Annotated in this window: 52 protein-coding genes, 1 tRNA gene and 1 pseudogene (1 of these 54 only partly in view); 38 read left to right on the top strand and 16 right to left on the bottom strand. The window is 70.7% G+C overall.

The window, feature by feature from the left end; genetic code table 11:
- Nucleotides 1–177: 177 nt before the first annotated feature.
- Genes ACFV6V_RS09650 through ACFV6V_RS09665 form a run of 4 tightly spaced genes read right to left on the bottom strand, consistent with a single transcriptional unit; the run spans nt 178 to nt 3,777 of the window.
- Complete coding sequence (locus ACFV6V_RS09650; RefSeq protein WP_385561604.1) at nt 178–798, bottom strand: response regulator; 621 nt, start codon at nt 796–798, stop codon at nt 178–180.
- A complete protein-coding gene (locus ACFV6V_RS09655) occupies nt 795–2,042 on the bottom strand; it encodes a sensor histidine kinase (protein WP_385561607.1) in 1,248 nt (415 codons plus the stop codon). The genes ACFV6V_RS09650 and ACFV6V_RS09655 overlap by 4 nt, the downstream gene beginning before the upstream one ends.
- Nucleotides 2,000–2,851, bottom strand: coding sequence for an ABC transporter permease (locus tag ACFV6V_RS09660; RefSeq protein WP_385561610.1), 852 nt, complete (start codon nt 2,849–2,851; stop codon nt 2,000–2,002). The genes ACFV6V_RS09655 and ACFV6V_RS09660 overlap by 43 nt, the downstream gene beginning before the upstream one ends.
- Nucleotides 2,848–3,777: an ABC transporter ATP-binding protein gene (locus ACFV6V_RS09665; protein ID WP_385561612.1), complete on the bottom strand. Its 930-nt coding sequence runs from the start codon at nt 3,775–3,777 to the stop codon at nt 2,848–2,850. The genes ACFV6V_RS09660 and ACFV6V_RS09665 overlap by 4 nt, the downstream gene beginning before the upstream one ends.
- Before the next feature lie 136 nt (nt 3,778–3,913).
- Between ACFV6V_RS09665 and ACFV6V_RS09670 the strand changes: the two genes are divergently transcribed.
- Both ACFV6V_RS09670 and ACFV6V_RS09675 read left to right on the top strand, forming a co-directional pair.
- A complete protein-coding gene (locus ACFV6V_RS09670; RefSeq protein ID WP_385561614.1) occupies nt 3,914–4,564 on the top strand; it encodes a vitamin K epoxide reductase family protein in 651 nt (216 codons plus the stop codon).
- A 56-nt stretch (nt 4,565–4,620) separates the two neighbouring features.
- Nucleotides 4,621–5,982 (top strand): replication-associated recombination protein A, encoded by a 1,362-nt coding sequence (locus ACFV6V_RS09675; RefSeq protein WP_385561617.1) that lies wholly within the window; start codon nt 4,621–4,623, stop codon nt 5,980–5,982.
- 500 nt (nt 5,983–6,482) lie between these two features.
- On the opposite strand, the gene ACFV6V_RS09680 is transcribed toward ACFV6V_RS09675, so the two are convergent.
- The gene (locus ACFV6V_RS09680; protein WP_385561620.1) at nt 6,483–7,187 is read right to left on the bottom strand and encodes a DUF2470 domain-containing protein; all 705 of its coding nucleotides are present in this window, start codon (nt 7,185–7,187) and stop codon (nt 6,483–6,485) included.
- A 241-nt stretch (nt 7,188–7,428) separates the two neighbouring features.
- On the opposite strand from ACFV6V_RS09680, the gene rpsD reads away from it, so the two are divergent.
- From rpsD to ACFV6V_RS09740, 12 genes are all read left to right on the top strand, one after another.
- Nucleotides 7,429–8,040 (top strand): 30S ribosomal protein S4, encoded by a 612-nt coding sequence (gene rpsD / locus ACFV6V_RS09685; RefSeq protein WP_385561623.1) that lies wholly within the window; start codon nt 7,429–7,431, stop codon nt 8,038–8,040.
- Between the two features lie 301 nt (nt 8,041–8,341).
- Nucleotides 8,342–8,779 (top strand): DUF948 domain-containing protein, encoded by a 438-nt coding sequence (locus ACFV6V_RS09690; protein ID WP_385561625.1) that lies wholly within the window; start codon nt 8,342–8,344, stop codon nt 8,777–8,779.
- A 7-nt stretch (nt 8,780–8,786) separates the two neighbouring features.
- A complete protein-coding gene (locus ACFV6V_RS09695; RefSeq protein ID WP_385561628.1) occupies nt 8,787–9,143 on the top strand; it encodes a DUF6167 family protein in 357 nt (118 codons plus the stop codon).
- Nucleotides 9,143–11,827, top strand: coding sequence for an alanine--tRNA ligase (alaS, locus tag ACFV6V_RS09700; protein ID WP_385561631.1), 2,685 nt, complete (start codon nt 9,143–9,145; stop codon nt 11,825–11,827). Before ACFV6V_RS09695 ends, alaS begins: the two co-directional genes overlap by 1 nt.
- An 8-nt stretch (nt 11,828–11,835) precedes the next feature.
- Complete coding sequence (ruvX, locus tag ACFV6V_RS09705; protein ID WP_385561634.1) at nt 11,836–12,300, top strand: Holliday junction resolvase RuvX; 465 nt, start codon at nt 11,836–11,838, stop codon at nt 12,298–12,300.
- A 103-nt stretch (nt 12,301–12,403) separates the two neighbouring features.
- Entirely contained in the window at nt 12,404–14,191 is a 1,788-nt protein-coding gene (mltG, locus tag ACFV6V_RS09710) for an endolytic transglycosylase MltG (RefSeq protein ID WP_385561637.1), read from the top strand.
- Entirely contained in the window at nt 14,169–15,011 is an 843-nt protein-coding gene (locus ACFV6V_RS09715; protein WP_385561640.1) for a shikimate dehydrogenase, read from the top strand. The genes mltG and ACFV6V_RS09715 overlap by 23 nt, the downstream gene beginning before the upstream one ends.
- A gap of 566 nt (nt 15,012–15,577) precedes the next feature.
- Nucleotides 15,578–16,762 (top strand): chorismate synthase, encoded by a 1,185-nt coding sequence (gene aroC, locus ACFV6V_RS09720; protein ID WP_385561643.1) that lies wholly within the window; start codon nt 15,578–15,580, stop codon nt 16,760–16,762.
- Between the two features lie 47 nt (nt 16,763–16,809).
- On the top strand, nt 16,810–17,292 hold the full coding sequence (locus ACFV6V_RS09725; protein WP_385561805.1) for a shikimate kinase: 483 nt from the start codon (nt 16,810–16,812) through the stop codon (nt 17,290–17,292).
- Nucleotides 17,289–18,389: a 3-dehydroquinate synthase gene (gene aroB / locus ACFV6V_RS09730; RefSeq protein ID WP_385561646.1), complete on the top strand. Its 1,101-nt coding sequence runs from the start codon at nt 17,289–17,291 to the stop codon at nt 18,387–18,389. The genes ACFV6V_RS09725 and aroB overlap by 4 nt, the downstream gene beginning before the upstream one ends.
- Nucleotides 18,386–18,826 (top strand): type II 3-dehydroquinate dehydratase, encoded by a 441-nt coding sequence (locus ACFV6V_RS09735; protein WP_361285936.1) that lies wholly within the window; start codon nt 18,386–18,388, stop codon nt 18,824–18,826. The genes aroB and ACFV6V_RS09735 overlap by 4 nt, the downstream gene beginning before the upstream one ends.
- Nucleotides 18,827–18,959: 133 nt before the next feature.
- The gene (locus ACFV6V_RS09740) at nt 18,960–19,931 is read left to right on the top strand and encodes an AAA family ATPase (protein WP_385561649.1); all 972 of its coding nucleotides are present in this window, start codon (nt 18,960–18,962) and stop codon (nt 19,929–19,931) included.
- A 47-nt stretch (nt 19,932–19,978) separates the two neighbouring features.
- Here ACFV6V_RS09740 and ACFV6V_RS09745 read toward each other — a convergent pair.
- Nucleotides 19,979–20,269: pseudogene (locus ACFV6V_RS09745) on the bottom strand (LuxR C-terminal-related transcriptional regulator); the annotation flags it as partial.
- A 98-nt stretch (nt 20,270–20,367) separates the two neighbouring features.
- Between ACFV6V_RS09745 and ACFV6V_RS09750 the strand changes: the two are divergent.
- A tRNA-Met gene (locus tag ACFV6V_RS09750) sits at nt 20,368–20,441 on the top strand.
- A 285-nt stretch (nt 20,442–20,726) separates the two neighbouring features.
- Here the strand turns inward: ACFV6V_RS09750 and ACFV6V_RS09755 are convergent.
- The 5 genes from ACFV6V_RS09755 to ACFV6V_RS09775 all read right to left on the bottom strand — a co-directional run bounded on the left by ACFV6V_RS09755 (nt 20,727) and on the right by ACFV6V_RS09775 (nt 24,534).
- Nucleotides 20,727–21,038, bottom strand: coding sequence for an SCO5918 family protein (locus ACFV6V_RS09755; RefSeq protein WP_385561652.1), 312 nt, complete (start codon nt 21,036–21,038; stop codon nt 20,727–20,729).
- A 52-nt stretch (nt 21,039–21,090) separates the two neighbouring features.
- On the bottom strand, nt 21,091–21,492 hold the full coding sequence (locus ACFV6V_RS09760; protein WP_385561655.1) for a CBS domain-containing protein: 402 nt from the start codon (nt 21,490–21,492) through the stop codon (nt 21,091–21,093).
- A gap of 46 nt (nt 21,493–21,538) precedes the next feature.
- The gene (locus ACFV6V_RS09765) at nt 21,539–23,053 is read right to left on the bottom strand and encodes a DEAD/DEAH box helicase (protein WP_385561658.1); all 1,515 of its coding nucleotides are present in this window, start codon (nt 23,051–23,053) and stop codon (nt 21,539–21,541) included.
- 325 nt (nt 23,054–23,378) lie between these two features.
- Entirely contained in the window at nt 23,379–23,582 is a 204-nt protein-coding gene (locus tag ACFV6V_RS09770) for a cold-shock protein (RefSeq protein WP_385561661.1), read from the bottom strand.
- Between the two features lie 613 nt (nt 23,583–24,195).
- The gene (locus ACFV6V_RS09775; RefSeq protein ID WP_385561663.1) at nt 24,196–24,534 is read right to left on the bottom strand and encodes a MerR family transcriptional regulator; all 339 of its coding nucleotides are present in this window, start codon (nt 24,532–24,534) and stop codon (nt 24,196–24,198) included.
- Nucleotides 24,535–25,960: 1,426 nt separating this feature from the next.
- Here ACFV6V_RS09775 and ACFV6V_RS09780 point away from each other — a divergent pair.
- The 3 genes from ACFV6V_RS09780 to nusB are packed head-to-tail and all read left to right on the top strand — an operon-like array spanning nt 25,961 to nt 28,136.
- The gene (locus ACFV6V_RS09780) at nt 25,961–27,076 is read left to right on the top strand and encodes a M24 family metallopeptidase (protein WP_385561666.1); all 1,116 of its coding nucleotides are present in this window, start codon (nt 25,961–25,963) and stop codon (nt 27,074–27,076) included.
- A gap of 59 nt (nt 27,077–27,135) precedes the next feature.
- Entirely contained in the window at nt 27,136–27,702 is a 567-nt protein-coding gene (gene efp, locus ACFV6V_RS09785) for an elongation factor P (protein WP_361288018.1), read from the top strand.
- 2 nt (nt 27,703–27,704) lie between these two features.
- The gene (nusB, locus tag ACFV6V_RS09790) at nt 27,705–28,136 is read left to right on the top strand and encodes a transcription antitermination factor NusB (RefSeq protein WP_385561669.1); all 432 of its coding nucleotides are present in this window, start codon (nt 27,705–27,707) and stop codon (nt 28,134–28,136) included.
- A 305-nt stretch (nt 28,137–28,441) separates the two neighbouring features.
- Here nusB and bldD read toward each other — a convergent pair whose 3' ends face one another.
- On the bottom strand, nt 28,442–28,942 hold the full coding sequence (gene bldD / locus ACFV6V_RS09795) for a transcriptional regulator BldD (protein WP_017945577.1): 501 nt from the start codon (nt 28,940–28,942) through the stop codon (nt 28,442–28,444).
- 221 nt (nt 28,943–29,163) lie between these two features.
- Between bldD and pyrR the strand changes: the two genes are divergently transcribed.
- From pyrR to ACFV6V_RS09865, 14 genes are all read left to right on the top strand, one after another.
- Nucleotides 29,164–29,739, top strand: a complete 576-nt coding sequence (gene pyrR / locus ACFV6V_RS09800; RefSeq protein WP_385561671.1) for a bifunctional pyr operon transcriptional regulator/uracil phosphoribosyltransferase PyrR — start codon at nt 29,164–29,166, stop codon at nt 29,737–29,739.
- A gap of 131 nt (nt 29,740–29,870) precedes the next feature.
- Nucleotides 29,871–30,857 (top strand): aspartate carbamoyltransferase catalytic subunit, encoded by a 987-nt coding sequence (locus ACFV6V_RS09805; protein WP_385561674.1) that lies wholly within the window; start codon nt 29,871–29,873, stop codon nt 30,855–30,857.
- Nucleotides 30,858–30,859: 2 nt separating this feature from the next.
- The gene (locus ACFV6V_RS09810; RefSeq protein WP_385561676.1) at nt 30,860–32,146 is read left to right on the top strand and encodes a dihydroorotase; all 1,287 of its coding nucleotides are present in this window, start codon (nt 30,860–30,862) and stop codon (nt 32,144–32,146) included.
- Nucleotides 32,143–32,778, top strand: a complete 636-nt coding sequence (locus tag ACFV6V_RS09815) for a hypothetical protein (RefSeq protein WP_385561679.1) — start codon at nt 32,143–32,145, stop codon at nt 32,776–32,778. The genes ACFV6V_RS09810 and ACFV6V_RS09815 overlap by 4 nt, the downstream gene beginning before the upstream one ends.
- A complete protein-coding gene (gene carA, locus ACFV6V_RS09820; protein WP_385561682.1) occupies nt 32,775–33,914 on the top strand; it encodes a glutamine-hydrolyzing carbamoyl-phosphate synthase small subunit in 1,140 nt (379 codons plus the stop codon). The genes ACFV6V_RS09815 and carA overlap by 4 nt, the downstream gene beginning before the upstream one ends.
- The gene (gene carB / locus ACFV6V_RS09825; RefSeq protein WP_385561685.1) at nt 33,907–37,215 is read left to right on the top strand and encodes a carbamoyl-phosphate synthase large subunit; all 3,309 of its coding nucleotides are present in this window, start codon (nt 33,907–33,909) and stop codon (nt 37,213–37,215) included. Before carA ends, carB begins: the two co-directional genes overlap by 8 nt.
- 93 nt (nt 37,216–37,308) lie before the next feature.
- Nucleotides 37,309–38,421: a quinone-dependent dihydroorotate dehydrogenase gene (locus ACFV6V_RS09830; RefSeq protein ID WP_385561807.1), complete on the top strand. Its 1,113-nt coding sequence runs from the start codon at nt 37,309–37,311 to the stop codon at nt 38,419–38,421.
- Nucleotides 38,418–39,263: an orotidine-5'-phosphate decarboxylase gene (gene pyrF, locus ACFV6V_RS09835; RefSeq protein ID WP_385561687.1), complete on the top strand. Its 846-nt coding sequence runs from the start codon at nt 38,418–38,420 to the stop codon at nt 39,261–39,263. Before ACFV6V_RS09830 ends, pyrF begins: the two co-directional genes overlap by 4 nt.
- A 275-nt stretch (nt 39,264–39,538) precedes the next feature.
- Nucleotides 39,539–39,862, top strand: coding sequence for an integration host factor (locus ACFV6V_RS09840; protein ID WP_005319887.1), 324 nt, complete (start codon nt 39,539–39,541; stop codon nt 39,860–39,862).
- Nucleotides 39,863–39,900: 38 nt separating this feature from the next.
- On the top strand, nt 39,901–40,464 hold the full coding sequence (gmk, locus tag ACFV6V_RS09845) for a guanylate kinase (RefSeq protein ID WP_361287992.1): 564 nt from the start codon (nt 39,901–39,903) through the stop codon (nt 40,462–40,464).
- A gap of 61 nt (nt 40,465–40,525) precedes the next feature.
- Nucleotides 40,526–40,798 (top strand): DNA-directed RNA polymerase subunit omega, encoded by a 273-nt coding sequence (rpoZ, locus tag ACFV6V_RS09850; protein ID WP_039649019.1) that lies wholly within the window; start codon nt 40,526–40,528, stop codon nt 40,796–40,798.
- A 160-nt stretch (nt 40,799–40,958) separates the two neighbouring features.
- Nucleotides 40,959–42,161, top strand: a complete 1,203-nt coding sequence (gene coaBC / locus ACFV6V_RS09855) for a bifunctional phosphopantothenoylcysteine decarboxylase/phosphopantothenate--cysteine ligase CoaBC (protein ID WP_385561692.1) — start codon at nt 40,959–40,961, stop codon at nt 42,159–42,161.
- A 361-nt stretch (nt 42,162–42,522) separates the two neighbouring features.
- Nucleotides 42,523–43,731: a methionine adenosyltransferase gene (metK, locus tag ACFV6V_RS09860; protein ID WP_385561695.1), complete on the top strand. Its 1,209-nt coding sequence runs from the start codon at nt 42,523–42,525 to the stop codon at nt 43,729–43,731.
- Between the two features lie 108 nt (nt 43,732–43,839).
- Nucleotides 43,840–45,984 carry a primosomal protein N' gene (locus tag ACFV6V_RS09865; protein WP_385561698.1) on the top strand — a complete coding sequence of 715 codons (2,145 nt, stop codon included), beginning with the start codon at nt 43,840–43,842 and terminating at the stop codon, nt 45,982–45,984.
- 131 nt (nt 45,985–46,115) lie between these two features.
- On the opposite strand, the gene ACFV6V_RS09870 is transcribed toward ACFV6V_RS09865, so the two are convergent.
- On the bottom strand, nt 46,116–46,559 hold the full coding sequence (locus ACFV6V_RS09870; RefSeq protein ID WP_385561701.1) for a hypothetical protein: 444 nt from the start codon (nt 46,557–46,559) through the stop codon (nt 46,116–46,118).
- Nucleotides 46,560–46,809: 250 nt separating this feature from the next.
- Between ACFV6V_RS09870 and fmt the strand changes: the two genes are divergently transcribed.
- The 4 genes from fmt (at nt 46,810) to ACFV6V_RS09890 (ending at nt 51,303) form a co-directional block, all read left to right on the top strand.
- Nucleotides 46,810–47,745, top strand: a complete 936-nt coding sequence (gene fmt, locus ACFV6V_RS09875) for a methionyl-tRNA formyltransferase (protein WP_385561704.1) — start codon at nt 46,810–46,812, stop codon at nt 47,743–47,745.
- Nucleotides 47,746–47,805: 60 nt separating this feature from the next.
- Nucleotides 47,806–49,239, top strand: coding sequence for an RsmB/NOP family class I SAM-dependent RNA methyltransferase (locus ACFV6V_RS09880; RefSeq protein WP_385561706.1), 1,434 nt, complete (start codon nt 47,806–47,808; stop codon nt 49,237–49,239).
- Between the two features lie 258 nt (nt 49,240–49,497).
- Nucleotides 49,498–50,181, top strand: coding sequence for a ribulose-phosphate 3-epimerase (rpe, locus tag ACFV6V_RS09885; protein WP_385561709.1), 684 nt, complete (start codon nt 49,498–49,500; stop codon nt 50,179–50,181).
- Nucleotides 50,182–50,256: 75 nt separating this feature from the next.
- A complete protein-coding gene (locus ACFV6V_RS09890; RefSeq protein ID WP_385561712.1) occupies nt 50,257–51,303 on the top strand; it encodes a sugar-binding transcriptional regulator in 1,047 nt (348 codons plus the stop codon).
- A 19-nt stretch (nt 51,304–51,322) separates the two neighbouring features.
- On the opposite strand, the gene ACFV6V_RS09895 is transcribed toward ACFV6V_RS09890, so the two are convergent.
- Both ACFV6V_RS09895 and ACFV6V_RS09900 read right to left on the bottom strand, forming a co-directional pair.
- Nucleotides 51,323–52,483, bottom strand: a complete 1,161-nt coding sequence (locus ACFV6V_RS09895) for an amidohydrolase family protein (RefSeq protein WP_385561714.1) — start codon at nt 52,481–52,483, stop codon at nt 51,323–51,325.
- On the bottom strand, nt 52,484–53,821 hold the full coding sequence (locus ACFV6V_RS09900) for a glutamine synthetase (protein WP_385561810.1): 1,338 nt from the start codon (nt 53,819–53,821) through the stop codon (nt 52,484–52,486).
- Between the two features lie 312 nt (nt 53,822–54,133).
- Between ACFV6V_RS09900 and ACFV6V_RS09905 the strand changes: the two genes are divergently transcribed.
- Both ACFV6V_RS09905 and ACFV6V_RS09910 read left to right on the top strand, forming a co-directional pair.
- Nucleotides 54,134–54,499, top strand: coding sequence for a barstar family protein (locus tag ACFV6V_RS09905; RefSeq protein WP_385561813.1), 366 nt, complete (start codon nt 54,134–54,136; stop codon nt 54,497–54,499).
- A gap of 195 nt (nt 54,500–54,694) precedes the next feature.
- Nucleotides 54,695–56,161, top strand: coding sequence for a GuaB1 family IMP dehydrogenase-related protein (locus ACFV6V_RS09910; RefSeq protein WP_385561717.1), 1,467 nt, complete (start codon nt 54,695–54,697; stop codon nt 56,159–56,161).
- A gap of 103 nt (nt 56,162–56,264) precedes the next feature.
- On the opposite strand, the gene ACFV6V_RS09915 is transcribed toward ACFV6V_RS09910, so the two are convergent.
- On the bottom strand, nt 56,265–57,281 hold the 3' portion of the coding sequence (locus tag ACFV6V_RS09915) for a GDSL-type esterase/lipase family protein (protein WP_385561720.1). The gene runs 21 nt beyond the window's last position; only the last 1,017 of its 1,038 coding nucleotides appear in the window; its start codon lies beyond the right edge, outside the window; it ends in the stop codon at nt 56,265–56,267.

Here is a 57,281-nt window from a genome sequence, read left to right on the forward strand (position 1 = left end):
TCAATAGCTACTTGTTGTCGGGTCCCACCTCGGCGGGGGCGCGCGCGGGGGGGGGGGGGTTCACCGGGACCTTTTTTCCCTCCGGGGGGGGCGGGGGGGGGGCACCCCCGCCCCCCCCCCGGGCCCGCCCAGCAGGTCCTGTCCGGTCGGTCCTCAAGGACCGCTCGGACAGGACACCTAGAGCAGCCCCTGCCGCATCGCGCTGGTCACGGCGGCCGTACGGTCGGTGACATCCAGTTTGTTGAAGATCCGCAGCATATGGGTCTTCACGGTCGACTCGGCGACGTAGAGCCGGCGCCCGATCTCCGCGTTCGTCGCGCCCTCCGCCACCAGGCGCAGCACGGCCGCCTCACGCTCCGACAGCCGTGGGCGCTCCGGTCTGGTGCGCAACTGGTCCATCAGACGCGCCGCCACCGACGGCGCGAGGACCGTCTCCCCGCGAACGGCGGCGCGCACCGCGTCGGCGAGTTCCGCTCGTGCCATGTCCTTGAGCAGATAGCCCGCGGCACCCGCCTCCACGGCACGCAGGATGTCCCGGTCCGTCTCGTACGTGGTCAGCACCACGATCCGGCAGGACAGGCCCGCCGCCGTCATTCGGGCGATGGAGTCCACGCCGTCGCCGCCGGGCATCCTCAGATCCATCAGCACGATGTCCGGCCGCAGTTCGGCGGCCAGGGCCTCCGCCTGCGGTCCGTTCGCGGCCTCCCCGACCACCTCCAGACCGGGTTCGGCGCTGAGCATCCCGCGCAGGCCCTCCCGGACGACCGGGTGGTCGTCCGCGAGCAGGATGCGGATCATGGCTGACTCCTCAGGGTGACGGTGACCGTGGTGCCGTCGCCGGGCGTGCTGACGACCTCGGCGGTCCCGCCGACCTCGGCGGCGCGGGCCCGGAGACCTCGCAGGCCGTAGCCCTGGCTGGGCAGGGCCGGATCGAAGCCCCGGCCCGTGTCCCGGACGGCGACGGTAAGTCGATGATCGTCGTAGTCCAGGGACAGCGCCACCCCGGCCCCGGGGCCCGCGTGCTTCGCCGCGTTGGCGAGGGCTTCCTGGCAGGTACGCAGGGCGACCACCTCCAAGGCCGCGGGCAGCGGGCGGGCCTCGCCCGTGACCGCGAGCGCGGCCGGCGGGTCATGCCGGGCAGCGAGCCGGGACACCGCGTCGGGCAGCGAACCGCCGTCGAGATCGGCGGGCGCGCCACCCGCGACCAGGGCTCGTGCCTCGGCCAGATTCTGACGGGCTGTCACTGCCATCAGATCGAGGTGCCTTCGTGCCTGCGCCGGGTCGGTGTCGAGTTCCGACTGCACCGCCTGGACCAGCATCAGCAGGCTCGTGAAGCCCTGGGCCAGCGTGTCGTGGATCTCCCGGGACATCCTTTCCCTTTCGGTGAGGGCTCCGCGCTCCACCGAGAGCCGGGCCACTTCCTCGCGGCTGGCCTCCAGCTCGCCGATGAGCGCGGCCCGTTCCTTGCTCTGGGTGATGATCCGGTCGATCCAGACCCCGAAGAAGCCGGAGAAGGCGAGGCTGACGAGCGCGAACAGGACGTTGAACACCACCAGATGGACCGGTGGCCGCCAGAAGAGCGACCAGCCCGCCACCGGTACGAGGTTGATGACTGCCAGCCACGCCATCGCACGGCGAGGGGACAGCAGCATGAAGCACTGCGGTGCGAGGGCGAACGTGCCCACCCGCGTCTCGCCGACCAGAGAGGCGGGCACCAGGAACAGCAGCACCACCCCGGCCAGATAGCGCACCGCCGCCGTGTCCTCGTCGGCGGCGGAGCTGAGCATCCGCGGCCGGCCCGCCAGCAGGTACCACGGGACCATCAGCGTGAGAAGGACAAGGGCGGCGATCCGGTAGCGCAGTTCGGGAGAGTCGGCGCCGTAGACGCCGGTCAGGGTCGCCAGCCACACCGCGGCGTAGTAGAAGTCCCAGGTGCGGGACGTGCGATCCCAGATGTGGATGTCGCGCGCCCCGCGCCTGGCCATCGGCATGGGCATCGTCATCCGTCGCGGCGGCTCTTCCACCTGAAGGTCAGCAGACACAGGACCAATCCTCCGATGCACCAGGCACCGAGCACCAGCGCGATCCTGCCGAATTCCCAGCCCCCGGCCGGTTCGAGCACGGCTGCGGACTCGGGCAGGAAGATCCCCCGGAAGCCCTGGCACATCCACTTGAGCGGGAAGAACGAGCTGATGTCCAGCAGCCAGGACGGGATGGTGCCGACCGGGATGTACACCCCCGAGATGAACTGGAGGATCAGGAAGGGCAGTACGACCACGGAGCTGGCTGTGCTGCCGGACCGCGGCAGGCTGCTGATCGCGATGCCCAGCAGTGCACACCCGGTGATGCCGAGGACGAAGATCCAGCCGAACGCGAGCCACTTCGCGGCCGTGGTGGGCAGATCGAGGTCGAACAGCGTCGCGCCCACCAGCAGCAGCACCGCGGTCTCCGCGATTCCGGTGACCAGCACCATCCACACCTTGCCGAGGAAGTACGCGGCGGGCGGCATCGGCGTGCCCCGCAGCCGCCGCAGCACCTTCTCGTCCCGTTCGATCGCGATGGAGATGCCGAGCGACTGGAAGCTCGTGGACATGATGCCCGCCGCGACCATGCCGGCCGCGTAGAGCTGGGACGCGCTCACCCCGGCCTCCGGCACGTCGTCGCTGAAGATCGAGGCGAAGAGCACCAGGAAGACGACCGGGAAGGCGAAGGTGAAGATCACCGCGTCCCGTTTGCGGATGAACTGCTTCAGTTCCAGCGCCCCCCGGCTCAGGCCGAGTGCCCAGGTGCCGGGCACGGAGGCGGCGGTCTGCCGGACGGCGGGTGTGGTGGAGGTGGTTTCGGTGCTCATCGGGCGTCGTCCTCGGTCAGCTGGGAGTTGCGGCCGGCGTCGAGTCGGCCGGCGTGGCCGGTGCCGGCGGGCTCGCGGGCACCGCGCTGCTCGGTGAGGCGCAGATACACGTCCTCAAGGGTGGGACGGCTGACCGTCAGACCGGGGACCTCGCCGTCGAAGCGGCTCATCAGCTCGGCGACGGTGCGGGTCGGAGTGTCGGTGGCGGCACTGCGAGGAGTGCCGTCCGCCTCGGTCCAGGCGACGGTGGCGCCGTTGCCGAAGCGGGAGCGCAGTTCGGCGGGCGAGCCCCCGGCGACGATCTTGCCCCGGTTCACGATGGCGAGACGGTCGGCGAGGGTCTCGGCTTCCTCCAGGTAGTGCGTGGTGAGCAGGATCGTGGTGCCCTCCTCGGCGAGCTGCTGGATCAATTCCCAGAACTGCCTGCGGGCCGCCGGGTCGAAGCCGGTGGTGGGCTCGTCGAGCAACAGGAGTTCCGGGTCGCCGATCACTCCGAGCGCCACGTCGAGCCTGCGCCGCTGCCCTCCGGACAGTCCTCTGGTCCGCGCGTCCGCCTTGTGCTCCAGGCCCACGAGACGGATCACCTGGGCCGGGTCGCGGGGCGCGGGGTAGTAGCGCGCGAAGTGCTCCACGGTCTCGCGGACGGTCAGCTCGGCGGGAGTTGACTCGTCCTGCCAGACGATGCCCACCTTCGCCCGCCAGGCGCGGCCCGCCTTGGCGGGGTCCGAGCCGAGGACCTGGACGTCACCGCCGTCCCGGTCGCGGTATCCCTGGAGGATCTCCACGGTCGTGCTCTTGCCTGCTCCGTTGTGCCCCAGCAGACCGAAAACCTCGCCCCGCGTGATCGAGAGGTCCAGGCCATCCAGCGCGGTGACCTCGCCGTACTGTTTGCGAAGCCCGCGCACTTCCACTGCCGTTGTCGTCATGACGTCAAGACTCGTGCGGAACCCCGGCCACCGGGCCCCCCGGGCGTACGTCCTTATGTCCATCGAACGGTGGACACCGGCAGGGGTGCGGCAGAATGACCGTGCCAGCCAGTGACCCGAGTGATGGAACGGCGATATGACGACTTCAGCGGTTGACGGGGTGTCCTCCGGCCAGGAGAAGGAGGGCGGGGTGCGCGGCGCGGTCGGGGGCAGTCGTGCGTTCGCCTGGCTCCTGGTGGTCACCGGCGCCGCCGGGCTGCTGGCCTCCTGGGTCATCACGATCGACAAGTTCAAGATCCTCGAAGCCAAGATCGCGGGCACCACCTTCACGCCCGGATGCAGCCTCAACCCGATCGTCTCCTGCGGCAGCGTCATGGAGAGCGAACAGGCATCCGCGTTCGGGTTCCCCAACCCGATGCTCGGTCTTGTCGCCTACGGCATCGTGATCTGCGTCGGGGTGAGCCTGCTGGCCGGAGCGCGCTTCCCGCGCTGGTACTGGCTGACGTTCAACGCGGGCACGCTCTTCGGCGTCGGCTTCTGCACCTGGCTCCAGTACCAGTCGCTGTACAACATCAACGCGCTGTGCCTGTGGTGCTGCCTGGCCTGGGTCGCCACGATCTTCATGTTCTGGTACGTGACCTCGCACAACGTCCGGGCCGGTCTGCTCCCGGCACCGGCCTGGGCCAGGAACTTCCTCGGCGAGTTCACCTGGGTCCTGCCGGTGCTCCACACCGGCGTCATCGGGATGCTGGTGCTGACCCGCTGGTGGGACTTCTGGACCAGCTGAGCCAGGCCCCGGGTTCCGGTACGGCGCTGTCAGTGGTCTGACCTAGGCTTCACGGCGTGGAGCCCGATCTCTTTACCGCAGCCGCCGAGGAGCGCCAGGAGAAGGACCCGTCCGCCAGCCCCCTGGCCGTACGGATGCGTCCGCGCACCCTGGACGAGGTGGTGGGCCAGCAGCATCTGCTGAAGCCCGGGTCGCCGCTGCGGCGGCTGGTCGGTGAAGGCGGCACAGGACCCGCGGGTGCCTCGTCCGTGATCCTCTGGGGTCCGCCGGGCACGGGCAAGACGACCCTGGCGTACGTCGTCTCCAAGGCGACCAACAAGCGCTTCGTCGAGCTATCGGCGATCACCGCGGGGGTCAAGGAGGTCCGGGCGGTCATCGAGGGTGCCCGCAGGGCCGCGGGTGGCTTCGGCAAGGAGACCGTGCTCTTCCTGGACGAGATCCACCGCTTCAGCAAGGCCCAGCAGGACTCCCTGCTGCCGGCCGTCGAGAACCGCTGGGTCACGCTCATTGCCGCGACCACCGAGAATCCGTACTTCTCCGTGATCTCCCCGCTGCTCTCCCGTTCACTGCTCCTCACGCTGGAGCCGCTCACCGATGACGATCTGCGCGACCTGCTGCGCCGTGCCCTGGAGGACGCGCGGGGACTCGGTGGCGCGCTGGGGCTCCAGGATGACGCGCAGGCGCATCTGCTGCGGATCGCCGGGGGAGACGCCAGACGGGCGCTGACCGCGCTGGAGGCCGCAGCGGGTGCGGCGATCGCGAAGGGCGAGCAGGAGATCTTCCTGAGCACCCTGGAGGAGACGGTCGACCGCGCCGCGGTGAAGTACGACCGCGACGGGGACCAGCACTACGACGTGGCGAGCGCGCTGATCAAGTCCATCCGCGGCTCCGACGTCGACGCCGCGCTGCACTATCTCGCGCGGATGATCGAGGCGGGGGAGGACCCGCGGTTCATCGCACGCCGTCTAATGATCTCGGCGAGCGAGGACATCGGCCTCGCCGATCCGACGGCCCTGCCGACCGCGGTCGCCGCCGCCCAGGCCGTGGCCATGATCGGCTTCCCCGAGGCGGCGCTCACCCTGAGCCATGCCACGATCGCCCTCGCCCTCGCACCGAAGTCCAATGCGGCGACGACCGCGATAGGCGCCGCCCTCGCGGATGTGCGCGGTGGGCTCGCCGGGTCCGTCCCGGCTCATCTACGGGACGGTCACTACAAGGGGGCAGCCAAGCTGGGCCACGCCCAGGGGTATGTCTATCCGCATGACGTCCCGGGTGCCATCGCCGCCCAGCAGTACGCCCCGGACGCGATCCACGGCAAGCGCTATTACGAGCCGACGCGCTATGGCGCGGAGGCGCGTTACGCGGACGTGGTGGAGAGGGTCCGCGAGCGGCTGAGGGGCGAGCAGAAGGGCGACTGAGCCTGTTCAGCTCTCTGGGGTGGCTGGACGAGCTCTGCGACACCGAGGTGCGGGTGGATGACGTCGCCTCGCCGAAGGCCACCGACTTCGCCGGGGAGCGGATGCAGTCGCTTCATCCGGGCTGGTCAGGACAGCCTGGTCTGCGACGGCTGGTGCGCCGTCTCGGCTGCCGCGGCCGACCGGCCGCCATGAGGTGCTTCAGCACGGGTGCGACCCGTTCGTGATTTCCCGGGTTCTCCCCGGGAGCGCATCAGTGGACGTCGGCGCGGGCGCGCCCCCCAGATACGTCTGCCTGGCCCGTCTCCTCCAGGGTCCGTCCCGGACGGTGAGCGGGTCCGGCGAGGTCCGGTGATTCCTCGTGGCCGAGCCGTGTGTGCGAACTCCCGCCTGGCCCGCGCCCCCTTTGTGCACGGCCGAACCGCACCGATTCCCCCGGCCGCGGTCGGGGGGACCCCCAGGTGACGCGCCGGTTTTCCTGCGGAGCGCTGACGGGACAGCCCTCAGCCCAGGGCCGCGGCGAACAGGGTGTGCATCGCGCGCCGCAGGCCGGCGATGTCCTCGACAGGCTCGGGAAAGTCGAAGCGGGCGTCGAAGGTCCCGCGCTGCGCCCCGGTGAGCCGCACCCGCAGCCCGAAGCGGTCCAGCGCCAGCGGCACCACCTCCCGCACCTCCGCCGGGTCCGTTTCCGGACGGTCGCCGAGCAGGGTGGCGAGCGCGCGTACCTGGTCGCCGTGTGCGGAGTGCAGGTGTTGGAGCAGCTCCGCCTCGTGCCGCGCGACCGGATCCGGCCGGGCTCCGGCCAGCAGCTCGGGGTCCACACAGCCGGCGCCCCAGAGATCGTCCAGCGAGATCTCGCCGACCTCCAGCCGCACCGGCATCCAGGCGGGCTGCTCGCCGTCGCTCTCCAGCACGGCACTCACCGGGTGCCGCTCGGCGAGCAGCTCGATGCAGCGGGCCCGGTCCTCGCCCCGTGCGGCGGTGAGCCAGCCCGCCAGCCACGCGCGGCCCCGCACGCGCTGGCGCACCGCCACCGGAGCGATGTCCGTGATCTCCATCACGCAGGTCAGGTCGTCGTCCTGGGCGTAGGCGGCGGCCCGTGCCGTGGGAGAATCCCATGGCACAAGCAGTACGACGTCCCCCTCGGGTGTCACGGTGCGGGCGGCGGGGTCCCAGAACCCGGGACCGTGGTCGCGAGCACCCGGCAAGGTGAGGAATACTGTGGCGTTGTATTCAACGAGGGTTCGTACGCGCTCGGCTTTGGTGGGCTGCCGAGCGTCTTCCCTGGGACGCGGCTGACCTTGTTCATCGTCGTCGTAAGCAGTCACCGATTCGTTCGAGTGGTCTGAACTGCGATGCGCTCTGGGCAGGGGGATCCCATGCGGTCGAGACATTACGTCCTCCTCGCTAAGGTAAGGCTCACCTAACTTACATGGAGGTAGGTTCCCCGTGAACCAGTCGCGACCCAAGGTCAAGAAGTCGCGTGCACTCGGCATCGCCCTGACGCCGAAGGCCGTCAAGTACTTCGAGGCTCGCCCCTACCCGCCGGGTGAGCACGGCCGTGGCCGCAAGCAGAACTCGGACTACAAGGTCCGTCTGCTCGAGAAGCAGCGTCTCCGCGCTCAGTACGACGTCTCCGAGCGTCAGCTGGTCCGCGCCTACGAGCGTGCCAGCAAGGTCCAGGGCAAGACCGGTGAGGCTCTCATCATCGAGCTCGAGCGCCGTCTCGACGCCCTGGTGCTGCGCTCCGGTATCGCTCGCACGATCTACCAGGCCCGTCAGATGGTGGTCCACGGCCACATCGAGGTGAACGGTGGCAAGGTCGACAAGCCGTCCTTCCGCGTGCGCCCCGACGACGTCGTGACGGTCCGCGAGCGCTCCCGCGCCAAGCACCCGTTCCAGGTCGCCCGTGAGGGTGGTTACGCCCCCGACGGCGAGACCCCCCGCTACCTTCAGGTCAACCTGAAGGCGCTGGCCTTCCGCCTGGACCGGGACCCGAACCGCAAGGAGATCCCGGTGATCTGCGACGAGCAGCTCGTCGTCGAGTACTACGCCCGCTGATCCAGCGGCCGTAGCACCATCGGTTTCACGCCTGAGCCCGTCCCTCCGCGCCTGCCCGGCCGGAGAGGCGGGCTCTCGCATTGCCCGGCCGGGTTCGGGCCGCCTCGGGCCGCCGCCCAGGCAGCCCGAGCCGCGCCGGCCGGCCCGCGGGCCCGTATCGCAGGCGCTCCTGTCCCTGATCCGGTACGGGACGTGACCTCCGGCGCGATAGGGTCGGATGACGACTTCTCCGGGCCACGACGAGCCCGATGACGAAGCCTCAACGAGGAAAGCCCCAACAACGATCAGGGAGCGGTGCAGCGTGACCGGTGGAGAGGTTGCCGGGATCCTGGTGGCCGTCTTCTGGGCGATCCTGGTCTCCTTCCTCGCCGTGGTTCTGGTGAGGCTGGCCCAGACGCTCAAGGCGACCACCAAGCTGGTGGCGGATGTGACGGAGCAGGCCGTGCCCTTGCTGGCGGACGCGTCGGCGACCGTGCGCTCCGCGCAGACCCAGCTCGACCGGGTCGACGCCATCGCCTCCGACGTCCAGGAGGTCACCTCCAACGCGTCGGCGCTTTCCACCACCGTCGCCTCCACCTTCGGCGGCCCCCTCGTCAAGGTCGCCGCATTCGGCTACGGGGTGCGCCGGGCCCTGAGCCGCGACAAGGCGGCGGACGCCCCGGCAGACCAGCGGATCAGGCGCACCGTCGTCGGGCGCACCGTCCCCGCCGCCCGGCGGCGGGGCAGGCAGAAGGGCTGAGCAAGCGATGTTCCGCCGTACGTTCTGGTTCACTGCGGGCGCCGCGGCCGGTGTGTGGGCCACCACCAAGGTCAACCGCAAGCTCAGGCAGCTGACCCCGGAGAGCCTCGCCGCCCAGGCGGCCAACAAGGCGGTCGAGACCGGGCACCGCCTCAAGGACTTCGCACTCGACGTCAGGGCCTCGATGGCCCAGCGCGAGGCCGAGCTCGGTGAAGCTCTCGGCATCGAGTCTCCCGACCAAGGCCTCCCCGCGCAGCGGCGCTCCGCCGCACTCGGGAGCCGCACCGAAAACCACGAGCAGGACACCAAGCACTACGGGATCCTGGACAGCAGGTACCCGTACGACCGGAATGAGGACCACTGATGGAGTCGGCTGAAATCCGCCGCCGCTGGCTGAGCTTCTTCGAGGAGCGCGGGCACACCGTCGTGCCTTCGGCGTCGCTCATCGCGGACGACCCGACTCTGCTGCTGGTCAACGCCGGTATGGTCCCCTTCAAGCCGTACTTCCTCGGCGAGACCAAGCCGCCCGCCCCGCGCGCCACCAGCGTGCAGAAGTGCGTGCGCACGCCGGACATCGAAGAGGTCGGCAAGACCACCCGCCACGGCACGTTCTTCCAGATGTGCGGCAACTTCTCCTTCGGCGACTACTTCAAGGAAGGCGCCATCAAGTACGCCTGGGAGCTGCTCACCGCCCCGGTGGCTGACGGCGGCTACGGGCTGGAGCCGGAGAAGCTCTGGATCACCGTCTACCTCGACGACGACGAGGCCGAGCGCATCTGGCGCGAGGTGGTCGGCGTGCCCGCCGAGCGCATCCAGCGCCTGGGCAAGAAGGACAACTTCTGGTCCATGGGCGTCCCGGGCCCCTGCGGACCCTGCTCGGAGATCAACTACGACCGGGGACCGGAGTTCGGCGTCGAGGGCGGTCCGGCCGTCAACGACGAGCGCTATGTGGAGATCTGGAACCTGGTCTTCATGCAGTACGAGCGCGGCGAGGGCTCCGGCAAGGAGGACTTCGAGATCCTCGGCGACCTCCCGAGCAAGAACATCGACACCGGCCTCGGTCTCGAACGCCTCGCCATGATCCTTCAGGGCGTACGGAACATGTACGAGACCGACACCCTGCGCGTCGTGATCGACAAGGCCACCGAGCTCACCGGTGTCCGCTACGGCGCCGCCGACGCCAGCGATGTCTCGCTGCGCGTCGTCGCCGACCACCTCCGTACGTCCGTGATGCTCATCGGCGACGGCGTCACCCCCGGCAACGAGGGCCGCGGCTACGTCCTGCGCCGCATCATGCGCCGCGCCATCCGCAACATGCGGCTGCTCGGCGCCACCGAGCCGGTGGTCGCCACGCTCATCGACGTGGTCATCAAGGCCATGGGCCAGCAGTACCCGGAGCTGGAGACCGACCGCAAGCGCATCGAGGCCGTCGCGCTGGCCGAAGAGGCCGCCTTCCTGAAGGCCCTCAAGGGCGGCACCAACATCCTCGACACCGCCGTCACCGACACCAAGTCCGCCGGCGGCACCGTGCTCCCCGGCGACAAGGCCTTCCTGCTCCACGACACCTGGGGCTTCCCGATCGACCTCACTCTCGAGATGGCCGCCGAGCAGGGCCTGACCGTGGACGAGGACGGCTTCCGGCGCCTGATGAAGGAGCAGCGGGAGCGCGCCAAGGCCGACGCCAAGGCCAAGAAGACCGGCCACGCCGACCTGTCCGCCTACCGCGAGGTCGCCGACACCTCAGGGGCGACGGAGTTCACCGGCTATGCCGGCACCGAGGGCGAGTCGACCATCGTCGGTCTGCTCGTCGACGGCGTGCCCTCGCCCGCCGCCTCCGAGGGCGACGAGGTCGAGGTCGTGCTCGACCGCACCCCGTTCTACGCCGAGGGCGGCGGCCAGCTCGCCGACCAGGGCCGGATCAGGCTCGACAGCGGAGCCGTCATCGAGGTCCGCGATGTCCAGCAGCCGGTCCCGGGTGTCTCCGTGCACAAGGGCTCGGTGCAGGTCGGCGAGGTGACCGTGGGCGCCTCCGCCTACGCCGCCATCGACGTCAAGCGCCGCCGTGCCATCGCCCGCGCCCACAGCGCCACCCACCTCACCCACCAGGCGCTGCGTGACGCCCTCGGACCCACTGCCGCCCAGGCCGGCTCCGAGAACTCGCCAGGCCGCTTCCGCTTCGACTTCGGCTCCCCGGCCGCCGTGCCCGGTACGGTCCTCACCGACGTCGAGCAGAAGATCAACGAGGTGCTCGCCCGCGAGCTCGACGTCCAGGCCGAGGTCATGAGCATCGACGAGGCCAAGAAGCAGGGCGCCATCGCCGAGTTCGGCGAGAAGTACGGCGAGCGGGTCCGGGTCGTCACCATCGGCGACTTCTCCAAGGAACTCTGCGGCGGTACGCACGTCCACAACACCTCCCAGCTGGGCCTGGTGAAGCTGCTCGGCGAGTCGTCGATCGGCAGCGGCGTGCGCCGCATTGAGGCTCTCGTCGGCGTCGACGCCTACAACTTCCTGGCCAAGGAGCACACGGTCGTCGCCCAGCTCCAGGAGCTGGTCAAGGGCCGTTCCGAGGAGCTTCCGGAGAAGGTCGCCAGCATGCTCGGCAAGCTGAGGGACGCCGAGAAGGAGATCGAGAAGTTCCGCGCCGAGAAGGTGCTGCAGGCCGCCGCCGGGCTCGCCCAGGGCGCCAAGGACATCCGAGGCATCGCTCTGGTCACCGGACAGGTCCCGGACGGCACCTCCGCCGACGATCTGCGCAAGCTGGTCCTGGACGTGCGCGGCCGACTGCAGCAGTTGTCGGGGGCCGGCGACCGTCCCGCGGTCGTGGCCGTGTTCACCACGGCCAACGGCCGCCCGCTGACGGTGATCGCCACCAACGAGTCCGCCCGCGAGCGCGGTCTCAAGGCCGGTGACCTGGTCCGCGCCGCCGCCAAGACCCTCGGCGGCGGCGGTGGCGGCAAGCCGGACGTGGCCCAGGGCGGCGGTCAGAACCCGGAGGCGATCGGCGATGCCATCGACGCCGTCGAGCGCCTCGTCGCCGAATCGGCGTGACATCGGTCATGCGCAGAGGACGCCGACTCGCGATCGACGTCGGGGATGCCCGGATCGGGGTCGCCTCGTGCGACCCCGACGGGGTCCTCGCCACGCCGGTGGAGACCGTGCCCGGACGTGACGTCCCGGCCGCCCACCGGCGGCTGCGCCAGATCACCGAGGAGTACGAACCGGTCGAGGTCGTCGTGGGCCTGCCCCGCTCGCTCAGCGGCGGGGAAGGCCCGGCGGCGGCCAAGGTCAGGGCCTTCGCCCAGGAGCTGGCCCGAGGGATCGCACCGGTGCCGGTGCGGCTGGTGGACGAGCGGATGACCACGGTCTCGGCCACTCAGGGGCTTCGGGCGTCCGGTGTGAAATCCCGGAAGGGCCGCGCGGTCATCGATCAGGCAGCCGCTGTGATCATCCTTCAGAACGCTCTTGAGTCCGAACGGGTATCGGGTAATCCGCCCGGGGAGAGCGTCGAAGTGGTCATCTGATCGCGATACGGTAACGTTCCGCGCGATGCGGCCCGCTGTTCGAACAGCTGGCGCACTACGTAGAGGCGGGCCGTCCGGGCGTCTCACGGCTGTTTGGGGATCGATGACTGAATATGGCCGGAGCCCCGGCTCCGAACCGTGGCATCCCGAGGACCCTGCCGCTCCCTCCGCCCACGGGCAGCAGGGTCACGGCGGGGACCAGGGATGGACCGGTCATCAGGCATCCCCCGGCTATGACCAGGGTTACGACGCCCAGTACCAGCAGCCGTATCCGCAGCAGGAGCAGCAGTACGGGGGCTACCCGGAACAGCAGCAGTACCAGCAGCAGCAATACGGCGGGCAGCAGCAGTACCAGCAGTACAGCGACCAGCAGCAGTACGCCGACCAGCAGGTCTACGGCACGGGCTCGCACCAGTACGTCGGTCAGCCGTACCCCGCGCAGGGCTACGGCGAACAGGGCTATGCCGAGCAGCAGCAGTACCAGTACGGCGCAGGGGGCTGGGACACCGCGCAGCAGGCGGCGATGCCGTACGAGCCCACCGCCGCCACGCCCTACGGCGACGAGCGGCCCGACCTCTACGGCACCCCCGACGCCTACCCGCCGCCGCAGCCCCCCGGCCGCCGCACCGCTCCGGCCGCCGAGCCGGGACCGGAGACCGGCCCCGATCAGGAGTGGCAGCAGGAGCAGGAAGAGGAAACCCACCCCTTCTTCACCGGTGAGGACCCTGCCGACGACGGCGAGGGCACCGAGCCGGGCGGATCACGCCGCGGCCCGGGAGAGGACCGGGGCCGGGGCCCCAAGAAGCAGAAGAAGGGCCGCAACGGCATCGCCTGCCTGTTCGTGGCGGTCGTACTGGCCGGTGGCGCCGGCGGCGTGGGCTACGTCGGCTACCAGCTCTGGCAGGACAAGTTCGGCGCCGCGCCGGACTTCGCGGGCGGTGGCAGCGGCTCCGTGCAGGTGGAGATCCAGCCGGGCGCGACCGGCGCCGACATCGGCAACGCCCTCAAGGACGCAGGCGTGGTGAAGAGCGTCGACGCCTTCGTCGCCGCGCAGAGCGCGAACCCCGAAGGGGCCAAGATCCAGGACGGCGTCTACACGCTGAAGAAGGGCATGTCGGCGGCGAGCGCCGTCGACATGATGCTCAAGCCCGCCAGCCGCAACGGCTTCACCATCAGCGAGGGCCGGCGCAACTCCTGGGTCTACGAACAGATCGACACCCGCCTCGGACTCAAGGCCGGTACGACCGAGTCCGTCGCCAAGGAACAGGCCGGGAACCTCGGACTCCCCGACTGGGCCAAGGGCCACGAGGACCTCAAGGACCCGCTCGAGGGCTTCCTCTTCCCCGCCACGTACCCGGTCGCCAAGGGAGCCAAGCCCGAGGACGTCCTCAAGAAGATGGTGGCCCGTGCCAACCAGGAGTACGGCAGGGTCGGCCTCGAGGCCAAGGCGAAGAAGCTCGGTCTCGACGGCCCCTGGGAGCTGCTCACCGTGGCCAGCCTGGTCCAGGCTGAGGGCAAGACGGACGACGACTACCGGAAGATGGCCGAGGTCGTCTACAACCGGCTCAAGGCCACCAACACGGAAACGAATCAGCTTCTCCAGTTCGACTCGGCCTTCAACTATCTCAAGGGCGAGAGCAAGATCGACATCAGCGAGTCCGAGATCAACAGCAACCAGGACCCGTACAACACGTACACGCAGAAGGGCCTCACCCCGGGCCCCATCGGCAACCCCGGGCAGAAGGCACTGACAGGGGCCACCACTCCGACGACCGACGGCTGGATGTACTTCGTCGCCACCGACGGAGAGCACAAGACCGAGTTCGCCAAGACCCACGCCGAGTTCCAGAGGCTGAAGGACAAGTTCAATGCGCAGCGCGGCAGTCAGTGACCCCCGCAGGGCCGCCGTACTCGGATCGCCGATCGCCCACTCGCTGTCTCCCGTGCTGCACCGTGCCGCATACGCGGCGCTCGGCCTCGGCGACTGGACCTACGACCGCTTCGAGGTGAACGAGGCGGAGCTGCCCGGTTTCCTCGAGCAGCTCGGTCGCGGCTGGGCCGGACTCTCGCTGACCATGCCGCTCAAGCGGGCGATCATCCCGCTGCTCGACGAGATCAGCGGAACCGCGGCCTCCGTGGAAACCGTCAACACCGTCGTGTTCACCGAGGACGGCCGCCGCACCGGCGACAACACCGACATCCCGGGCATGATCGCCGCGCTGCGGGAGCGCGGCGTGGACAAGGTCGACCACGCAGCCGTGCTGGGCGCCGGTGCCACCGCGTCCTCCGCTCTCGCCGCCCTCGCCCGCATCTGCACGGGCCCGGTCACCGCCTACGTGCGCACCCACGCCCGCGCCGAGGAGATGCGCGGCTGGGGCGAGCGACTCGGGGTCGAGGTGCACACCGCCGACTGGGCGGAGGCGGGTCATGCGCTTGACGCCCCGCTGGTCATCGCCACCACCCCGGCCGGGGCCACGGACGTCCTCGCGCCCTACGTCCCGGAGCGCCCCGGCACCTTCTTCGACGTGGTGTACGACCCGTGGCCGACCCCGCTCGCAGCCGCCTGGACGGAGCAGGGCGGAGCCGTCGTCGGCGGCCTGGACCTCCTGGTCCACCAGGCCGTCCTCCAGGTCGAACTGATGACCGGCCGCACCCCGGGCCCCCTCACCGCGATGCGCACGGCGGGGGAGCGAGCCCTCGCGGAGCGTTAGGCCCTGTCGGGGGCGTTCTTTTCGGGCTCCCGACGCCGGCTATGGCGCTGGCCCCTGGCTTCGCCGGGTGGTACTCCCACGCTGCGTTGTGGGAGTCGCCTGAGGATGCCCCGTACGAGTGGGGTCTGACTCTGCCTTCGGCGGGGGAGCCCCACTGTCTTGCGATGTGTCCCCTCGGCCCGGGGGCCTGGGGAGGCCCCACCTCCTCGGCCCCGGAGGGCCTGGGGAGACCCCATGCTCGGGCTCCAAGGGGGCAGGGGAGAGCCCGCGCCGCTGATGCCGCTGGCTGATGCTCGAGGACCGCATGGGCCGGAGCCGGGCGCGGTTCCGCGGCCGGGCGGAGTTCCGCGGTGCGTTCGGGGGTTCGCGGTGCGCCCTGACACGTGCGGTGGGCCGGAGGACCCGTACGCAAACGCCGGACGGGCTGCGTGGCGAAGGCGCCCGCGTCCGATAGCTGGACCACGATCAGCTGCGCGCCCCGGGGCATGGGAGGATCAAAGGAGGCGGACCAGGGCCGCGCCCCAGGTCGCGCCGTCGCATTCCAGGCGCGAGCAAGAGGAGCACCGTTGAGCAGGTTGCGCTGGCTGACCGCGGGAGAGTCGCACGGCCCCGCACTGGTGGCGACGCTGGAGGGCCTTCCCGCCGGCGTCCCGGTCACCACCGAGATGGTGGCCGATCACCTGGCCAGGCGGCGCCTCGGCTACGGACGCGGTGCGCGGATGAAGTTCGAGCGGGACGAGGTCACCTTCCTCGGCGGCGTACGGCACGGGCTCACGCTCGGCTCCCCGGTCGCGGTCATGGTCGGGAACACCGAGTGGCCCAAGTGGGACAAGGTCATGGCAGCCGACCCGGTGGACCCGGACGTGCTCGCCGAGCTGGCCAGGAACGCTCCGCTGACCCGCCCCCGCCCCGGCCACGCGGACCTCGCCGGAATGCAGAAGTACGGCTTCGACGAGGCCCGGCCGATCCTGGAGCGCGCCAGCGCCCGCGAGACCGCCGCCCGTGTGGCCCTCGGCGCCGTGGCGCGCTCCTACCTCAAGGAGACCGCGGGCATCGAGATCGTCTCGCATGTCGTGGAGCTGGCCGCCGCGAAGGCCCCGTACGGCGTGTACCCGACGCCCGCCGATGTCGAGAAGCTGGATGCCGACCCGGTGCGCTGCCTCGACGCCGACGCCTCGAAGGCGATGGTCGCCGAGATCGACCAGGCCCATAAGGACGGCGACACCCTCGGCGGAGTGGTCGAGGTCCTCGCCTACGGAGTGCCCGTCGGCCTCGGCTCCCATGTCCACTGGGACCGGCGCCTGGACGCCCGGCTCGCCGCCGCGCTCATGGGCATCCAGGCCATCAAGGGCGTCGAGGTCGGTGACGGTTTCGAGCTGGCGCGGGTGCCCGGCTCCAAGGCGCACGACGAGATCATCGCCACTGCGGAGGGCATCCGGCGCACCTCCGGCCGGTCCGGTGGCACCGAGGGCGGGCTCACCACCGGGGAGCTGCTGCGGGTGCGTGCCGCGATGAAGCCGATCGCGACCGTGCCCCGGGCCCTGAAGACCATCGACGTGGCCACCGGTGAGACCGCCGCCGCGCACCACCAACGCTCCGACGTGTGCGCCGTGCCCGCTGCCGGGATCGTCGCCGAGGCCATGGTGGCGCTGGTGCTCGCCGACGCGGTCGCCGAGAAGTTCGGTGGTGACAGCGTCATCGAGACCCGTCGCAACGTACAGACGTACCTCGAGCACCTGGCCATCCGGTGAGCGACGCACACGCGGCCGCAGGCCCGCGGGTCGTGCTGATCGGGCCGATGGGCGTCGGCAAGTCCACCGTCGGCGCTCTGCTGTCCGAGCGGCTCGGCATCGGCTACCGGGACACCGACGCCGATATCGTCACCGCGGAAGGCCGGGAGATCTCGGACATCTTCATCGAGGACGGCGAGCCGCGCTTCCGCGAGCTGGAGCGCGCCGCGGTACGGACCGCGGTCGCCGAGCACACGGGCGTGCTCTCCCTCGGTGGGGGAGCGGTCCTCGACGAGGGCACCCGGGAGCTGCTGGCCCCCCTGCCCGTGGTCTATCTCTCCATGGACGTCGAGGAGGCCGTGCGGCGCGTCGGGTTGAACACCGCCCGCCCGCTGCTCGCCGTCAACCCGCGCCGGCAGTGGCGAGAGCTGATGGACGCCCGGCGCCATCTCTACACCGAAGCCGCGCGCGTCGTCGTCTCCACCGACGGGCGCACCCCCGAAGAGGTCGCCCAGGCGGTCCTCGACGCACTCGAATTGAAGGACGCATGACGGACCAGGACCAGGCAGTCACTCGCATCCAGGTCGCCGGCACGGCGGGCACCGACCCGTACGAGGTGCTCGTCGGCCGTCAGCTGCTCGGTGAACTCCCGGGGCTGATCGGCCCCCGGGCCAAGCGCGTCGCCGTCATCCACCCCGAGGCGCTCGCCGGGACCGGCGAGGCGATCCGCGAGGACCTCGCGGGCCAGGGGTACGAGGCGGTCGCCATCCAGGTGCCCAACGCCGAAGAGGCGAAGACCGCGGAGGTCGCCGCGTACTGCTGGAAGGCACTCGGGCAGACCGGGTTCACCCGCACCGATGTCCTCGTCGGCGTGGGCGGCGGCGCCACCACCGACCTCGCCGGATTCGTGGCCGCGAGCTGGCTGCGCGGAGTGCGCTGGATCGCCGTGCCGACGACGGTACTCGGCATGGTCGACGCGGCCGTCGGCGGCAAGACCGGTATCAACACCGCCGAGGGCAAGAACCTGGTGGGCGCCTTCCACCCACCGGCCGGCGTCCTCTGCGACCTCGGCGCGCTCGACTCGCTCCCGGTCCACGACTACGTCAGCGGCATGGCAGAGATCATCAAGGCCGGTTTCATCGCGGATCCGGCGATCCTCGAGCTGATCGAGGCGGACCCGCAGGGCGCACGCACCCCGGCGGGACCGCACACAGCCGTGCTGATCGAGCGCTCCATCCGGGTCAAGGCCGAGGTCGTCTCCAGCGACCTCAAGGAATCCGGGCTGCGCGAGATCCTCAACTACGGCCACACGCTGGCGCACGCCATCGAGAAGAACGAGCGCTACAAGTGGCGGCACGGCGCGGCGGTCTCCGTCGGCATGGTCTTCGCCGCCGAGCTGGGCCGACTGGCCGGGCGGCTGGACGACGCGACCGCCGAGCGCCACCGCACCGTGCTCGAGTCGGTCGGGCTCCCGCTGACCTACCGCGGCGACCAGTGGCCCAAGCTCCTGGAGACCATGAAGGTCGACAAGAAGTCCCGCGGCGACCTGCTGCGCTTCATCGTCCTGGACGGACTGGCCAAGCCGACCGTGCTGGAGGGCCCCGACCCGGCCGTGCTGCTCGCGGCCTTCGGAGAGGTCTCCGCGTGAGCCGCCGCGTGCTCGTCCTCAACGGACCCAACCTCGGGCGGCTGGGCTCCCGCGAACCCGATGTGTACGGCGCCACCTCGTACGCGGGTCTCGTGGACGCGTGCCAGGGCCTCGGTAAGGAACTCGGCTTCGACGTCGACGTACGAGAGACGAACGACGAGGGCGAGATGATCCGCTGGCTGCACGAGGCGGCCGACGGTTCCCTCCCGGTCGTCCTCAACCCCGGTGCGTTCACGCACTACTCGTACGGAATGCGCGACGCGGCGGCCCAGCGGACCGCGCCGCTCATCGAGGTGCACATCTCCAACCCGTACGCACGCGAGGAATTCCGCCACACCTCGGTGGTCGCCGCGGTCGCGTCCGGTACGGTCGCCGGATTCGGGATCGGCTCGTACCTGCTGGCCCTGCGGGCGCTGGCGGACGAACTCGGCGGCTGAACAGGACCGGTACGGGCACTCAGTACCGGTCCCGGGCGTTCCCCTTGCGGGGGCAGGGGAGGGTACGGTTCGATCCGGGCCGGTCAACTGCCGCCCGACCAGCATGAACTCGCACGAGACGGAGTGGCACCGGATGCACGACGCAGTGGGGGCTCCACTGCCGCCAGGCGGACCGGGACCCGGACAGGGGCCGGCCGCATGGGGGCACCGGCAGCAGGCTCAGCACCCCGCCCCGCCGCCGCGCCCCCCGCACCCGGTCGCCCACCAGCCGGGCCCGCCACAGGGCCCGCCTGGCCGGCATCCGGGTGCTCCCGCTCAGCATCCGGGCCCGCCGCCGCAGGCTCCACCTGCCAGGCACCCGGCTGGGCCCGCCCAAGGGACGCCCGCCCCGCCACAGGCCCCGGTCGCACCCGGCTGGACCGCTCCTGCCCAGCCGAGCCACACCTCGGTACCCGAGTCGCCGCCCGACAGCACGGGATACGTGCGGCTGCCCCCCGGTGGACCGGTACCGGTGCCCACGTCCGTGCCACCCGACAGCGGGACCGGCGCCGCCACGCTCGCCGTGCTGCTCATCGGCCCGGCCGGTGCCGGAAAGACGACCGTGGCCCGCCACTGGGCATCGGCCCGCCGGGTGCCCACCGCCCACATCAGCCTGGACGACGTCCGCGAATGGGTCTGCTCCGGTTTCGCCGACCCACAGTCAGGCTGGAACGACCAGTCCGAGGCCCAGTACCGCCTCGCCCGCCGCACCTGCGGATTCGCCGCGCGCAACTTCCTGGCCAACGGCATCTCCTGCATACTCGACGACGCGGTCTTCCCGGACCGCCCGGTCGTCGGGCTCGGCGGCTGGAAACGCCACGTGGGCCCTGGACTGCTCCCCGTGGTCCTGCTGCCCGGCCTCGATGTGGTCCTCGAGCGCAACGCGGAACGCAGCGGCAACAGGCGCCTCTCCGACGAGGAAGTCGCCAGCATCCACGGCAGGATGGCCGGCTGGTACGGCTCGGGCCTGCCGATCATCGACAACTCGAACTGCGACGTCGAGACCACCTCCCGCATCCTGGACGAGGTCCTGGCACGCGCGCTGGCGAGCCCCCCGGCCTGGTAACCCCCTTCCCGCCACCGTGCTGGACCGGATGCGGTCCCGGCACCGGACTACGGCTCGATCAAGCCCACCCGGATCGCATAGCGCGCGAGCTCCAGCCTGTCCTTCGGACCCCAGTTTCCTGGAAGGGTTGGAGCAGTGGCGCTCGACCGTCTTGACGCTGAATCACGAGAAGGCCGGCGATCTCCTGCGAGCTGTGACCCTCTGCGACGAGTTCGAGGATCTCCTCCTCGCGGTCGGCGACGGGCTTCAGGACGTAGCCGGTCGCGTCCTGCCGCCACCGCTCCGAAGAGGTACCGCTCGTTGTCGTACATGGTCAGGACGAGGATGCGCGTCCGCGGACGGCACGCGGGCGGCCAGGAGACCGAGCGGCAGTGCCGACCCACACGCACATCCGGTAGGGCGCAGGCCAGCCATGCCGTAGAGTTCTGTGCACCGACGCGGGGTGGAGCAGCTCGGTAGCTCGCTGGGCTCATAACCCAGAGGTCGCAGGTTCAAATCCTGTCCCCGCTACTGACTCAGTACAGCAGGGCCCGACGTGTAGGCGTCGGGCCCTGTGCCGTTTGGCCCCCGGCAGAGGGCATGACTTCGCGTACCCGCTTGCGAGTCCGGTTGGGGGCCTGGCGGCACGCGGGCCGGTAGTAGAGGGAGTCACCAGGGGAGACGGTCGCACCGCCGACATCGTGTGGGTGGGACCCCCGGTACCTGGCGGGGGCCGGATCGCCTCAGTCCGTGGCAGGAGGGTTCGCGGCCGGGGAACAACCCCCGGGAGCCGGCGTCTCGTGTCTGACCGTCGGCTCAGACGGCCCCCGGGGTGCCATGCATGGCGGAAGCCCGTGGGAACGGGCTGAGGGCGCTCGTGGTCGCGGGGATGCGGGGGAGGCCGGGACAGGTGAAGCCGAGCTTGGTCATGGCCCGGATGACTTCACTGGCGCTGAAGTCGCGGCGGTCTTGGCGTGTGATGATCTGCCCGACCTGCTTGACGGGGTAGGTGTGGCGGCCGATGATCACGGACTCGCCGGTGACCTGCTCGGGCTTGACGCCCTTCATGGATTCCAGGACGCCTCTCTTGGTGAGGTCGAACGGGAAGCGGGCGATGACGCAGCGCATGATGCCTCACAGGGAGAGGTTGGAAGGGGCGGATCCTGTCGCGGTGAGTTGGTCAGCGGGCGAGGGCGAGGATGTCCGGAGCGCTGCCCTGTTCGTCGACGACGGGCAGGGCGGCGGGTCGGCGGTGGCGCATCGAATGCGCGGCTTCGGGCGTGGTGGTCACGGGCGGCATGAACGGCCAGTCGTCGCCGAGGATGTCGCGCAGCTGGACCCGGTCCGTGTACGCGGAGCTGTCACGGAATGCGGCGAGTTGGGCCTGGGTGACCAGTTCGGTGCACAGGCCGTCGTTGTCGCAGACGAGCAGGTGCCCGGAGCGGGCGCTGTCCATGACGGACAAGGCGACCTCGATGGTCATGTCGTCCCAGACCTGCGGTCCGGCTGTCGTGGCGTCGGTCTCCGACTCGTGCACGGGGGTGGCATTCGCCGAGCGGGGCTGCATCTGAACCAGCGTCAAAACGTGCCTCCTGCAGAGATGGGTCAGTTTCCTGATCACGAAGGTTCTAGGCCGCCGCGCCGAAGGAGGAATGCCGCACGGTCACGCGCCGGGCGGCCGAAGCGGGGCTGCGTCGGCTGCGTGGGGCCACGCCGCGCTTGCGCCGCTCGGTCACCGGCGTGGTGATCGTCACCGGGATACCGGAGGGGGGCTGGGCGCCGGTGATCCGGCTGAGTGCCTCCTCGCCGGATCGGACCTGGGTGGTCCGGGGCACGATGCCGGCAGCCCTCATGAGACGGGCCATGGCGCGGCGCTGGTTGGGAGTGACGAGGGTGACGACGCTGCCGGACTCGCCGGCACGCGCGGTACGGCCGCCGCGGTGAAGGTAGTCCTTGGGGTCGGTCGGCGGGTCGACGTTGACGACAAGGTCGAGGTTGTCGACGTGGATGCCGCGGGCCGCGACATTCGTGGCGACCAGCACGGTGATGTGCCCGGTCTTGAACTGGGTGAGTGTGCGGGTGCGCTGCGGCTGTGACTTCCCGCCGTGCAGGGACGCCGCGCGGACACCGCTGTTCAGGAGGTCCCGCGTGAGGCGGTCCACGGCGTGCTTGGTGTCCAGGAACATGATCACCCGTCCCTCGCGCGCCGCGATCTGGGTCGTCGTCCGACGCTTGTCGTCGCCGTCCACGTGCAGGACGTGGTGTTCCATCGTGGTGACCGCGCCCTGGGAGGGATCGACGGAGTGGACCACGGGGTCGGTGAGGTAGCGGCGGACCAGAAGATCGACGTTACGGTCCAGGGTGGCGGAGAACAGCATCCCCTGGCCCTCGGGGCGTACCTGGTCCACGAGGGCGGTGACCTGCGGCATGAAACCCATGTCCGCCATCTGATCGGCCTCGTCGAGGACGGTGACCGCGACCTGGTCCAGCCGGCAGTCACCCCGGTCGATGAGGTCCTTGAGACGGCCCGGCGTTGCGACGACGACCTCGGCACCACCCCGCAGCGCACTGACCTGCCTGCCTGCCGATACTCCGCCCACGACAGTGGCCAGGCGCAGCTTCACCGCACGGGCGTAGGGGGCGAGCGCCTCGGTCACCTGCTGCGCCAGCTCACGTGTCGGCACGAGGATCAGGGCCAGCGGCTGACGTGGTTCGCCGCGTTGCCCGGCGGTCCGGGCCAGCAGCGCCAGTCCGAATGCCAGGGTCTTGCCGGACCCGGTACGCCCGCGACCGAGGACGTGACGGCCCGCCAGAGCGTTCGGCAAGGTCGCGCCCTGGATCGGGAACGGCACCGACAGGCCCTCCGCGGTGAGCGCGGCCAGCAACTCCTCGGGCATGTCGAGGTCGGCGAACGCCTCGACGGCGGGCAGCGCCGGAGTGATCGTCTTCGGCAGGGCGAACTCGCCCTGCGCTGCGGCGGGCCGCCGGCCTTGGCCGCCCGAGCGGCTCGGACGCCCAGAACGGCTCGCAGCGGGTGAGCCGAAGCGGTCACCCTTGCCCGCACCCGTGCCATAGCGGAAAGCAAGGCCGCCGGTGCGGCGGCTGGCGCGGGAGGAGCGGTCGTTCGTACGAGCGGGGTTCATTCAGAACCTTCCTTGATACGGCACGCATCAAGGAATTCCGCCGCGAAAGACTAGCGCGGGAAATCGCAGGAACGGGCCGAATGAAATGCGAAAGCGTGTGGCCTGCAGTGAATCCAATGCGGCGCAGCCGAAGAAATAGGTGACGCCATGTGGACGTCGAATTCGGCTCCGAAAAGGCAGGCGTTGACCGTGCGCTCACCTGTGGCGAAGCCGCTTCCATGACTGCTGGCGTCACCCGATCGGCGGCCACTTTGAACGAGCTCACCAGGGGCAATGCTCGTATCCGGGGCCCTCGGCCGCCCCGGTCCACAGGGCGCGGTAGATGTCAGGCGGGAACGATGTTCTCGGCCGTCGGGCCCTTCTGGCCCTGCGCGATGTCGAACGTGACCTTCTGGCCTTCGGCCAGTTCACGGAAGCCCTGGGCGGCGATGTTCGAGAAGTGGGCGAACACGTCAGCGCCGCCACCGTCCGGCTCGATGAAGCCGAAACCCTTGGCCGCGTTGAACCACTTCACGGTGCCTGACGCCATGTCATATCTCCTTTGGGGGCCTGCGGTGCGCCGGGAACCCCTCATGCGGGGGGCCGGGTCGCCGCGATGACGCCCCGTCCGGAAAGGACCGCCAGTACGAAACGCTTCCAGCAGCTGAAATTGCTGGCAAGGCGCCTGAAGTTGGGAACCACAACTGCAACTGATCTCGACAGTAGCATGCGGTAGTGGCCCGCGTACGGAAAAGGATTCCACTTGGCTAATTGCGGTAAAAACGCTCCCGGCGTCGCGTGCTAAACCCTCACCTCGCGGTCACAGACATTGATCCGCCCGGACCGCAGTGTTTCAGGAGGAGCGGTCGTCTTCGCGCATGGAGGCGACTACGCCCGGCGACACGATTCGCACCGCTCAGGCGGCGCCGATTTCATCGGCCCGTACGCCGGTCCGCCGCAGATCAGGGCCGCGCAGCTATGGCGGCGCGACCCTGATCATGAGCGGCACAGCAGAACGCATGCCGAGACGTGAGCGAAGTCCGAACGCCGCGACAGCTGACGTAGACGCCATTTTGGCGCACACCATCCCGCGGCCACGGAAGACGGCCCTGCGTCGCGCACCCTCATGTGTGCGGGATCCGCCCGACGCTGCAGGCCCTGGATCAGACCTCGGTCGTCGGGTTCGCCGATTCGGCGGCGCGGCGGTATTCGGTGTTGATGCGCTGGGCTTCTTCGAGCTGGTCCTCGAGGATGATGATGCGGCAGGCTGCCTCGATGGGGGTGCCCTGGTCGACGAGTTCGCGCGCGCGGGCCGCGATGCGCAGTTGGTAGCGGGAGTAGCGGCGGTGGCCGCCCTCGGAGCGCAGCGGTGTGATCAGGCGGGCTTCGCCGATGGCGCGGAGAAAGCCCTGGCTGGTGCCGAGTATTTCGGCCGCCCGACCCATCGTGTAGGCGGGGTAGTCGTCGTCATCGAGACGGCCGAAGGAGTCGTCTGCGGTCATTGCACCTCTCTGGGAACGCGTCGAGGGGCCCTGGCGCCTACTGGCACCAGGGCCCCGAAGGAACTACTACACCATCCGCCGGCCCCAGTACTGCGCCGGCCTTCTGTTTCCGCACACTCACCTGGGAGAAGATGAGGAATGCGGGGATCGCGGTTGCTTGACCGAAGACCACCTCGCTCACGATGTCCTGCGGTACCCGGGTTCAGACGTCCACCCGGGCGATCCTGATGGCGCCCGTTCCTCCGTTCTTCCTCTTGATCCATCACTTGCCAAACCGGAACTGCGTACTGCTGTAACGCGGGGTACTTCTTGCACTGCTGGTGTTGCGTACTACTGGTGGCCTCGCCGAGCGCCACGCTTCGCAGCCGGCCCCGTCGCCTGTCTCCGCTGGCTTGGGAACCCGCCCTGCCGAACTGCCCGGTACGTGCGCCCGCAGCCGACGCCTTTACCGGGGCCCTGCTCACTGACTTCACTGCTGGGTGCTGCGAACTGCACTTACGAGTACTGCACTGCGTCAACTGCGGTACTGCTCACGGCGGCCCCTGAACTGCGGGCCCCGGCCCGGTCGTCAGCCCCGTCGCCGTCCTGCAACCACTCTGGCTTCGGAACTCCACCACCGACCCGTCCTGCGCACTGCAACTGCAGGTACTGCCGCCCGGCACTTCTCTGCCGGGCCCGGATGTCCATCTCACGGCTACGAGAGAAACCATAACCACATCACCGCCCAATGTCTACTTTGGCCAACGTAGATTTTCATCCGTCTGGGGGTGAGGTCATCGCGTGCGGACAGCGATGATGACGGGATCAAGCCGGAATCACCGCCCCAGGCCGGGGCGCAGGCACGGTAGGCGCAAGGGCGGGCATCGGCCGACCACGTGGGGATCGTCTCCGTCGCCGGTGGTGTCGCCGCCGCGGCGCTGGCCATCGTGACGAACGCGGTTGTCGGACTGCTCGTCCTCTCCCTGTCCTCGCCGTCCTCGGTCCCGTCATCGCAGGGCACGCGGCGCACCTGCTTGTCCGCGCCCTGCGGGCCGTGTCAGCGCTGCTGCCCGGCCGAGGCTCCCCGGCTCGCCCGGCAGACACCATGCCTGCCGGGCCTGCCGGGGACTCGGCCCCCGACGTCCGGCTGACGCGGAGCGATGGGCGCGCGCAGGGCGGCCCCGTCATGCCAACCGCTGGGCCGAAGGGGTGACGGGGACATGCGTGGGACACGGAGGCGGCGCCCGCCGTGGAGCGGGGCACAGGGAATCGGTGGGAGCAGGCCTTCTGCCACCGCAAAGCCGGGGTGGCCGGGGGCTTGCAGCGGGGGCGCCGGAGGGGAGACCCGGAATGCCGGGCACTCGGGTGCCGGACGGTCCACCGTCTTCGTGCCCCGCACGGCCGCGCTCGACCGGCCGAATCGTCCCCGCGCTCTTACGCTCGAGTCATGTCCGAGGTGTTCGCCGCCCGACGAGGGCGGCTGCGGGACAGGTTCGCAGCCGCGGGAAGCGCCGCGGCGCTGGTGTCGCGGCCTGCCAATGTCCGCTATCTCGCAGGGGCCGCGCCCCCAGGCGCCGTACTGCTGCTCGGTCCCGAGGGGCCGGGAGGGGACACGCTCGTGTGCCCCAGCACCCCGTCGGGTGACGCGCTGGAAGGCAGGCTTGACGACGAGATGCGGCAGACCGTGCTGTCCGCCGACGGCGGTGACCCCGCCGTCGCTGCGGCACAGGCCGCACGTACGGCCGGTGCCGATTCCCTCGCCGTCGAGGAGCACCACCTCACCGTCGCCCGGCACCGGGCCCTCGGCTCCGTCGCAGCCCAGCTGCTCCTGTGCGATCTGGGCGGGGCTGTCGAGCAGCAGCGGACGGTCAAGGACGAGGACGAGATCGCCTGCATCCGGATCGCCGCCGAGATCGCCGACCAGGCCCTCGGTGAACTCCTCGAATCCATTCTCGTCGGCCGTACCGAGCGCCATCTCGCCCTCGAACTGGAGCGGCGCCTCGTGGACCACGGCGCCGACGGCCCCGCCTTCCCCACCAGTGTGGCCACCGGGCCCAACGCCGGACTGAGCGGACACCGCCCCTCCGACCGACGGGTCGAGGAAGGTGACTTCCTCTCCGTCTGCCTCGGCGCCAACTACCGTGGCTACCGTTGCGAGATCGGCCGGACCTTCGTCATCGGCACCACCCCGGCCGACTGGCAGATCGAGCTGTACGACCTCGTCTTCGCCGCTCAGCGCGCCGGACGGGAGGCCCTGGCGCCCGGCGTCGCATACCGCGACGTGGACCGGGCGGCCCGCCAGGTACTCACCGGCGCGGGGCACGCCGACGGCCTCACACCCTGGATCGGGCACGGCGTAGGACTCGAAATCGACGAGGACCCGCAGCTGGCCCCTGCGGCCATGGGTAAACTGGACGCTTGTGTGCCGGTCACCGTCGAACCGGGGGTCCACCTCCCGGGCCGGGGCGGGGTCCGGATCGATGACACGCTCGTCGTGCGCCAGGAGGCGGACGGCGGACCCGAGCTACTCACCATCACGACCAAGGAGCTGCTCGCGCTGTAGGCGCGGACCTTCGCACTCCTGGGTCGTCCACCAGCGTCAGTCCAGGAGATTCCGCAACCGTGGCCACCACGAACGACCTCAAGAACGGCATGGTGCTCAAGCTCGACAACGACCAGCTCTGGTCCGTCGTCGAGTTCCAGCACGTCAAGCCCGGCAAGGGCCCGGCCTTCGTGCGCACCAAGCTCAAGAACGTGCTGTCCGGAAAGATCGTCGACAAGACCTTCAACGCCGGCATCAAGGTCGAGACGGCCACCGTCGACCGCCGCGACATGCAGTTCTCGTACATGGATGGCGAGTACTTCGTCTTCATGGACATGCAGACGTACGACCAGCTGCACGTCTCCCGTCCCGCGGTCGGCGACGCCGCCAACTTCCTCATCGAGGGCTTCACCGCCACCGTGGCGACGCACGAGGGCGAGGTGCTCTACGTCGAGCTCCCGGCCGCGGTCGAGCTCGTCATCCAGGAGACCGAGCCCGGCGTCCAGGGCGACCGCTCCACCGGTGGCACCAAGCCCGCCACCCTGGAGACCGGCTACACCATCCAGGTGCCGCTCTTCATCACCACCGGCGAGAAGATCAAGGTCGACACCCGTTCCGGCGACTACCTCGGCCGGGTGAACAGCTAACCGTGGCTGCCCGCAACAAGGCCCGCAAGCGCGCCTTCCAGATCCTCTTCGAGGCCGACCAGCGCGGGGCCTCCGTGCAGACGGTCCTCGCCGACTGGATCCGGCACGCCCGGACCGACGACCGTCAGCCGCCGGTGAACGAGTACACGATGGAGCTGGTCGAGGGGTACGCGAAGCAGGCGGACCGTATCGACGAGCTCATCGCCACCTACTCGGTCGGCTGGACGCTCGACCGCATGCCGGTGGTGGACCGCAACATTCTGCGGCTCGGTGCGTACGAGCTGGTCTGGGTGGACGAGACTCCGGACGCGGTCGTGATCGACGAGGCGGTCCAGCTGGCCAAGGAGTTCTCCACGGACGAGTCCCCCTCGTTCGTGAACGGGCTCCTCGCCCGCGTGAAGGACCTCAAGCCGAGCCTGCGCCGCGAGGCATAGTTCTCCGTTCTCGCCACGGTGGCCCCGCAGTACACGTACTGCGGGGCCACCGTGTTTCGGTGCGGCGGCCGACAGCCGCTCCACGCCGTCTCGGGCAAGCCCGACGAGGCCCGAGCCTGTCCTGGCCCTGACGAAGCCAGGGGGAGACGGAGGACGGGCACCGCGGAGCCGCAACGGGGTGCGGCACGCCGCGACCCGACGGCCCGGCGCCGCGAGACCCCACGGGACGCGGCCGCGCCGGAAACGCCGCCGGGCCGGCAGAAGCTCTCGCTCCCCCCGGCCCGGCGGCACGTTTCTGCGGAGTCTCAGCCCTCTTCGTGGGCGACCGCACGCCTCGCATCCGCGTCCAGCACGCCCCAGCTGATCAGCTGCTCGGTCAGGACCGACGGGGACTGGTCGTAGATCACGGCAAGGGTGCGCAGGTCGTCCTGGCGGATCGAGAGCACCTTGCCGTTGTAGTCGCCGCGCTGGCTCTGGATCGTCGCGGCATAGCGCTGAAGCGGCCCCGCCTTCTCCGCGGGTACATGGGCCAGGCGCTCCAGATCGAGAACGAGCTTCGGCGGCGGCTCGGCGGCTCCGCCAGGCGTGGTGCCCGGGAGGAGCTCCTGCACCGGGACGCCGTAGAAGTCCGCCAGCTCGGCAAGGCGCTGAACGGTCACGGCGCGGTCGCCGCGCTCGTAGGACCCGACGACAACGGCCTTCCAGCGGCCCTGGGACTTCTCCTCCACCCCGTGGAGCGAGAGCCCCTGCTGGGTGCGGATGGCGCGGAGCTTGGCCCCGAGCTGCTTTGCGTATTCGCTGGACATATAGCTCCCCGGACACTGAATCGACGTGCGGCTCGGCCGCGCGGCTGGTCACTCACTGTGAGGTTACGCAGCGTGATTTGGCTGCGTCAAGCCGAAAGGTCCGTGCGACCCTCCCGAGGGGTGTGACCAGGGCACCTGTCAGCGCCTGGTACCGTGGACGACGCACATTCCGACGTCCTTTAAGGTCCGTCCCGTGAGGCGGAGAAGGAGGTCCGTTTCGTATGGACGCACACAGCTCCGATGCCGCGCGCCCCGTCCTTGAGGGCCCCGACATCGCGCGGGTACTGACCCGCATCGCACACGAGATCGTCGAACGCGCCAAGGGCGCCGAAGACGTGGTGCTCCTCGGCATCCCGACGCGCGGGATCCATCTTGCCCGCCGACTCGCCGACAAGCTCGCCGAGATCACCGGACGCACTGTTCCGGTCGGTTCGCTCGACATCACCATGTACCGCGATGACCTGCGGCTTCGTCCCGCTCGGGCCCTCGCGCGCACCGAAATTCCCGCAGACGGCATCGACGGCCGTCTGGTCGTTCTCGTCGACGACGTGCTCTTCTCCGGGCGCACCATCCGCGCCGCCCTCGACGCACTGGGCGACATCGGCCGCCCGCGCGCCGTCCAGCTGGCGGTGCTCGTCGACCGCGGCCACCGGGAGCTGCCGATCCGCGCCGACTACGTCGGGAAGAACCTGCCCACGTCGCTCCGGGAGACGGTCAAGGTCCAGCTCGCCGAGGAGGACGGTCGCGACACCGTGCTGCTCGGCGTGGGTGAGACCGCCCCCGCCGGTCAGCCGTAGCACCTCGTACGGTCCGGGACAGCCCTTCCTCCCGGACACCGCGCCCGCCCGGCTCAAGGCACCGCGCCCCGCGGTTCTGCGCCTGCGCGCCCGCATGCCCCGCATACCGCCACACACCGGAGCACACCCAGATGAAGCGTCACCTCATCTCGGCCGCCGACCTCACCCGTGACGACGCCGTCCTCATCCTCGACACCGCCGAGGAGATGGCACGGGTCGCCGACCGGCCGATCAAGAAGCTGCCCACTCTGCGCGGACGGACCGTCGTCAACCTCTTCTTCGAGGACTCGACGCGTACCCGGATCTCCTTCGAGGCCGCCGCGAAGCGGCTCTCCGCCGATGTCATCAACTTCTCCGCCAAGGGGTCGTCCGTCTCCAAGGGCGAGTCCCTGAAGGACACCGCGCTCACCCTGGAGGCGATGGGCGCCGACGCGGTCGTGATCCGCCATCACGCCTCCGGCGCGCCCTACCGGCTCGCGAACTCGGGCTGGATCGACGGCGCCGTCGTCAACGCGGGCGACGGTACGCACGAGCACCCCACCCAGGCCCTGCTGGACGCCTTCACGATGCGCCGCCGCCTCGTCGGCCGGGACGCGGGCATGGGGCGCGACCTGGATGGCCGGCGGATCACGATCGTCGGCGACGTGCTGCACAGCCGGGTGGCCCGCTCGAACGTCCATCTGCTGCACACCCTGGGCGCCCAGGTCACCCTCGTGGCTCCGCCCACGCTGGTCCCGGTCGGCGTCGGGGCCTGGCCGTGCGAGGTCTCGTACGACCTGGACAGCGTGCTGCCGAAGTCCGACGCGGTGATGATGCTGCGGGTGCAGCGTGAGCGGATGAACGCCGCGTTCTTCCCGACCGAGCGCGAGTACTCGCGCCGCTACGGCCTCGACGGGGACCGGATGGCCCGGATGCCCGAGCACGCCGTCGTGATGCATCCCGGGCCGATGAACCGGGGCATGGAGATCACCGCCGAGGTGGCCGACTCGGACCGCTGTACCGCGGTCGAGCAGGTGGCCAACGGTGTGTCCATCCGGATGGCCGTCCTCTACCTGCTGCTCGGCGGTTCCGAACCCGCCGCGTCCGTCACGAACGCCCGCACCGAGGAGACGAAGTAACCATGAGCAAGATCCTTATCCGTGGCGCGAAGGTACTCGGCGGCGAGGCGCAGGACGTCCTGATCGAGGGCGAGACGATCGCCGCGGTGGGCGCGGAGCTGGACGCCGGCGATGCCACCGTCATCGAGGCCCAGGGCAAGATCCTGCTGCCCGGCCTGGTCGACCTGCACACTCATCTGCGCGAGCCCGGGCGGGAGGACTCCGAGACCGTCCTCACCGGCACCCGCGCCGCCGCCAGCGGTGGCTACACCTCCGTGTTCGCGATGGCCAACACCTTCCCGGTCGCCGACACCGCGGGTGTGGTCGAGCAGGTGTGGCGCCTCGGCCGGGAACACGGCTACTGCGACGTGCAGCCCATCGGCGCCGTCACCGTGGGCCTGGAGGGCAAGAAGCTCGCCGAACTCGGCGCGATGCACGAGTCCGCCGCGGGTGTCACCGTGTTCTCGGACGACGGCAAGTGCGTGGACGACGCGGTGATCATGCGCCGGGCCCTGGAGTACGTGAAGGCCTTCGGCGGGGTCGTCGCCCAGCACGCCCAGGAGCCGCGGCTGACCGAGGGCGCCCAGATGAACGAGGGCGTCGTCTCGGCCGAGCTGGGCCTGGGTGGCTGGCCCGCCGTCGCCGAGGAGTCGATCATCGCCCGCGATGTGCTGCTCGCCGAGCACGTCGGCTCTCGCGTCCACGTCTGCCATCTGTCGACGGCGGGCTCGGTCGCGATCGTCCGCTGGGCCAAGTCCCGCGGTATCGACGTCACCGCCGAGGTCACCCCGCACCACCTGCTCCTCACCGACGAGCTGGTCCGTACGTACAACCCGATCTACAAGGTCAATCCGCCGCTGCGGACCGAGCACGACGTCATGGCGCTGCGCGAGGCCCTCGCGGACGGCACGATCGACATCGTCGCCACCGACCACGCCCCGCACCCCCACGAGGACAAGGACTGCGAGTGGGCCGCGGCGGCGATGGGCATGGTCGGCCTGGAGACGGCCCTGTCCGTCGTCCAGCAGACGATGATCGAGACCGGACTGCTGACCTGGGAGGGCGTCGCGGACCGGATGTCCTTCGCCCCCGCCCGGATCGGAAGGGCCGACGGCCACGGCCGTCCCGTCTCGGCTGGTGAGCCCGCCAACCTCACCCTGGTCGATCCGGCATACCGTGGAACCGTGGACCCCGCGGGCTTCGCCTCCCGCAGCCGCAACACCCCCTACGAGGGCCGTGAGCTGCCGGGTCGCGTCACCCACACCTTCCTGCGGGGCCGGGCGACGCTCATGGACGGGAAGCTGGCGTGACACCTGCACTGATCAATCTGGCGGCCGAACCGGTCGGACCGAAGTCCGCGGAGGTGACCGACTGGGCCGCCCGCATCGGCTGGGTGCTGGGCCTCCTGCTCTTCGTCGCCCTCGTCTACTGGCTGATGCGCCAGGGCTGGAAGTGGCGTGGCGAACTCCAGTCGGATCTGCCCGGGCTGCCCACCGTGCCCGAAACCCCGGGACCCGCGCGGCTGAGCCTCAGCGGCCGGTACCACGGCTCGACCAGCGCGGGCCAGTGGCTCGACCGCATCGTGGCGCACGGCCTCGGCACCCGCAGCCGCGTCGAGCTGAGCCTCACCGACGCCGGTGTCGGCGTCGTACGCCCCGGGGCCACCGACTTCCTCATTCCGGCCGCCGCCCTGCGCGGGGCACGGCTGGACAAGGGCATCGCCGGCAAGGTCCTCGCCGAGGGCGGACTGCTGATCATCACCTGGGAGCACGGCGAGCGGCAGATCGACTCCGGCTTCCGCTCCGACCACGCGGCCGAGCACGCCGCCTGGGTCGAGGCCGTCAGCGCACTCAGCCCGGCAACCGCGAAGCACACCGAGATCCCGACAGACCCGACAACCGCGCAGCACACCACGATCCCGACGGAAGGCGCCGCACGATGACGACCTCCACCAGGGGAACCCGCGTTCCCGCCGTACTCGTCCTGGAGGACGGCCGCACCTTCCGCGGCCGCGCCTACGGGGCCGTGGGGGTGACCTTCGGCGAGGCCGTGTTCTCCACCGGTATGACCGGCTACCAGGAGACCCTCACCGACCCCTCGTACCACCGCCAGGTCGTGGTGATGACCGCCCCGCACGTCGGCAACACGGGCGTCAACGACGAGGACCCCGAGTCATCCCGCATCTGGGTGGCCGGATACGTCGTGCGTGACCCCGCCCGCATCCCCTCCAACTGGCGCTCGCGGCGCTCCCTGGACGAGGAGCTGGCCCGCCAGGGTGTCGTCGGCATCAGCGGCGTCGACACCCGCGCCCTCACCCGCCACCTGCGTGAGCGGGGAGCGATGCGGGTCGGAATCTTCTCCGGGAACGCACTGCCCGACGAGGGCACGATGCTCGCCGAGGTGCGCCAGGCACCCGAGATGAAGGGCGCCGACCTCTCCGCCGAGGTCGCCACCAAGGAGCCCTACGTCGTCCCCGCGGTCGGTGACAGGAAGTTCACCGTCGCCGCCGTCGACCTCGGCATCAAGGGCATGACCCCGCACCGGATGGCCGAGCGCGGCATCGAGGTGCACGTGCTGCCCGCCACCGCGACCGCCGACGACGTCTACGCCGTGAACCCGGACGGGGTGTTCTTCTCCAACGGTCCCGGTGACCCGGCCACCGCCGACCACGCCGTATCCGTGATGCGGGCCGTGCTCGAGCGCAGGACGCCGCTGTTCGGCATCTGCTTCGGCAACCAGATCCTGGGCCGGGCGCTCGGCTTCGGCACGTACAAGCTCAAGTACGGCCACCGTGGCATCAACCAGCCCGTACAGGACCGCACGACCGGCAAGGTCGAGGTCACCGCGCACAACCACGGATTCGCCGTCGACGCCCCGCTCGACAAGGTCTCCGAAACCCCCTTCGGCCGCGCCGAGGTCTCCCATGTCTGCCTCAACGACGACGTGGTGGAGGGCCTCCAGCTGCTCGACCAGCCGGCCTTCAGTGTCCAGTACCACCCCGAAGCCGCCGCAGGCCCGCACGACGCCGCGTACCTGTTCGACCGCTTCGTCTCCCTGATGGAGGGCCAGCGTGCCTAAGCGCACCGATATCCAGTCCGTCCTGGTCATCGGCTCCGGCCCGATCGTCATCGGCCAGGCAGCCGAGTTCGACTACTCCGGCACCCAGGCCTGCCGGGTCCTCAGGTCCGAGGGCCTGCGGGTCATCCTGGTGAACTCCAATCCGGCGACGATCATGACCGACCCGGAGATCGCCGACGCCACCTATGTCGAGCCGATCACCCCCGAGTTCGTCGAGAAGATCATCGCCAAGGAGCGCCCCGACGCCCTGCTGCCCACCCTCGGCGGCCAGACCGCGCTCAACACCGCGATCTCCCTGCACGAGGCCGGGACGCTGGAGAAGTACGGCGTCGAGCTCATCGGCGCGAACGTCGAGGCCATCAACAAGGGCGAGGACCGCGACCTCTTCAAGGGCGTCGTCGAAGCCGTCAACCGCAAGATCGGCCACGGCGAGTCCGCCCGCTCGGTCATCTGCCACTCCATGGACGACGTGCTCAAGGGCGTCGACACCCTCGGCGGCTACCCGGTGGTCGTCCGCCCCTCCTTCACCATGGGCGGTGCCGGATCCGGCTTCGCGCACGACGAGGACGAGCTGCGCCGCATCGCGGGACAGGGCCTCAGCCTGTCGCCCACCACCGAGGTGCTCCTGGAGGAGTCCATCCTCGGCTGGAAGGAGTACGAGCTGGAGCTGATGCGCGACAAGAACGACAACGTCGTGGTCGTCTGCTCCATCGAGAACTTCGACCCGATGGGCGTGCACACCGGTGACTCCATCACCGTCGCCCCGGCGATGACCCTGACCGACCGCGAGTACCAGATCCTGCGCGACATCGGCATCGCCGTCATCCGCGAGGTCGGTGTGGACACCGGCGGCTGCAACATCCAGTTCGCCGTCGACCCCGAGGACGGCCGGGTCATCGTCATCGAGATGAACCCCCGGGTCTCCCGGTCCTCGGCGCTGGCATCCAAGGCCACCGGCTTCCCGATCGCGAAGATCGCGGCCCGGCTCGCCGTCGGCTACACCCTGGACGAGATTCCCAACGACATCACCGAGCAGACCCCGGCCTCCTTCGAGCCGACGCTCGACTACGTGGTGGTCAAGGCCCCGCGCTTCGCCTTCGAGAAGTTCCCGTCCGCCGACAACACCCTCACCACCACCATGAAGTCGGTGGGCGAGGCCATGGCGATCGGCCGCAACTTCACCGAGGCGCTCCAGAAGGCGCTGCGCTCCCTGGAGAAGAAGGGCTCGCAGTTCGACTTCACGAGCCCCCTCGGCGACAAGGCCGAGCTGCTGCGTGATTCCGCCCGTCCCACCGACGGCCGGATCAACACCGTGATGCAGGCGATCCGCGCCGGTGCCACCCCCGAGGAGATCTTCGAGTCCTCGAAGATCGACCCCTGGTTCGTGGACCAGCTCTTCCTCATCAAGGAGATCGCCGACGAGCTGGCCGCAGCCGGCAAGCTCGACCCCGAGCTGCTCGCCGAGGCCAAGCGGCACGGCTTCTCCGACGCCCAGATCGCCGGGATCCGCGGACTGCGCGAAGACGTGGTCCGCGAGGTGCGGCACGCCCTCGGCATCCGGCCCGTCTACAAGACGGTCGACACCTGCGCCGCCGAGTTCGCCGCGAAGACCCCGTATTTCTACTCCTCGTACGACGAGGAGACCGAGGTCTCCCCGCGCGAGAAGCCCGCCGTGATCATCCTCGGCTCGGGACCCAACCGCATCGGCCAGGGCATCGAGTTCGACTACTCCTGCGTCCACGCCTCCTTCGCGCTCAGCGAAGCGGGCTTCGAGACCGTGATGGTCAACTGCAATCCGGAGACCGTCTCCACCGACTACGACACCTCCGACCGGCTCTACTTCGAGCCGCTCACCCTGGAGGACGTGCTGGAGATCGTCCACGCCGAGACCCTCGCGGGCCCGGTCGCCGGTGTGGTGGTCCAGCTCGGCGGGCAGACCCCGCTGGGCCTGTCGCAGGCGCTCAAGGACAACGGCGTCCCGGTCGTGGGCACCTCGCCCGAGGCGATCCACGCCGCCGAGGACCGCGGCGCCTTCGGCCGCGTACTCGCCGAGGCCGGGCTGCCCGCCCCCAAGCACGGCACCGCGAGCACCTTCGCCGCGGCCAAGGCGATCGCCGACGAGATCGGCTACCCCGTCCTCGTGCGCCCGTCGTACGTGCTCGGCGGCCGCGGCATGGAGATCGTCTACGACGAGACCCGCCTCGAGTCGTACATCGCCGAGTCCACCGAGATCAGTGCCGACCGCCCCGTGCTGGTCGACCGCTTCCTCGACGACGCCATCGAGATCGACGTCGACGCCCTCTACGACGGCACCGAGCTCTACCTCGGGGGCGTCATGGAGCACATCGAGGAGGCCGGGATCCACTCCGGCGACTCCGCCTGCGCGCTACCCCCGATCACCCTCGGCGGCTACGACATCAAGCGGCTGCGGGCCTCGACCGAGGCGATCGCCAAGGGCGTCGGTGTGCGCGGACTGATCAACATCCAGTTCGCGATGGCCGGCGACATCCTGTACGTGCTGGAGGCCAACCCGCGCGCCTCACGTACCGTTCCGTTCACCTCCAAGGCCACCGCCGTGCCGCTCGCCAAGGCCGCCGCGCGGATCTCGCTCGGCGCCACCGTCGCCGAGCTGCGTGCGGAGGGCCTGCTGCCCGCTGAGGGCGACGGCGGCACGCTGCCGATGGACGCCCCCATCTCCGTCAAGGAGGCCGTGATGCCGTGGAGCCGCTTCCGCGACATCCACGGGCGCGGCGTCGACACCGTCCTCGGCCCGGAGATGCGCTCCACCGGTGAGGTCATGGGCATCGACTCGGTCTTCGGCACCGCTTACGCCAAGTCCCAGGCAGGCGCCTACGGCCCGCTGCCCACCAAGGGCCGCGCCTTCATCTCCGTCGCCAACCGCGACAAGCGCTCGATGATCTTCCCGGCCCGTGAGCTGGTGGCCCACGGCTTCGAGCTGCTCGCCACGTCCGGCACGGCGGAAGTGCTCAAGCGCAACGGCCTCAACGCCACCGTCGTGCGCAAGCAGTCCGAGGGCGAGGGCCCGAACGGCGAGCGGACCATCGTCCAGCTGATCCACGACGGCCAGGTCGACCTGATCGTCAACACCCCGTACGGCACCGGCGGCAGGCTCGACGGCTACGAGATCCGCACGGCGGCCGTGGCCCGCGGAGTCCCGTGCCTGACGACGGTCCAGGCGCTCGCCGCGGCCGTCCAGGGCATCGACGCGCTCAACCACGGAGGCGTGGGAGTGCGCTCACTCCAGGAACACGCGGAACACCTGACCGCGGGCCGCGAGTAGCAGCCGAGAGGGGGACACCGGCAACGGTGTCCCCCTCTTCATGAAGGCACCTGTCTGACACATGTCTCCGTGAGGACACAGGACACCGATTCGATGTACGACTTCTTCTTCCACACGGTCTTCAAGCGCATGGACCCCGAGGACGCCCACCACCTGGCCGTCCGCTGGATCCGCCTCGCGGCCCGCGTTCCCGTGCTGCGGACGTTCGTCGCCGCCGCCCTCGCCCCCCGCTACAAGGAGCTGCGCACCGAGGCCCTGGGCCTGCGCATGCACGGCCCCTTCGGGCTCGCCGCGGGCTTCGACAAGAACGCCGTCGCCATCGACGGCATGAGCATGCTCGGCTTCGACCATGTCGAGATCGGTACGGTCACCGCCCAGCCGCAGCCCGGCAATCCCCGGAAGCGTCTCTTCCGGCTGATTCCCGACCGGGCCCTGATCAACCGGATGGGCTTCAACAACGAAGGCTCCGCCGCCGTCGCGGAACGGCTCGCGGCCCGCAGGGCGGTGTTCAGGACCGTCGTCGGCGTCAACATCGGCAAGACCAAGGTCGTGCCCGAGGCGGAGGCCGTCGGCGACTACGTCACCTCCACCGAGCGGCTGGCCGCGCACGCCGACTATCTCGTCGTCAACGTCAGCTCGCCCAACACCCCCGGGCTGCGCAACCTCCAGGCGACCGAGTCCCTGCGTCCCCTCCTCGCCGCCGTACGCGAGGCAGCCGACCGCACCGTGACCGGCCGCAGGGTCCCGCTGCTGGTCAAGATCGCCCCCGACCTGGCCGACGAGGACGTCGACGCCGTCGCCGACCTCGCGGTCGAACTCGGCCTCGACGGCATCATCGCCACCAACACCACCATCGCCCGCGACGGCCTCGGGCTGAAGTCGGACCCCGAGCTGGTGCGGGAGACCGGCGGGCTGTCCGGCGCACCCGTCAAGGAGCGCTCCCTGGCGGTCCTGCGCCGCCTGTACGCCCGTGTGGGCGGCCGGATCACCCTCGTCGGTGTCGGAGGCGTCGAGAGCGCCGAAGACGCCTGGCAGCGCATTCTGGCCGGTGCGACGCTGGTGCAGGGCTACAGCGCCTTCATCTACGAGGGCCCGTTCTACGCCCGCGCGATCCACAAGGGCCTGGCCGCCCGCCTTGCCAGCAGCCCGTACGCCACCCTCGCCGAAGCCGTCGGCGCCGACACCAGGAAGGCGGCCAGCGCATGAGCCCCCAGGAAGCATTCGGCGCCCGGCTGCGCCGTGCCATGGACACCCGCGGCCCGCTGTGCGTCGGCATCGACCCGCATGCCGCGCTGCTCACCGCCTGGGGCCTCGACGACGATGTGGCCGGTCTCGAGCGCTTCAGCCGGACCGTCGTCGAGGCGCTCGCCGACCGGGTCGCCGTGCTGAAGCCGCAGTCGGCGTTCTTCGAGCGCTTCGGCTCGCGAGGCGTCGCCGTCCTGGAGAAGGCGGTCGAGGAGGCCCGCGCCGCGGGTGCCCTGGTGCTGATGGACGCCAAGCGCGGGGACATCGGCTCGACCATGGCCGCGTACGCCGAGACCTACCTGCGCAAGGACTCCCCGCTGTTCTCCGACGCCGTCACGGTCTCGCCGTACCTCGGCTTCGGCTCGCTGCGCCCGGCGCTCGACCTGGCCCGGGAGAGCGGCGCCGGAGTGTTCGTGCTGGCCCTCACCTCCAACCCTGAGGGTGCCGAGGTCCAGCGGGCGACTGCGGCGGGCGGGGTCTCGCTGGCCCAGCTCATGCTGAACCACATGGCCGACGAGAACGCCGGCGCCCAGCCGCTGGGCTCGGTCGGCGCGGTGGTGGGGGCCACGCTCGGCCAGGCGGGTGCCGATCTGGACATCAACGGCCCGCTGCTCGCGCCGGGCATCGGAGCCCAGGGCGCGACCCCGGCGGATCTGCCGGGTGTCTTCGGCGCGCAGGTCCGCAATGTCCTGCCGAATGTGAGTCGTGGGGTCCTGCGGAACGGCCCGGACATCGCGGCGCTGCGCGAGTCGGCCGCCCGCTTCACGGACGAGGTGCGGGCAGCCGTCGCGACGGCCGAGTAGCTCCGTCCGGGTTCGGTGCCGAGGTCGCCACCTGCGCGTTTGACCGACGGTTTCTTGACAGAAACCGGGTCAGTATGTCTGGAATGTCCTGGTCGGCCGATGCTGACCAGGACTTTTCCGCTGTTCTCGCTGACGGGAGCGGTCCAGGCCGCTAGTCTCCGTCGAGAGCCGGCGATGCAGCGCGAGGTATGCGTTGCTCGTTGGCGCCTGGTGTGGGGCCGTTGTGTTCCTCACCGGTCCGTATCCGACAGTTCGACATCCGAGGTGACGTAGGCGTGGCTCTTCCGCCCCTTACCCCTGAACAGCGCGCAGCCGCGCTCGAAAAGGCCGCCGCGGCTCGCCGGGAGCGGGCCGAGGTCAAGAATCGACTCAAGCACTCCGGTGCCTCTCTCCATGAGGTCATCAAGCAGGGCCAGGAGAACGATGTCATCGGCAAGATGAAGGTCTCGGCCCTGCTCGAGTCCCTGCCCGGCGTCGGCAAGGTCCGGGCCAAGCAGATCATGGAACGGCTCGGCATTTCCGAGAGCCGTCGCGTCCGGGGTCTCGGCTCCAACCAGATCGCCTCTCTTGAGCGCGAGTTCGGCGGCGGCGCCGCCTGACGTTCCCGGGCACTCCCGAGAACCTGGATAATCGCTGCATGGCAGCAGAGGTACGTCCGCGGCTGACCGTGCTCTCCGGCCCCTCCGGGGTGGGCAAGAGCACGGTCGTCGCTCATATGCGCAAGGTCCACCCCGAGGTCTGGCTCTCGGTGTCGGCCACCACCCGTAAGCCCCGCCCCGGGGAGCGGCACGGCGTTCAGTACTACTTCGTCTCGGATGACGAGTTCGACAAGCTGATCGCCAATGGTGAGCTGCTGGAATGGGCGGAGTTCGCGGGCAACCGCTACGGCACCCCGCGCAAGGCGGTCCAGGAGCGCCTGGAGTCCGGCGAGCCGGTGCTGCTCGAGATCGACCTCCAGGGTGCCCGGCAGGTCAAGGAGTCCATGCCGGACTCGCAGCTGGTGTTCCTGGCCCCGCCGAGCTGGGACGAACTGGTTCGCAGGCTCACCGGCCGCGGCACCGAGGCGCCCGATGTGATCGAGCGCCGCCTCGAGGCCGCCAAGGTCGAGCTGGCGGCCGAGTCTGAGTTCGACACCACCCTGGTCAACACCTCCGTCGAGGACGTGGCGCGTGAGCTGCTAGCCTTGATGGCAGTCGTTTGATCTTCGTCTGATTTCCTGACGTTCTTTGAAGATCTCCCTGAATCCATCGGAAGGCCAGAGCGTGTCCTCTTCCATCACCGCGCCCGAGGGCATCATCAACCCGCCGATCGACGAGCTCCTCGAGGCCACTGACTCGAAGTACAGCCTCGTGATCTACGCGGCCAAGCGTGCGCGTCAGATCAACGCGTACTACTCACAGCTCGGCGAGGGTCTGCTCGAGTACGTCGGTCCGTTGGTGGACACCCACGTCCACGAGAAGCCGCTCTCGATCTCCCTGCGTGAGATCAACGCGGGTCTGCTGACCTCCGAGGCCATCGAGGGCCCGGCGCAGTAGGCGCGTCTTTACGTCACCACAGGCCCGGCCGGGGCACCTCCCACCGCCCAGCGAGGGGAAGCGTCCGGCCGGGCCTGTGGTGTGTCAGCCTGATGTGTGTCAGACAAAGGTGTGTCATCGAAGGCGACGGTGATCGCCGTCCGTGGGGAGCGGGAACGCAGTGGACAAGCCGAAGGTCGTACTGGGAGTCAGCGGCGGTATCGCCGCCTACAAGGCGTGCGAGCTGCTGCGCAGGCTGACCGAGTCCGGGCACGACGTCCGCGTCGTCCCCACCGCCTCGGCCCTGAACTTCGTCGGCGCCCCCACCTGGTCGGCACTCTCCGGGCACCCCGTGTCCACCGAGGTCTGGTCGGACGTCCACGAGGTCCCGCATGTGCGCATCGGGCAGGAGGCGGAGCTGGTCGTGGTGGCCCCCGCCACCGCTGACCTGCTGGCCAAGGCCGCCCACGGTCTCGCCGACGACCTGCTGACCAACACCCTGCTCACCGCCCGGTGCCCCGTGGTCTTCGCCCCCGCGATGCACACCGAGATGTGGGAGCACCCGGCGACCCAGGAGAACGTGGCGACACTGCGGCGCCGCGGCGCGCTGGTCATCGAGCCGGCTGTCGGCCGGCTCACCGGTGTGGATACGGGCAAGGGGCGGCTGCCCGAGCCGGCCGAGATCTTCGAGGTCTGCCGGAGCGTCCTGGCGCGCGGTGTCCGCACTCCGGACCTCGTCGGCCGCCATGTCGTCATCAGCGCGGGCGGCACCCGCGAGCCCCTCGACCCCGTGCGCTATCTGGGAAACCGCTCCTCCGGCAAGCAGGGGTACGCGCTGGCCCGCACGGCGGCGGCCCGCGGCGCCAAGGTGACCCTGATCGAGGCCAACACCGGTTTCGCCGACCCGGCGGGCGTGGACGTGCTCCACGCAGGCACGGCGGTGCAGCTCCGCGAGGCCGTGGTCAAGGCGGCTCTTCAGGCCGATGTGGTGGTCATGGCGGCGGCGGTCGCCGACTTCCGCCCGGCGGCCTATGCGGCAGGCAAGATCAAGAAGAAGGAAGGCCAGGAGCCCGCACCGGTCGCCCTGGTGCGCAACCCCGACATCCTCGCCGAGATCTCCGCCGACCGCTCCCGTCCGGGCCAGATCGTCGTGGGCTTCGCCGCCGAGACCGACGACGTGCTCGCCAACGGCCGCGACAAGCTCCGCCGCAAGGGCTGTGACCTGCTGGTCGTCAACGAGGTGGGGGAGCGCAAGACCTTCGGCTCCGAGGAGAACGAAGCCGTGGTGCTGGCCGCCGACGGCGGTGAGACCCCCGTGCCGTACGGGCCCAAGGAAGCCCTCGCGGAGACCGTCTGGGATCTGGTGGCGGCCCGGCTGTCCTGACGGAACCTGGCCTGATTTCTCGTCCGTGCGGCGACACGCCGAATGTGACGCACGCCGCATTCGGCGGGTGTGGGGGTGAGGGCCGGCTTCCGGATCGAGGCGTGATGAATGCCGCATACCGCAGTGAGTCGCCGCGGTATGCGGTCGGCATACGGCGGAACCGGCGATTCAGATCATCTGTGGCGACCGGCACTGTGTGCTTCAGTCGGTACTTTGTGTGGCTGAACGACTCCCGTGAGGCGGGACACGTAGTCCAACCGCCGACCGCTCCCGATAAACTGTCCTCGGAACGACGTGGGGCGCAGCCCCCGGCCGGTCCACCAATGATCAGCCAGCAGCCGCTGCAACCCCAGGGAGCGTTGTGTCCCGTCGCCTGTTCACCTCGGAGTCCGTCACCGAAGGCCACCCCGACAAGATCGCTGACCAGATCAGCGACACCATCCTCGACGCTCTGCTCCAGGAGGACCCCTCCTCCCGTGTCGCCGTCGAGACGCTGATCACCACCGGCTTGGTGCACGTGGCCGGAGAGGTGACCACGAAGGCCTACGCCGACATCCCCACCCTGGTGCGCAACAAGATCCTCGAGATCGGTTACGACTCTTCGAAGAAGGGCTTCGACGGCGCTTCCTGTGGGGTCTCGGTCTCCATCGGCGCGCAGTCCCCGGACATCGCGCAGGGCGTCGACACGGCCTACGAGTCCAGGGTCGAAGGCGATGACGATGAGCTCGACAAGCAGGGCGCCGGCGACCAGGGCCTGATGTTCGGGTACGCCTGCGACGAGACCCCCGAGCTGATGCCGCTGCCGATCCACCTCGCGCACCGGCTCTCCCGCCGTCTGTCCGAGGTCCGCAAGAACGGCACCATCCCGTACCTGCGCCCCGACGGCAAGACCCAGGTCACCATCGAGTACGACGGCGACAAGGCGGTCCGGCTCGACACGGTCGTGGTCTCCTCGCAGCACGCCTCCGACATCGACCTCGAGTCGCTGCTCGCGCCCGACATCCGCGAGTTCGTGGTCGAGCACGTGCTCAAGGAGCTCGTCGAGGACGGCATCAAGCTGGACACCGACGGCTACCGCCTGCTGGTGAACCCGACCGGCCGCTTCGAGATCGGCGGCCCGATGGGCGACGCGGGCCTCACCGGACGCAAGATCATCATCGACACCTACGGTGGTATGGCCCGCCACGGTGGCGGTGCCTTCTCCGGCAAGGACCCGTCCAAGGTCGACCGCTCCGCCGCCTACGCCATGCGCTGGGTCGCCAAGAACGTCGTGGCCGCCGGTCTCGCCGCGCGCTGCGAGGTCCAGGTCGCGTACGCGATCGGCAAGGCCGAGCCCGTCGGCCTGTTCGTGGAGACCTTCGGAACCGCCACGATCGAGACCGACAAGATCGAGAACGCCATCGCCGAGGTCTTCGACCTCCGCCCTGCCGCGATCATCCGCGACCTCGACCTGCTCCGCCCGATCTACGCCCAGAGTGCGGCGTACGGTCACTTCGGCCGCGAGCTCCCGGACTTCACCTGGGAGCGCACGGACCGCGTGGACGCGCTGCGTGCGGCGGCCGGTCTGTAAGCCCTGACGACAGCCTTTTCGCGAGAGCCCCGGACGGATACCGTCCGGGGCTCTCGCATGACCGGCGACCACCCGGGCCTGTCAGTCCCGTCTGGTAGGAATGTCGCTGTGAGCAGCGGCGACGAAAGTTCCGGGCGGACCGGGGACGGACCGCCCGAGCAGCTTGCGCTCATACGGGACACCGTGCGCAAGGCCAAGGCCCCGCGGGCCAAGCCGCGTACCTGGCGCGGAGCCGCGCTCGCGGGCGTACTGCCGGTGGCCAGGGTCGTGGTCAACAAGGGCGTGCTCCACCTCGACCAGTTCTTCGACTACGCCGTGCCCGAGGAGCTGGACGCCGTCGCCCAGCCGGGGGTGCGCGTGCGGGTGCGGTTCGGCGCGGGCGCGCACCAGGTGCGTGCCGGACGGCGTGAAGGCGGTCGGCTGACCGACGGATTCATCGTGGAGCGCCGGGCCGATTCGGACTACGCGGGACCGCTGGCCGCGCTCGCCGACGTCGTCTCGCCCGAACCGGTGCTCAGCCCCGAGCTACTCGCGCTGACCAGGGCGGTCGCCGACCGCTACGCGGGCAGCCTGGCTGATGTGCTGCAGCTCGCCGTGCCACCGCGCAGTGCCCGGGCAGAGGCGAAGCCCTCGCCGGAGCCGCTGCCGCCGCCGGGTGCACCCGACCCCGGGACCTGGGCACGCTACCCCCGCGGTCCCGGCTTCCTGGAGGCACTCGCCACCGGGGGTGCCCCACGGGCCGTGTGGAACGCGCTGCCGGGGCCGCACTGGGCCGAGGAACTGGCCAGGGCCGTGGTGGCGACCCTGGCGTCCGGTCGCGGCGCGCTGGTCGTCCTGCCGGACGGCCGGGCCGTGGCACGGGTCGACGAGGCGCTGACCGGGCTCATCGGTGAGGGGCGGCACGCGGTGCTGACCGCCGAAGCGGGACCCGAGAAACGCTACCGGCGGTGGCTCGCCGTGCGCCGCGGATCGGTGCGGGCGGTGATCGGGACCCGGGCCGCGATGTTCGCGCCCGTCCGTGAGGTCGGCCTGGTCGCGCTGTGGGAGGACGGCGACTCCAGCCACAGCGAGCAGCACGCACCGCTGCCCCATGCGCGGGAGGTGCTGCTGCTGCGGGCGGCGCACGAGAAATGCGGCTTCCTGATGGGATCGGTGAGTTGCACCGTCGAGGCCGCCCAGCTCATCGAGAGCGGCTGGGCCGGGCCACTGGCCGCGGACCGCGCCCGGGTGCGCGAGGCGGCCCCGTTGGTACGGACGGTCGGCGACGGAGAGCTCGCGCGCGACGAGGCGGCCCGAGCGGCGCGACTGCCGAGCCTGGCCTGGCAGACCGTGCGCGACGGGCTCCGCACCGGGCCGGTGCTGGTGCAGGTGCCCCGCAGGGGATACGTACCGAAGCTGGCCTGCGAACGGTGCCGTGCGGCTGCTCGCTGCGGGCACTGCGCAGGCCCCCTGGAGGCGCCCCGGGAGCGTGACCTGCGCTGCGGATGGTGCGGCAGGGACGCCGGCGAGTGGCACTGCGGCGGGTGCGGTGGCACCCGGCTGCGGGCCCAGGTGGTGGGCGCCCGGCGCACCGCCGAGGAGCTGGGACGAGTCTTCCCTGCCGTGCCGGTGCGCACATCCGGGCGCGACCATGTCCTCGACACCGTGCCCGACCGGCCCGCGCTGGTCGTCAGCACCCCAGGCGCGGAACCGGTCGCTGACGGCGGATATGCGGCGGCGCTGCTGCTCGACGGCTGGGCGATGCTGGGCAGGCCCGATCTGAGATCAGGCGAGGAGGCTCTGCGCCGCTGGCTGAGCGCGGCGGCTCTGGTGCGAGGTCAGGGGGAGGGCGGCACCGTGGTGGTCGTCGCCGAACCCACCCTGCGCCCCGTGCAGGCGCTGGTGCGGTGGGACCCCGTGGGCCACGCCCGGCGTGAGCTGGCCGAGCGTACCGAGCTGGGCTTCCCCCCGGTGTCCCGGATGGCGTCCGTGACGGGCCGGGCGGACGCGGTTGCCGCGTTCCTGGCGACCGCCTCCCTCCCGTCCGACGCGGAGGTCCTGGGCCCGGTCCCCTTGCCCCCGGTGGCCCCCGGCCGCCCCCGCAGGCCCGGGGACCCCCCGCCGGGTGAGCACTGGGAGCGTGCGCTGCTGCGGGTGCCCACGGGCAGTGGGGCGACCCTGGCCTCCGCCCTGAAATCGGCGCAGGCGTCGCGGCTGGCGCGGGGCGGGGGAGACCCGGTGCGGGTCCGCATCGACCCCCCGGACATCGGATAGCGGGACATCGGATAGCGCTCGCCGGCGCCGGTTCGGGGTGGGCGGGCTGTCGGCGAGCCCGCACCCCGTGGCGGCGCCCGGTGCGTCCGTCGTCCCCCGTCCCGTAGACGGCCAGGCCTCTGAGGTACGGCCTAGCCGTTGCGGGGGGCCGGGACCGCCCGGGCTGCCGGGACCGCGGGGGCGGGCGCCGGCACCGCCTCCGGCGTGGCACCCGCCGGTACCTGCGTCGCCCGGCGTGAGCCGTAACGCCGGTGCACCGCCTGCTTGGTGACACCCAGCGCCGAACCCACCGCGTCCCACGAGAAGCCGAGCGAGCGGTCGAAGTCCACCGCCGCGGTCACCAATGTCTCGACGCTGTCCCGCAGTTCCTGCGCGAGGCGGACGGTCGGGGCGGGAGCCCTGCCATAGACGACGAAGCCCGCGGACGGGCCGGAGCGACGCGGACGGTAGACATTGCCCAACTGCGCCGTGAGTGTGCGCAGTGCGTCCACCTGTCGGCGGACCCGCTCGATGTCCCGCACCAACAGATGCAGGCTGGCCCGGGCTTGGGCGTCGTGAGTTGCGTGGTCGGCCATGGACAAGCCTCTCGAACCGGCGTTGAAAGGGGCCGGGCCGCACCGGATGCCACCAGATCCAGATGCGGCGGCATGCGGCCCGTTTCGGTCAATCTCTCTTGACCAACGCTCCAGGCTGCGTTGTGGTCACGGTGCGGGAGAGTGAGGGCATCTGCGCAGGGCGCGCGGGCTCTCGTGCGCCCCCGGTCAGCAGGGCCAAATAGACTGGTGCGTCGCGCGTCCACCCGGCACACAGAGCGAGGTAATCCCAGTGAAACTTGTCTTCGCAGGCACCCCCGAGGTCGCCGTACCCGCCCTTGACGCGCTGCTCGCCTCCGACCGCCACGAGGTGGCCGCGGTCGTCACACGCCCCGACGCGCCCGCGGGCCGTGGCCGGCGGCTGGTCGCCAGTCCCGTCGCGCAACGCGCGGAGGAGGCCGGAATCGAGGTCCTCAAGCCCGTCAAACCGCGTGACGAGGACTTCCTGGCCCGGCTGCGAGAGATCGCGCCGGACTGCTGCCCGGTCGTCGCGTACGGCGCCCTGCTGCCGAAGGCCGCGCTCGACATCCCCAGCAGTGGCTGGGTCAATCTCCACTTCTCGCTGCTGCCCGCCTGGCGCGGCGCGGCGCCGGTGCAGCACGCGATCCTCGCCGGGGACGAGATGACCGGTGCGTCGACCTTCCAGATCGAGGAGGGACTCGACTCCGGGCCCGTGTACGGAGTGATCACCGAGCATGTGCGCCCCTCCGACACCAGCGGTGATCTGCTCACCCGGCTCGCCTTCGCCGGTGCCGGGCTGCTGGCCGCGACCATGGACGGGATCGAGGACGGGACCCTCAAGGCCGTACGGCAGCCCGCCGACGGCATCACCCTCGCGCCGAAGATCACCGTCGAGGACGCCCATGTGGACTGGCGGGCACCGGCCCTCCGGGTCGACCGGGTGGTACGCGGCTGCACGCCCGCACCCGGAGCCTGGACCGTCTTCCGGGGCGAGCGGCTCAAGCTGGTGAACGCCACGCTGGTCCAGGACCGCTCGGACCTGGCGCCAGGGGAGCTCGCCGCCGGGAAGAACAATGTGTACGCCGGTACGGGTTCGCACGCCGTCGAGCTGCTCTGGGTGCAGCCCCAGGGCAAGAAGCCCATGCGCGCCGCCGACTGGGCGCGCGGGGTGCGGATCGCCCCCGGGGAGCGGCTGGGCCCTGTCTGAGGGGTGATCGGGGCGTCGTAGGCTGAAGGGGTTCGACCCTTTCGAAACGCGGAGCACCTTTTGAGCGAGCAGAGCCGTCGCCCTTCCCACAAGCCTTACCGCCGACCGGCGAAGGACCCCGTGCGGATCCTCGCCTTCGACGCGCTCCGGGCCGTTGACGAGCGGGACGCGTACGCCAACCTCGTGCTGCCCCCGCTGCTGCGCAAGGCCCGTGAGAAGGGCGACTTCGACAGCCGGGACGCGGCACTCGCGACCGAGCTCGTCTACGGGACGCTGCGTCGCCAGGGCACCTACGACGCGATCATCGCCGCCTGTGTGGACCGCCCGCTGCGCGAGGTCGACCCGCCGGTGCTCGACGTGCTCTCGCTGGGCGCGCACCAGCTGCTCGGCACGCGTATCCCCACCCACGCGGCGGTGTCGTCGAGCGTGGAGCTGGCGAGGGTGGTGCTCGGTGACGGCCGTGCGAAGTTCGTCAACGCCGTGCTCCGGAAGATCTCGCAGCACGACTTGGACGCGTGGCTGGAACGCGTGGCCCCGCCGTTCGACGAGGACGCCGAGGACCACCTCGCCGTGGTGCACTCGCATCCGCGGTGGGTGGTCTCGGCACTCTGGGACGCGCTGGGCGGCGGCCGCGCCGGGATCGAGGACCTGCTGGAGGCCGACAACGAGCGGCCCGAGGTGACGCTGGTGGCCCGCCCCGGCCGGGCGACCACGGAGGAACTCCTGGAGCTGCTCGGCGAGGGGGCGGGGCTGCCGGGCCGCTGGTCGCCGTATGCCGTGCGGCTCGCCGAAGGCGGCGAGCCGGGTGCGCTCGACCCGGTCCGCGAGGGGCGGGTCGGGGTCCAGGACGAAGGCAGCCAGCTTGTCGCGATCGCGCTGGCGAACGCCCCGCTCGACGGCCCTGACGAGCGCTGGCTCGACGGCTGCGCGGGCCCCGGCGGCAAGGCGGCCCTGCTGGGCGCCCTGGCCGCCGGGCGTGGTGCCGCGCTGCTGGCCGCCGAGAAGCAGCCGCACCGCGCCCGCCTCGTGGAGCGCGCGCTGGCCGGCAACCCGGGCCCGTACCAGGTCATCGCCGCCGACGGCACCCGCCCGCCGTGGCGCCCCGGTTCCTTCGACCGGGTCCTGGTCGACGTGCCCTGCTCGGGACTCGGCGCCCTGCGCCGCCGTCCCGAGGCCCGCTGGCGCCGCCGCCCCGAGGACTTCGAGGGCTTCGCCCCGCTCCAGCGCTCCCTGCTGCGGGAGGCGCTGAGCGCCGTCCGGATCGGGGGAGTCGTGGGCTACGCGACCTGCTCGCCGCATCTCGCAGAGACCCGTGTGGTCGTGGAGGACGTCCTGAAGGGCCGCGGCGGCCCGGCGGCCGAGGCCGAGTGGATCGACGCCCGCCCGCTGATGCCCGGGATCCCGGCCCTGGGCGAAGGGCCCGACGTCCAGCTGTGGCCGCATCTGCACGGCACGGACGCGATGTATCTGGCCCTGCTGCGGCGTACGGCCTGAGGCCGCGAACCTCGTGGGCCCGGCGACGGAGTTCACCACCGGGGCGGTGACAGCAGGTACCGCCGCCCCGTCGTGGTCCACAGGCGATGAGTCCGGGACGCGTGGAGCGTGTGAGGCGGTCGTGGCACCACCACCGCGGTCGACGAAGGACGCCGAAGCCCCGGCGGCGCCGCCTCCCGCCCCCGGTCCCGGCTACCCTCGAAGCCACCTTGCGGTCCTCCTGCGCATGCCGGTGCCGCCGCATGGCAGTCTTGGCACATGGCTCAGATCTTTCCCAGCATCCTGTCCGCCGACTTCGCCCGCCTCGCCGAGGAGGCCAAGGCGGTCGAAGGTGCCGAATGGCTCCATGTCGATGTCATGGACAACCATTTCGTGCCCAACCTGACGCTGGGCGTTCCGGTGGTCGAGTCGCTCAGCCGCGCCACGGACACCCCGCTCGACTGCCATCTGATGATCGAGAACCCGGACCGCTGGGCACCGCAGTACGTCGAGGCCGGTGCCGGGTCCGTCACCTTCCACGTGGAGGCCGCGGCGGCGCCGGTACGGCTGGCGCGGGAGATCCGGGCGAAGGGGGCGCGTGCCTCGATGGCGTTGAGGCCGGCCACGCCCATCGAGCCGTACGAGGACCTGCTGCCCGAGCTCGACATGCTGCTGATCATGACCGTGGAGCCCGGCTTCGGCGGCCAGGCGTTCCTGGACATCATGCTGCCGAAGATCCGCCGTACCCGGGAGCTGATCAACAAGCACGGACTCGAGCTCTGGCTCCAGGTCGACGGAGGTGTCTCGGAGGCCACGATCGAGCGGTGCGCCGAAGCCGGCGCGGATGTCTTCGTCGCGGGCTCGGCGGTGTACGGCGCCGAGGACCCGGCGCAGGCGGTGCGGGCGCTGCGTGACAAGGCGTCCCGGACCATTGCTTCAGCGCCCTGGGCATGCGACCACTGAGCCACGGTTACGTGAACGGGGCCCGTCCGGGCTGATCGACAACCTTCGGATCTGACAGGATGACGGTTCCGGAGTGTGAACAGCAGTGAGGAGAGCGCGGTGTCTGCAATGTCGGCGGGACGGCCAGCCCTGCGGATGGGACCCGCGGAGCTGGTGCAGGCGGCGGCCATGGCACGTCGCTTCTATCTGGAGGGCAAGTCCAAGATCCAGATCGCGGAAGAGTTCGGCGTCAGCCGCTTCAAGGTCGCACGGGTCCTGGAGACCGCGCTCGAACGCGATCTGGTACGGATCGAGATCCGCGTCCCCGCCGAACTGGACGCGGAGCGCTCCGACGCGCTGCGCGCCCGCTTCGGCCTCCGGCACGCGGTGGTCGTCGAGTCCCCGGCGGAGGGCGAGGACGAGTCCCCCGACCCGGAGAACCTGGGTGAGGTCGCCGCGGATCTGCTCGGCGAGCTCGTCGCCGAGGGCGATGTACTCGGTCTGGCCTGGGGGCGCTCCACGATCCACATGGCGGCTGCGCTGGACCGGCTTCCGCCCTGCACCGTCGTGCAGCTCACCGGCGTCTACGACGCGGGAACCGCCGAGCGCGGATCGGTGGAGGCGGTGCGGCGAGCTGCCCAGGTCTCCGGAGGCGAGGCGCACCCGATCTACGCGCCCATGCTGCTGCCCGACCCGGCCACGGCCGCGGCCCTGCGCAACCAGACCGGTATCGCGCGTGCCTTCGAGTACTTCGACAAGGTGACCGTCGCCTGTGTCTCCATCGGCTCCTGGGAGCCGGGCATCTCCACCGTCCACGACATGCTGTCCGACGAGGAGCGCGCCCACTACGCCTCGCTGGGCGTGGCCGCGGAGATGTCCGCCCACCTCTTCGACGCCGACGGCCGCAGGGTCGGTCGTGACCTCGGCGAGCGCTGCATCACCGTCGAGGCGGACCGGCTGCGCCGTATCCCCGAGGTCATCGCCATCGCGGGCGGTCAGCGCAAGGCGGCGGCGATCGGCGCGGTGCTGCGGTCAGGGCTGGTCACCAGCCTGGTGACGGACACCGCCGCCGCGGACTTCCTGCTCACCGAGTCCCAGCCGGGGCCCCGCCCGGCCCTGGAGCGGGCGGACCCGGACAGCTGACGGGGCGACCCGTCGTCCGTCACGCTCCCGGGATCGAGACCGGATCCGGCGGCTCCACGGTTTCCAGGCCGTACAGTCGCTGGGCGTTCTCGGCGGCCAGCAGGCGGGCCACGCGTCCGGCGTCCTCGACCGACCAGGCACCGGAGCCCGTCCAGTCGCCGAGGAGTCGCTCGACGGCCTCCTGGAACACGCGGGCGCCGACGACGTACAACTCGGGCAGGCCGTGGGCATCGCTGGAGTAGAGGAGCTTGCCGAACGGGGTGAGCTCCAGCGCCTCGGCGAGCACCGCCTCCGCGCGCGCCCCGGTGTGCGCGAGTGCCAGACCCACGTCCGCGTACACATGCGGGAACACGTTGGCGAGATAGGCCGCGTGGCGGTGGTACGGGTAGCCGTGCAGCAGCACGAGGGGGCAGCCGTGGGGGCCGACGGCCCGGATGAAGTCCGTGAGCAGCAGCGGATCGCAGTGGTCCAGGCGTAGATCGGGATCACCGAAGCCGGTGTGAAGCTGGAGCGGCAGTCCGGTGCGCACCGCCGACCAGAGCAGATGACGCAGCAGCACCGGATCCGTGAGACGGCCGCCCGGTTCTCGCGTATCCAGCCAGCGCCCCGCCGCGGCGCGGACTTCGGCTTCGGCGGGCGGATCGGGGTCGAGCCCGAGCCCATGGCGGTAGGCGGCGATCGACTTGAATCCCACGGCGGTTCGGGCGGAGGCCGTGACGGCGTGGTCGAAGACTTCGACGAAGGCATCGGGACCGTGGCTGGCGTCCGCCGTCCGCTCGGCCAGTGACTCGAGACGTACGACCGCGCGTGCCGCTCCTCCACTGAGCGCCGCGAGCTCCGTGGGGCCGGTGAGGTCACCCGGAAGCCCGGTGTCGACCAGGTATGTGCCCGTACCGCTCGCCTCCAGCAGCCTGCGGGTCACCTCCTCATGGCCCAGTTCGCGACGCCGCTGCAGATAGCGGTCGGGAGGGCAGTGCGCCTCCAGACCGAGCAGCGGTGGGCACCAACGGCGTACCGCGAACCCCAGTTGGGTGTCGAAGAAGCTCGTGCCGGACGAGGCGGGGGCGTCGGACTCCGTGAGGTAAGAGACGAAGGAGTCCACGTCCGGCTCCCGGCGCAGCACCCCGTGGCAGTGGTGGTCGACGAGCGGTGGCAGCGCCCAGGCAGGATCGGGCGGCATTCAGAACCGCCCGCAGGTGGCATCGGCGATCTCCTGCGGGGACTTCCCGTCGAACAGCTCGATCTCGGCGCGGCGTACGGCCGCAACCGCCTCGAACAGCACCTCGCCCAGTGCCTCCCGCAGCATGTCGGAGCGGTCGAAGTGGCCCAGAGCCTCGGGGAGTGTGCGCGGCAGCCGCTCCGGCGCCGGACCGGCGTCCGAAGACCCGTCGCAGGCGGCCGGATCGCCCTGGACGGGAGCCGGCAGCACCGCCCTGGCCTCGAGCCCGGCGAGCCCGGCCGCGATCACGGAGCCCACCACCAGATAGGGGTTGGCCGCCGGGTCGAAGCACTTGACCTCGGCGTTGGCACCGTCCGGGTCGTCCGGTGCGCCGGTGATGAATCGCAGGGCGGCCTCGCGGTTCTCCAGCCCCCAGCACTGGAACACACCCGCCCAGCGGGAGGGTTCGAGCCGCAGATAGCTCGCGGGGGATGGCGCCCCGATCGCGAGGAGGGCGGGCAGGGCGTGCAGGACGCCCGCCAGGAACGCCTCGCTGCCCGCGGTCATCCCGAACGGACCTCCGCCGTCCCGGCAGAGGTTCTTCCCTTCCCGCCACAGACTGAGGTGGAGGTGACCGCCGTTGCCGACGCCTCCCGCCACGACCGCGGGACCGAACAGCGGTGTGAGCCCGTGCTTCAGCGAGACGGACCGTACGGTCTCGCGCACCAGAACCGCGAGGTCCGCGGCGCCCACCGGATCCGACGGCGCCACCGACACCTCGAACTGCCCGGCCATGTACTCCGGATGGAGCTGGAGCACCTCGACGCCCTGGTCGGTGAGCGCGCACATCACGTCGTCCAGATACCCGGCGAGTTCGGCCACCCGTGCCATGCCGTACGCGGGCCCGGTGCACGCGGGTGCGCCGTCCCGCTGCACGATCCACTCGGTCTCGAAGCCCATCCGGAGCTCGATACCGCGCTCCGCCGCGAGCGCGGCCATCCGCCGGGCGAACAGCCGCTGACAGCCGGGGTACGGCCGTCCCTGCTGGTCATGGCGGTCCACGGGGGCCCACGCCCAGCCGGGCTGCCCGGCGAGCACGGTGAGCCGCCCGAGGTCCGGGATCAGCCGGAGGTCTCCGTCGGGGCCGCCGACGTGGCGGCTCATCGTCATCGAGTCGTCCACGAGATAGACGTCGAAGACGGGCGACATGCCGACGCCCCGTTCCGCGACCTGTGCCAGCCGGGCCACGGGGACGGTCTTGACCCGGGTGAGCCCGGCGTTGTCGACCCAGGTCAGGGCGACGCCGTGGACGTCCCCCGCGGTCAGCCGGGTGGCAGCCGCCCGGGCTTCCCAGCGGATTCGGCGAAGAGCCTCATCGGGGTCGGGGCCGCGCTCCGGGAGGACGTCCTCCCAGGACAGGCTGCCGATCACCGGATCCGGGGGTGCGGCGCCGCTGTCTGCCGCGCCGCCGGGTGCCGGGTCGCCGGATGTCCGGCCGCTGGGGTCTTCGTTGGGCTGCACGGGACTTTCCCTACCCACCCAGCCCCGCGTTCATCACCCGCGTCAGCGGATGGCCGGGGGCTGTCGCATGTGTCAGCGGTTGTCAGCAGCGACAGCGGCGCGATCTACTACACGCGAGATCACTCACCGGACCCGGAGAAGGGCGACCCCATGAGCGACGGCCGGAACAGCCGCAACGAACGGAACGGCCCCCTCGCGGCCTTGTTCGACGCTGCGGCCGGCCGGAACGTGACCGTGCTGGACCTCCACGGGGTCATGGACAAGGCGGCCTTCATGGAGCGCTGTGCGCGCGACCTGGGGCTGCCCGCCTGGTTCGGCCGGAACTGGGACGCGCTCGCCGACTGCCTCACCGACCTGCCCGGGGACGAGGGCGCCCTGGTGCTCGTGCGCCGCTGGCAGGAGTACGCGGCAGCCCGGCCGGGCGAGTGGCAGACCGCCCAGGAGGTCTTCGGACAGGCGGTGGACACGATGCCGCGGCGGGTCGCCGTGCTGGTGGCCATGGGACAGAACGACTAGGGCAGGTGCCGTTCCGAGGGCCCGCTGGCCCCTCTGCTTCCCGTTCGGGTAGCCTTTCGACGTAAGGCAGGTTCCCACTTCTGCCCGGCCCAGGAAGCCCCCGTACCTCCATTGGAGGAATATCCGAACGCGGGGGCGTTTTGCTGTGTCCTTGTAGGAGTGACCTGCGACGTTTCGCGTGAAAATGTGAGACTTATGCGTTTCCTTGAGCCCGGCACCGGACGGCCTGTTGCCTCGTCCCCGGTCCCCTACGACCTGACCTACGACGACGTCTTCATGGTGCCGAGCCGGTCGGCCGTTGGCTCCCGTCAGGGCGTCGACCTCTCATCCCCGGACGGTACCGGAACCACCATCCCGCTGGTCGTGGCGAACATGACCGCGATCGCCGGCCGCCGGATGGCCGAGACCGTCGCCCGCCGCGGTGGCCTGGTCGTCATCCCCCAGGACATCCCGATCGAGGTCGTCACCGACGTCATCTCCTGGGTGAAGACGCGCCACCTCGTGCTCGACACCCCGATCGTGCTCACCCCCCACCAGACCGTCGCCGACGCCCTGTCCCTGCTGCCGAAGCGGGCCCACGGTGCCGGTGTCGTGGTGGACGAGCAGGAACGTCCGGTCGGCGTCGTCACCGAGCACGACCTGTCCGGCGTGGACCGCTTCACCCAGCTCTCCGAGGTGATGTCCAAGGACCTGCTGCTCGTCGACGCGGACATGGACCCGCGCAAGGCGTTCATCACCCTGGACAACGCCAACCGCAAGATCGCCCCCGCGGTCGGCAAGGACGGCAGGCTCGCCGGTGTCCTGACCCGCAAGGGCGCCCTGCGCGCCACGCTGTACACCCCGGCCACGGACGCCCAGGGCCGACTGCGCATCGCCGCAGCCGTCGGTATCAACGGCGATGTGGCGGGCAAGGCCAAGCAGCTGCTCGACGCCGGCGTCGACACGCTTGTCGTGGACACCGCGCACGGCCATCAGGAGTCGATGATCTCGGCGATCAAGGCTGTCCGCGGCCTCGACCCGCAGGTCCCGATCGCGGCGGGCAACATCGTGGCCGCCGAGGGCGTCCGCGACCTCATCGAGGCGGGTGCGGACATCATCAAGGTCGGTGTGGGCCCCGGCGCCATGTGCACCACCCGGATGATGACCGGCGTGGGCCGCCCCCAGTTCTCGGCGGTGCTGGAGTGCGCTGCCGAGGCCAAGAAGTACGGCAAGCACGTGTGGGCCGACGGCGGTGTCCGGCACCCGCGCGATGTCGCGATGGCGCTGGCCGCCGGTGCCTCCAACGTCATGGTCGGCAGCTGGTTCGCGGGCACCTACGAGTCGCCCGGCGACCTCCAGCAGTCCGCCGACGGCAGGCTCTACAAGGAGTCCTTCGGCATGGCGTCGGCGCGTGCCGTCCGCAACCGCACCAGCGACGAGTCCTCCTACGACCGGGCCCGCAAGGCGCTCTTCGAGGAGGGCATCTCCACCTCGCGGATGTTCCTGGACGCGGCCCGCCCGGGAGTCGAGGACCTGATCGACTCGATCATCGCGGGCGTCCGTTCGTCCTGCACCTACGCGGGCGCCGGCTCCCTCGAGGAGTTCACCGAGCGGGCGATCGTGGGCATCCAGAGCGCGGCCGGTTACGCCGAGGGCAAGCCGCTGCACGCCAGCTGGAGCTGATGAGCTGGTCGATCACATAGCGGCGGCGGCCCGGGGAATCCTGATCCCGGGGCCGCCGCCGTTTCGTACGGCCGGGCCGACCGGCCCGGCGTGCGAGGTCCCGTCAAGCGGCCGAGCCGGCCACGAGGTCGGTGAACCCGGCGGTGCGCAGAGCATCTCCGACCGCGGCGGCGATCAGGACGTGTCCGCTGTCGTTCGGGTGCAGCCCGTCGGCCAGATGGCGGGCTGCCAGCAGCTCCCGGCCCGGCAGCAGGGTGAGACGCCGGTCGCCCTCCGCCATGAGGTCACGGGTCGCGGACTCCATCGCCGCGCGGAGCTGTGCGAGGGTCGCGCCGAGGATGTTGGCCGTCGACTCGGCCTCCGGGCACAGCACGGGGGAGAGCAGCAGGAGCGGGGTGTCCGGATGGCCCTGGCGTACCAGGGCGACGAAGGCGCGGACCGTCTCGTACATCAGGGGAGCGCTGTACGGGGTGCGGGACCAGCAGTTCGTGCCGAAGGCGAGGGTGAGCAGATCCGCCGGAAGCCGGGCGAGCTGCTGGGCCGTGGGCAGCTCGCCCCGGGCGCCGCCCGCGTAGCCGAGGTTGACGGTGTCGAGTCCCAGCGTCCGTCCGGTGGTCGCGGGCCAGGAGTGGGCAGGCCGGGTCGACCACCAGCCTTCCGTGATGGAGTCCCCGTGTACGACCCAGCGGGGGCGCCCGGACGCGGGGACCACTGTGCCGCCCACACCGCGCAGGCCCAGGATCACCGGCGCCTGGGATTCTGGGGGATGCACGGTGAACGGCCCGATTCCCGGGGGGAGTTCCAGTGTGACGACGCTCTCTTCCGCGGGCTCGGTGAAGGACTCGCGGAGGCAGCGATCACCGTGCCAGAGCGAGAAGCAGTGGGCGATGTCGCGCAGCGCGTCCGCCGGATCCGGCACCCGCGCGCGGTACCGGATCCGCACCTCGCTGGCTCCGCCCGGGGCGGTGAACTCCAGCCGCACACCGATGGGCAGTGCTGCCCGCTCGCGGGTGTCCCAGGGCAGCCGGGCCAGATCCGCGGGGTCGGCCCGCACCGCCCGTGCACCGTCCCGCCAGGCGACACCGCGCAGGAACGGACCCGGATCGAGCCAGCCGTCGGG

It is taken from the genome of Streptomyces sp. NPDC059828 (assembly GCF_042731955.1).
Lineage (GTDB): Bacteria > Actinomycetota > Actinomycetes > Streptomycetales > Streptomycetaceae > Streptomyces.

What these genes read in the sequence shown, in the direction of transcription:
- ACFV6V_RS09910 (WP_385561717.1), top strand. Translation starts at nt 54,695, where the DNA reads ATGCGTTTCCTTGAGCCCGGCACCGGACGGCCTGTTGCCTCGTCCCCG.
- pyrR (WP_385561671.1), top strand. Translation starts at nt 29,164, where the DNA reads ATGGACGCACACAGCTCCGATGCCGCGCGCCCCGTCCTTGAGGGCCCC.
- mltG (WP_385561637.1), top strand. Translation starts at nt 12,404, where the DNA reads ATGACTGAATATGGCCGGAGCCCCGGCTCCGAACCGTGGCATCCCGAG.
- ACFV6V_RS09780 (WP_385561666.1), top strand. Translation starts at nt 25,961, where the DNA reads ATGTCCGAGGTGTTCGCCGCCCGACGAGGGCGGCTGCGGGACAGGTTC.
- ACFV6V_RS09670 (WP_385561614.1), top strand. Translation starts at nt 3,914, where the DNA reads ATGACGACTTCAGCGGTTGACGGGGTGTCCTCCGGCCAGGAGAAGGAG.
- pyrF (WP_385561687.1), top strand. Translation starts at nt 38,418, where the DNA reads ATGAGCCCCCAGGAAGCATTCGGCGCCCGGCTGCGCCGTGCCATGGAC.
- aroB (WP_385561646.1), top strand. Translation starts at nt 17,289, where the DNA reads ATGACGGACCAGGACCAGGCAGTCACTCGCATCCAGGTCGCCGGCACG.
- ACFV6V_RS09650 (WP_385561604.1), bottom strand. Translation starts at nt 798, where the DNA reads ATGATCCGCATCCTGCTCGCGGACGACCACCCGGTCGTCCGGGAGGGC.
- ACFV6V_RS09725 (WP_385561805.1), top strand. Translation starts at nt 16,810, where the DNA reads ATGGGCGTCGGCAAGTCCACCGTCGGCGCTCTGCTGTCCGAGCGGCTC.
- ACFV6V_RS09765 (WP_385561658.1), bottom strand. Translation starts at nt 23,053, where the DNA reads ATGAACCCCGCTCGTACGAACGACCGCTCCTCCCGCGCCAGCCGCCGC.
- ACFV6V_RS09740 (WP_385561649.1), top strand. Translation starts at nt 18,960, where the DNA reads ATGCACGACGCAGTGGGGGCTCCACTGCCGCCAGGCGGACCGGGACCC.
- ACFV6V_RS09830 (WP_385561807.1), top strand. Translation starts at nt 37,309, where the DNA reads ATGTACGACTTCTTCTTCCACACGGTCTTCAAGCGCATGGACCCCGAG.
- alaS (WP_385561631.1), top strand. Translation starts at nt 9,143, where the DNA reads ATGGAGTCGGCTGAAATCCGCCGCCGCTGGCTGAGCTTCTTCGAGGAG.
- ACFV6V_RS09870 (WP_385561701.1), bottom strand. Translation starts at nt 46,559, where the DNA reads ATGGCCGACCACGCAACTCACGACGCCCAAGCCCGGGCCAGCCTGCAT.
- ACFV6V_RS09810 (WP_385561676.1), top strand. Translation starts at nt 30,860, where the DNA reads ATGAGCAAGATCCTTATCCGTGGCGCGAAGGTACTCGGCGGCGAGGCG.
- ACFV6V_RS09660 (WP_385561610.1), bottom strand. Translation starts at nt 2,851, where the DNA reads ATGAGCACCGAAACCACCTCCACCACACCCGCCGTCCGGCAGACCGCC.
- rpe (WP_385561709.1), top strand. Translation starts at nt 49,498, where the DNA reads ATGGCTCAGATCTTTCCCAGCATCCTGTCCGCCGACTTCGCCCGCCTC.
- ACFV6V_RS09775 (WP_385561663.1), bottom strand. Translation starts at nt 24,534, where the DNA reads ATGACCGCAGACGACTCCTTCGGCCGTCTCGATGACGACGACTACCCC.
- ACFV6V_RS09770 (WP_385561661.1), bottom strand. Translation starts at nt 23,582, where the DNA reads ATGGCGTCAGGCACCGTGAAGTGGTTCAACGCGGCCAAGGGTTTCGGC.
- ACFV6V_RS09805 (WP_385561674.1), top strand. Translation starts at nt 29,871, where the DNA reads ATGAAGCGTCACCTCATCTCGGCCGCCGACCTCACCCGTGACGACGCC.
- ACFV6V_RS09755 (WP_385561652.1), bottom strand. Translation starts at nt 21,038, where the DNA reads ATGCGCTGCGTCATCGCCCGCTTCCCGTTCGACCTCACCAAGAGAGGC.
- gmk (WP_361287992.1), top strand. Translation starts at nt 39,901, where the DNA reads ATGGCAGCAGAGGTACGTCCGCGGCTGACCGTGCTCTCCGGCCCCTCC.
- ACFV6V_RS09905 (WP_385561813.1), top strand. Translation starts at nt 54,134, where the DNA reads ATGAGCGACGGCCGGAACAGCCGCAACGAACGGAACGGCCCCCTCGCG.
- ACFV6V_RS09695 (WP_385561628.1), top strand. Translation starts at nt 8,787, where the DNA reads ATGTTCCGCCGTACGTTCTGGTTCACTGCGGGCGCCGCGGCCGGTGTG.
- bldD (WP_017945577.1), bottom strand. Translation starts at nt 28,942, where the DNA reads ATGTCCAGCGAATACGCAAAGCAGCTCGGGGCCAAGCTCCGCGCCATC.
- ACFV6V_RS09665 (WP_385561612.1), bottom strand. Translation starts at nt 3,777, where the DNA reads ATGACGACAACGGCAGTGGAAGTGCGCGGGCTTCGCAAACAGTACGGC.
- ACFV6V_RS09895 (WP_385561714.1), bottom strand. Translation starts at nt 52,483, where the DNA reads ATGCCGCCCGATCCTGCCTGGGCGCTGCCACCGCTCGTCGACCACCAC.
- ruvX (WP_385561634.1), top strand. Translation starts at nt 11,836, where the DNA reads ATGCGCAGAGGACGCCGACTCGCGATCGACGTCGGGGATGCCCGGATC.
- carA (WP_385561682.1), top strand. Translation starts at nt 32,775, where the DNA reads ATGACGACCTCCACCAGGGGAACCCGCGTTCCCGCCGTACTCGTCCTG.
- ACFV6V_RS09715 (WP_385561640.1), top strand. Translation starts at nt 14,169, where the DNA reads ATGCGCAGCGCGGCAGTCAGTGACCCCCGCAGGGCCGCCGTACTCGGA.